The 57,671-nt window shown below is 42.4% G+C and carries 28 protein-coding genes and 1 pseudogene (1 of these 29 running past the window's edge); 10 read left to right on the top strand and 19 right to left on the bottom strand.

Going from position 1 to position 57,671, the window contains the following annotated elements:
• Positions 1 to 468, top strand: partial view of a GDSL-type esterase/lipase family protein gene (locus tag DXA54_RS19080; RefSeq protein WP_120080405.1) — the 3' end only. The gene continues 1,659 nt to the left of window position 1, outside the view; only the last 468 of its 2,127 coding nucleotides appear in the window; its start codon lies off the left edge, out of view; its stop codon occupies positions 466 to 468.
• A gap of 102 nt (positions 469 to 570) precedes the next feature.
• On the opposite strand, the gene nagB is transcribed toward DXA54_RS19080, so the two are convergent.
• From nagB to DXA54_RS19065, 3 genes are read right to left on the bottom strand one after another with little or no spacing between them, the layout of a single operon-like run.
• On the bottom strand, positions 571 to 1,383 hold the full coding sequence (nagB, locus tag DXA54_RS19075; protein ID WP_004301540.1) for a glucosamine-6-phosphate deaminase: 813 nt from the start codon (positions 1,381 to 1,383) through the stop codon (positions 571 to 573).
• 48 nt (positions 1,384 to 1,431) lie between these two features.
• Positions 1,432 to 2,628, bottom strand: a complete 1,197-nt coding sequence (locus DXA54_RS19070) for an FprA family A-type flavoprotein (RefSeq protein WP_004309431.1) — start codon at positions 2,626 to 2,628, stop codon at positions 1,432 to 1,434.
• 58 nt (positions 2,629 to 2,686) lie between these two features.
• A complete protein-coding gene (locus tag DXA54_RS19065; protein WP_004305273.1) occupies positions 2,687 to 3,664 on the bottom strand; it encodes a TIGR01212 family radical SAM protein in 978 nt (325 codons plus the stop codon).
• A gap of 476 nt (positions 3,665 to 4,140) precedes the next feature.
• On the opposite strand from DXA54_RS19065, the gene DXA54_RS19060 reads away from it, so the two are divergent.
• Positions 4,141 to 8,481 carry a hybrid sensor histidine kinase/response regulator transcription factor gene (locus DXA54_RS19060; RefSeq protein ID WP_120080399.1) on the top strand — a complete coding sequence of 1,447 codons (4,341 nt, stop codon included), beginning with the start codon at positions 4,141 to 4,143 and terminating at the stop codon, positions 8,479 to 8,481.
• 133 nt (positions 8,482 to 8,614) lie between these two features.
• Here DXA54_RS19060 and DXA54_RS19055 read toward each other — a convergent pair.
• Positions 8,615 to 9,381: pseudogene (locus DXA54_RS19055) on the bottom strand (class I SAM-dependent methyltransferase).
• Positions 9,382 to 9,604: 223 nt separating this feature from the next.
• Positions 9,605 to 11,611 (bottom strand): family 43 glycosylhydrolase, encoded by a 2,007-nt coding sequence (locus tag DXA54_RS19050; RefSeq protein WP_120080397.1) that lies wholly within the window; start codon positions 11,609 to 11,611, stop codon positions 9,605 to 9,607.
• 338 nt (positions 11,612 to 11,949) lie between these two features.
• Between DXA54_RS19050 and xyl3A the strand changes: the two genes are divergently transcribed.
• The gene (gene xyl3A, locus DXA54_RS19045) at positions 11,950 to 14,541 is read left to right on the top strand and encodes a xylan 1,4-beta-xylosidase (RefSeq protein WP_120080395.1); all 2,592 of its coding nucleotides are present in this window, start codon (positions 11,950 to 11,952) and stop codon (positions 14,539 to 14,541) included.
• Positions 14,542 to 15,361: 820 nt separating this feature from the next.
• Here the strand turns inward: xyl3A and DXA54_RS19040 are convergent.
• From DXA54_RS19040 to DXA54_RS18985, 12 genes are all read right to left on the bottom strand, one after another.
• The gene (locus DXA54_RS19040; RefSeq protein ID WP_032852883.1) at positions 15,362 to 16,936 is read right to left on the bottom strand and encodes a glycoside hydrolase family 28 protein; all 1,575 of its coding nucleotides are present in this window, start codon (positions 16,934 to 16,936) and stop codon (positions 15,362 to 15,364) included.
• Between the two features lie 26 nt (positions 16,937 to 16,962).
• A complete protein-coding gene (locus DXA54_RS19035) occupies positions 16,963 to 19,374 on the bottom strand; it encodes a pectinesterase family protein (protein WP_120080393.1) in 2,412 nt (803 codons plus the stop codon).
• A gap of 41 nt (positions 19,375 to 19,415) precedes the next feature.
• Entirely contained in the window at positions 19,416 to 21,272 is a 1,857-nt protein-coding gene (locus DXA54_RS19030; RefSeq protein ID WP_004320964.1) for a fimbrillin family protein, read from the bottom strand.
• A gap of 55 nt (positions 21,273 to 21,327) precedes the next feature.
• A complete protein-coding gene (locus DXA54_RS19025) occupies positions 21,328 to 22,980 on the bottom strand; it encodes a DUF5123 domain-containing protein (RefSeq protein WP_008777425.1) in 1,653 nt (550 codons plus the stop codon).
• Between the two features lie 20 nt (positions 22,981 to 23,000).
• Positions 23,001 to 24,902, bottom strand: coding sequence for a RagB/SusD family nutrient uptake outer membrane protein (locus DXA54_RS19020; protein WP_004301526.1), 1,902 nt, complete (start codon positions 24,900 to 24,902; stop codon positions 23,001 to 23,003).
• 25 nt (positions 24,903 to 24,927) lie between these two features.
• Positions 24,928 to 28,140, bottom strand: a complete 3,213-nt coding sequence (locus DXA54_RS19015; RefSeq protein WP_120080391.1) for a SusC/RagA family TonB-linked outer membrane protein — start codon at positions 28,138 to 28,140, stop codon at positions 24,928 to 24,930.
• A gap of 44 nt (positions 28,141 to 28,184) precedes the next feature.
• Positions 28,185 to 30,572 (bottom strand): BACON domain-containing protein, encoded by a 2,388-nt coding sequence (locus DXA54_RS19010; RefSeq protein WP_032849848.1) that lies wholly within the window; start codon positions 30,570 to 30,572, stop codon positions 28,185 to 28,187.
• 34 nt (positions 30,573 to 30,606) lie between these two features.
• Positions 30,607 to 32,412, bottom strand: coding sequence for a DUF5123 domain-containing protein (locus DXA54_RS19005; protein ID WP_008650719.1), 1,806 nt, complete (start codon positions 32,410 to 32,412; stop codon positions 30,607 to 30,609).
• Positions 32,413 to 32,424: 12 nt separating this feature from the next.
• Positions 32,425 to 33,309, bottom strand: coding sequence for a hypothetical protein (locus DXA54_RS19000; RefSeq protein WP_032849846.1), 885 nt, complete (start codon positions 33,307 to 33,309; stop codon positions 32,425 to 32,427).
• Positions 33,310 to 33,704: 395 nt separating this feature from the next.
• Positions 33,705 to 35,234 carry a pectate lyase gene (locus tag DXA54_RS18995; RefSeq protein ID WP_004320967.1) on the bottom strand — a complete coding sequence of 510 codons (1,530 nt, stop codon included), beginning with the start codon at positions 35,232 to 35,234 and terminating at the stop codon, positions 33,705 to 33,707.
• Between the two features lie 117 nt (positions 35,235 to 35,351).
• Positions 35,352 to 36,170 (bottom strand): LytTR family DNA-binding domain-containing protein, encoded by an 819-nt coding sequence (locus DXA54_RS18990; RefSeq protein WP_004309417.1) that lies wholly within the window; start codon positions 36,168 to 36,170, stop codon positions 35,352 to 35,354.
• A gap of 3 nt (positions 36,171 to 36,173) precedes the next feature.
• Positions 36,174 to 36,968 carry a LiaF transmembrane domain-containing protein gene (locus DXA54_RS18985; RefSeq protein WP_120080389.1) on the bottom strand — a complete coding sequence of 265 codons (795 nt, stop codon included), beginning with the start codon at positions 36,966 to 36,968 and terminating at the stop codon, positions 36,174 to 36,176.
• Positions 36,969 to 37,315: 347 nt separating this feature from the next.
• On the opposite strand from DXA54_RS18985, the gene DXA54_RS18980 reads away from it, so the two are divergent.
• From DXA54_RS18980 to DXA54_RS18950, 7 genes are all read left to right on the top strand, one after another.
• Complete coding sequence (locus DXA54_RS18980) at positions 37,316 to 40,573, top strand: SusC/RagA family TonB-linked outer membrane protein (RefSeq protein ID WP_004301515.1); 3,258 nt, start codon at positions 37,316 to 37,318, stop codon at positions 40,571 to 40,573.
• Positions 40,574 to 40,598: 25 nt separating this feature from the next.
• On the top strand, positions 40,599 to 42,506 hold the full coding sequence (locus tag DXA54_RS18975; protein ID WP_120080387.1) for a RagB/SusD family nutrient uptake outer membrane protein: 1,908 nt from the start codon (positions 40,599 to 40,601) through the stop codon (positions 42,504 to 42,506).
• A 15-nt stretch (positions 42,507 to 42,521) separates the two neighbouring features.
• Positions 42,522 to 44,399: a DUF5123 domain-containing protein gene (locus DXA54_RS18970; RefSeq protein ID WP_004309416.1), complete on the top strand. Its 1,878-nt coding sequence runs from the start codon at positions 42,522 to 42,524 to the stop codon at positions 44,397 to 44,399.
• Positions 44,400 to 44,483: 84 nt separating this feature from the next.
• Entirely contained in the window at positions 44,484 to 46,112 is a 1,629-nt protein-coding gene (locus DXA54_RS18965; RefSeq protein ID WP_004305292.1) for a pectinesterase family protein, read from the top strand.
• Positions 46,113 to 46,205: 93 nt separating this feature from the next.
• Positions 46,206 to 47,789, top strand: a complete 1,584-nt coding sequence (locus tag DXA54_RS18960) for a pectate lyase (protein ID WP_120080385.1) — start codon at positions 46,206 to 46,208, stop codon at positions 47,787 to 47,789.
• 31 nt (positions 47,790 to 47,820) lie between these two features.
• Entirely contained in the window at positions 47,821 to 49,482 is a 1,662-nt protein-coding gene (locus DXA54_RS18955; RefSeq protein WP_120080383.1) for a pectate lyase, read from the top strand.
• 35 nt (positions 49,483 to 49,517) lie between these two features.
• Entirely contained in the window at positions 49,518 to 51,014 is a 1,497-nt protein-coding gene (locus tag DXA54_RS18950) for a pectate lyase (RefSeq protein WP_120080381.1), read from the top strand.
• A 144-nt stretch (positions 51,015 to 51,158) separates the two neighbouring features.
• Here the strand turns inward: DXA54_RS18950 and DXA54_RS18940 are convergent, their stop codons facing one another.
• Both DXA54_RS18940 and DXA54_RS18935 read right to left on the bottom strand, forming a co-directional pair.
• Positions 51,159 to 55,694 (bottom strand): two-component regulator propeller domain-containing protein, encoded by a 4,536-nt coding sequence (locus DXA54_RS18940; protein WP_120080379.1) that lies wholly within the window; start codon positions 55,692 to 55,694, stop codon positions 51,159 to 51,161.
• Positions 55,695 to 55,859: 165 nt separating this feature from the next.
• Positions 55,860 to 57,608: a pectinesterase family protein gene (locus DXA54_RS18935; protein ID WP_008650704.1), complete on the bottom strand. Its 1,749-nt coding sequence runs from the start codon at positions 57,606 to 57,608 to the stop codon at positions 55,860 to 55,862.
• Between the last annotated feature and the right edge of the window lie 63 nt (positions 57,609 to 57,671).

Raw genomic sequence — 57,671 nt, 5'->3', positions numbered from 1 at the left:
GGAAAGGATAATTGGGAAAGTGCCGGCATATCCGGCGACCGCACGCAAAACCTGCTTTGGCGTGTCCGTTATGATAACTACAATAGTTGCCACCCTGAAAACATAGTGATTGCCATTGGAATTAATAATCTGATAAGTGGAAAAGACAGTCCTGAAAACACGGCTGAAGGAATTATCGCAGTAGCCAATGAAGTACGGAAGCAATTCCCCGAATCACGTATCATTCTTTTAGGTCTGTTTCCATCCGGTAAGGAACAACAGAGTAAAGTGCGCACACAATGTGATAAGATTCATGACATATTACAACATCACCGATTCGAGAAAGTTGAATATATCAATCCCACCAAATGGTTCACCGAAGCGGACGGAACTATGAAAGACGGACTTTATGGAAATGATTACATTCATTTCACTGGTGAAGGATATAAAGTAGCAGCAACAGAAATAGCCAAAATACTTGCTCGTTAGACAATCATCCAAAATCTAATCTTCACATAATAGTATCAGAAATTAAAAGGGCTGCGTCACATTTTCAGTGCGCAGCCCTTATTTCTATTATTTCATCACAAATTACTTAATCAATGATTCTGGATCCAAATGAGCAGATTCGATATCTTTGAAGTAACGGTAAGTACCCACTTTCAATTCAGCTGTAGCAGCATCATCACAAACGATAATACCCTTTTCATGCATTTGCAATGCACTGATTGTCCACATCTGTGTGATAGCACCTTCTACCGCATGATACAAAGCACGAGCTTTGTTATGACCATTTACAATAATCATCACTTCTTTTGCAGAAAGCACAGTACCTACTCCCACTGTCAAAGAAGTCTTAGGAACTTTGTTGATGTCATTATCAAAGAAACGGGAGTTAGCAATGATGGTATCCATTGTTAACGTTTTCTGACGAGTGCGTGAAGTCAATGAAGATCCCGGTTCGTTGAATGCAATATGTCCGTCAGGACCAATACCACCCATGAACAGGTCGATGCCACCGTATGACTTGATCTTTTCTTCGTAACGTGCACATTCTGCATCCAGATCCGGAGCGTTACCATTCAGAATATTAGTATTCTCGGGTTTAATGTCGATATGACCGAAAAAGTTATTCCACATGAAAGAATAATAGCTTTCCGGATGTTCTTTCGGCAATCCTACATATTCGTCCATGTTGAATGTTACCACATTCTGGAAGGAAACGATTCCTTTCTTATTCAGGTCGATCAAAGCTTTATACATGCCCAGAGGAGATGATCCGGTGGGACAGCCCAATACAAATGGTTTCTCGGGGGTTGGATTGGCAGCTTTTATTTTAGCGGCAACGTAATGTGCAGCCCACAGAGATACGGACTGGTAGTCCGGCTGAATAATAAGTCTCATAAGTCGATTATTTTATAGGTTAGTTAATAAATTATCTCATTCACTGTTTTAACGATCTTTCTTCAAACGGTCCGCCATGGCACGTGCCAGATTTTCGCACTGGGTATAAGTCAGGTCTTTCATAGCCTGCTTCATCTCCACCGGATCACCGATCAATTCGAATTTACTCTTTTCAGCAAACTCCGCCAGACGTTTCACCGCAGCACCTGCCCATGCAAAAGAACCGAAGTAACCCAAATAGCGTCCCTTCACCTCACGCAGCAGAATCTTTGAAAGCAGCGCTTCCACCTCCGGAAATATCTGATTACTATACGTAGGAGAACCGATAATCAATCCCTTATAACGGAAAATATCCGCTATGATATAAGAAGGATGACTCTTTGTTACGTTATGCATAACGATATTCTTAACCCCCTGTGCAGAAAGCTCTTCAGCAATAGCTTCCGCCATCTGCTCTGTATTTCCATACATGCTTCCGTAGGCAATAACAACACCTTCATCCGCATCATAACGACTCAAACGATCATATATGCCGATCACCTTTGCAATATTCTCTGTCCATACAGGTCCGTGAGTAGAACAAATGGCAGAAATGGGAAGTCCACCTAATTTCTGCAAAGCCCTTTGCACGGGGCTTCCGTATTTACCAACGATATTAGAGTAGTAACGAACCATTTCTCCCCAGTACTTATCGACATTGATCCGGGTATCCAGGAATCCGCCATCTACAGTACCAAAACATCCGAATCCGTCACCGGAGAAAAGAACTCCATCCGTTTCATCAAAAGTCATCATCGTTTCCGGCCAATGCACCATTGGAGTCATATAAAAACGCAGTTTGTGACGTCCTAAAGCGAGGAAATCACCGTCCTTTACCAGATATTGTTCACCGGTTACCCCATAGAAACCTTCAATCATACCGAATGTTTGCTTATTACCCACGATAATAATTTCCGGATAATGTTGTTTAATCAATCGGATAGATCCCGAATGATCCGGTTCCATGTGATTTATAATCAAATAATTAATGGGACGTTCTCCAATCACTTGCTTGATTTTACGCAAGTAGACTTCAAAATAACAGATATCTACCGTATCTACCAATGCCACCATTTCATCATCAATCAGATAAGAGTTATATGAAACTCCATAGGGCAATGGCCACATCGCTTCAAATCTGTGCTTGTTACGGTCATTTACTCCCACATAGTGGACATTTCCTTTAATTCTTGTTTTACTTTCCATCTTTCAAATCCATTAAATATTTCTTCCACTATTCTATACTCCGCAAAACAGCTATTTATTAAGTGGTAAGTTTATCGTTTGCAAAAATAATCCTTTTTTCCGAATCCCTATACTTCTTACCTTGATAAGCACCTCTTTCTTTCATTCTTTTTTGTAAACGAGCTACAAATTCATAATTTTTCAATCCCCAGTCCGGAGCTATTAATAAATCTTTAGGAGATTGGGAAACAAAACGTTCCACAACCATATCGGGACGGAGATGTTCTACATAATCAATCACCAGATCAATATATTCCTCAACCTCGTTAAACAAATGAAAGCCAGCAGGAGTTACGTCATACTCATGCGCCATTCGCGTACCACGGATCAACTGTAACTGATGGATTTTAAGTGTAGCTAAAGGCAGATCGGAAAGAATTTCGGCATGTGCCACCATTGTATCATGTGTTTCTCCCGGAAGTCCGAGGATGATATGTCCACCTGTCAGGATACCACAGGCCGCTGTCTGACACACAGCTTCTACTGTATCTGCATAAGTATGCCCCCGATTGATGCGTTTTAAGGTTTCATCACAAGTGCTTTCGATCCCATATTCTACCATGAGAAACGTATGTTTGTTCAAATCTTCCAGATAACGCAACAAACTTTCCGGCATACAATCGGGACGCGTACCAATCACCAGCCCGACTACCCCATCCACCGCCAATGCTTCCTCATACTTACGCTTCAAGCCTTCCAACTCCGCATATGTATTGGTGTAGGCCTGAAAATAGGCCAAATATTTCATTTCCGGATATTTATGGGCAAAAAAGCATTTACCTTCTTCCAATTGAATTGCAATAGATTTCTCTGTCCGACAATAATCCGGATTAAAAGTCTGGTTATTGCAGTAAGTACATCCACCCCACCCTTTTGTACCATCACGATTGGGGCAAGTGAAACCTGCATTCAATGAAATCTTTTGTACTTTGTAAGGAAAATATTTCCGTAAAAAAGTAGGGAAATCATTATATAATAGCTGTGTAGACATATTCATTCACTTCATTCTTTATTTTACCTACAAACATAAGCAAAATCAACGAGTTACGGAAAGTTGGCACAAAATATCTTCAATATATTAAAAATTTCATAAATACCATAAGATAAATTAATAAATATTGCAATTCGAAAAACTATTTAATTAGCTTTGCTATGATTTTAGGCATTGGCAGGAGGATACTTGTGAAAGTCTTGTGCAATTTATTCCCCAATTATGATTTCATCTCACCATACCCCATGCAACTCTTGTCAATAAAATTATCCTCTTTATAATCTTATTCAGATTATAAAGAGGATTTTTTTAACTAATATTACTCTCTTATTTTTGTTCAAAACACAACATAGAGATCAATGCTGTATAGGATGAAGAGGAAAAAATAGGAAAAAACGAGTATTATTCGTTCAAACCGCTTATCGGACTTTCCATTCTGCATTGTTTTGTTTATTTTTGCTATAAACATTAAAGTAACTACTATGAAACGGCTCCATACTTTATTTCTTCTTCTAACAATAGCGATCGATATAGCTGCTCAACCTATCTGCCAAGTTAAACATTTCTCCGTGAGTGACGGTCTCGCTCAAGGTAATGTAATGAGCATTTTACAGGATCAGAAAGGGCTTGTTTGGTTTAGTACCTGGAACGGGCTTAACAAGTTTGACGGATACACTTTTAAGACATATAAAACTTCGCAAGAGAGTAAATATGCATTCGGCAGTAATCGCATGGGAACTATTTCAGAAAGCAAATACGGAGATATATGGTGCCCCACTTACGATGGACAAGCCTGTCTTTTTGATGTGGAAACCGAGAAGTTTATTGATGTTCTCCAACCTATTGAACTTTCCACGAAACAAACTAACAATGTTACACGCATTTATTCGCTGGAGAAAGGGATTGCCTGGATTCTCTGTGAAAGCGGATATGCATTCAGAGTGGACGAACAATTATGCAAAAAAGGAGAAGGTATCACACTTTATTCAGCTTCCAACCACAACCTGAAAGGATATCAAATATTTAACATTTATCAAGACTCTGAAGAAGATGAATGGATATTGACAGACAAAGGTGTTTCCATCATAGGAAAGAAAACACTGGATACTGACTTTCCTTTCCAGTTCATCACCCAAATAAAGGAAACGATCTATCTGATTGCAGAAAATGACAAGTTAGCCAGATATGACTTCCACACTAAAAAACTGAAATTCGTAGATATTCCTTATCCGCATCATAAAATAAACAATGTCACCACCATAGGAAAAGATATGCTGGCCTTGGGAACGGATAATGGAGTGATTTTGTATTCTATCCCGAAGAACAGTTTCCAGCAAATAGACATCCGTACAGCTACCCAAACTTCCAACGATGTAGAATCTGTCTATCAAGACCACTTGGGAGATATCTGGATTTTTTCAAAAGATCCGGGCATTGTCCATCTTAACCTCGTGACCAATGAAAAAGAGCATCTGTTCACCCCAAAAGATGAGATTATCAAGCATGGGCGTAAAAGTCGCAAACTTATTTTTGAAGATAATGCGAAAAACCTATGGTTACTCCCCACGGAAGGAAACTTTTGCTACTATGACCGGAAAGAAAGAACTCTCAAACCGCTTCTTACGGATATCAATAATCCTAAGTCTATTTTCAGTCCGTTAGTCAGGTCTTATACATTGGATAATCAGGGAAACTGTTGGTTTGCAACAGCACGTGGTGTAGAGAAACTATGCTTCTTTCCACAGAGCTATCAATTTAACCTGACTGATTACGAGGCAGAAACACGTGCATTCCTGCAAGACAGCAATAAACGTCTATGGACAGCATCGAAATCTAATTATATCCAAATATTCGCACCGGATGGTAACCTGGTGGGGTACTTATCCAAACAAGGAAATATCATTAAGGAAAAACAATCGTTCTATAATGGGGTATATTCAATTCTGGAAGACAAAGATGGAAATATATGGTTGGGGACTAAAGAAATCGGACTTTTCCTACTTAAAAAGACAGGAGCAAATCATTACTCTATTCACCATTTTGAACACCAGACTAATGATCCTTATAGTTTAAGCAGTAATAGCATTTATGCTATCTTTCAGGACAGTCGTAATAATATTTGGATAGGATGTTATGGGGGTGGATTAAATCTGCTGGCACAAGCTAAAGATGGAAAAGTTTCATTTATTCATAGTAATAATGAGTTAAGAAACTATCCCATAGCTTACGGTATGAAAGTACGCAATATTGCAGAAGCTCCGGGAGGAGTGATTTTAGTGGGAACGACTAACGGACTGCTGACATTCTCGAACAACTTCGAACGCCTGGAAGAGATTAAATTCTACCGGAATATCCGTAGACCGGGAGATAAAAACAGTCTTAGTGCCAACGATATCATGCATATCTATACAGACAAGAATAAAACCACTTATATCATCAGTTTCACCGGAGGCGTAAATAAAGTGATATCTCCCAATCTGCTGAACGAGAATATCCAATTCAGAAACTACGACAAGAACAACGGGCTGGCTTCCGATTTGGCACTATCAATGATTGAAGATACACAGAATCAGCTATGGGTTGTTTCGGAGATTGCGCTCTCCAAATTCGATCCAGCCAAAGAAACTTTTGAGAACTATGAATTAAGTTCCATCTATCAGGAATTCAATTTCTCCGAAGCTCTTCCTATTATCAATGCCCGCAACCAAATTATCTTAGGAACTGATAAAGGCTTTCTGGAAGTTTCTCCGGAGAAGATGCGGAAGAGTAGCTATGTCCCTCCTATTGTGTTTACGGGACTCAAGATTCAAGGACACCTTACCGATCACTCCATTGACAATCTGGAAGAATTGGAACTGGAGCCCTCTCAAAGGAATGTAACTTTCCAGTTTGCTGCACTTGATTATGTCAATCCAAAAGGGATTTTATATGCCTATCGCCTGCAAGGACTAGAAGAAGAATGGAATGAAGCAGATAATAACCGTTCCGCTAGCTACATCAACTTGCCTGCAGGCAAATATCAGTTGCAGGTAAAGTCAACAAACAGTGACGGGGTCTGGGTGGACAATGTACAGACTCTATCTATACATGTACTCCCCACCTTTTGGGAAACCTACTGGGCATGGCTGTTCTATTTCATTCTATTCATACTCTTTACGGCAAGCATCGTATATGTATTATTTTACATCTACCGGTTACGTCACAGAGTGGATATGGAACAACAATTAGCAAATATCAAACTGCGATTCTTTACTGACATATCTCATGAGTTACGTACTCCGCTAACTTTAATCAGTAGCCCTGTGACAGAGGTATTAGAGAATGAACCGCTTTCTCCTTCCGCCCGTGAGCATTTGACTTTGGTACATCAGAACACAGAGCGCATGCTCCGACTGATGAATCAGATTCTGGATTTCCGCAAGATTCAGAATCAGAAAATGAAACTGCTGATTGAAGAGACCGATTTGATCCCACTTTTGCAAAAGGTGATGAGTAGCTTCAAACTGATAGCTGAAGAAAAGAACATAAACTATCAGCTGACTTCTACCATCCAGTCGGTATATAGCTGGGTGGATAGAGATAAGTTTGAAAAGATATTCTTCAATCTGCTTTCCAATGCATTCAAATATACACCTGCCGACAAGTCGATTACAGTCAATATCACAACGAAAGAGAAGACGGTAGAGATAGAGGTTGCAGACGAAGGAATCGGAATTGCAGTAGAAAAGCAACATTCCTTGTTCCAACGCTTCGAGTCATTGGTAAAACAGAATATTCTGCAACCATCTTCCGGCATCGGGCTGTCTCTCGTGAAAGAGATGGTGGAAATGCATCATGGCACTATTACAGTAAATAGTCAACCCGGAATAGGCAGCCGTTTTACAGTAAGCTTGCCTTTACAACGGGAAATTTTCGAAGAGGATGTACAAGTCGAATTTATCCTGAATGATAGTCAGAGTTCAGCACCTCATCCCGTCGATAGCATGAAAGCGCCAGAAGAGGTGGAAGAAAAAGAAGACCTTGAGACTAATTCGGATGGTTTCTCCATATTGGTGGTAGAAGATAATGAAGAGTTAAAGGCTTTTCTGAAAAGTATTTTGTCGGAGAATTATACGGTAATCACAGCTTCCAATGGTGAAGAGGGATTGCAACATGCTGTTGACGACCTGCCCGATCTTATTATCAGCGATGTTATGATGCCGGTGATGGACGGTTTAGAAATGATTAGGCAAATCAAAGAGAACAACAATATTTGCCATATCCCCATCATTGTATTATCAGCCAAAGCCTCTCTGGACGACCGTATCGCCGGATTGGAACAAGGCATTGACGATTATATCACCAAACCTTTCAGTGCTACTTATCTAAAGACCCGTGTAGCCTCCTTGTTACGACAACGCAAAGCATTGCAGGAGCTCTATATGAATAGGCTGATGGAAGGAAAGAATACCTCTTCTCCCGATCCTCTGACTCCTTCACAACCACAGATTACTCCATACGACGAGCAATTTATGAAAAAAGTAATGGCATACATGGAAGAACAGATGGACAATGCCGAACTAACGATTGACGAATTTGCAGAACAGTTGATGCTTAGCCGTACAATCTTCTACCGGAAATTAAAATCAATCGTCGGACTGACACCTGTTGACTTTATACGGGAAATACGTATCAAACGTGCCGTACAACTGATTGACAGCGACGAATATAACTTCTCCCAGGTAGCATATATGACGGGATTCAACGATCCGAAATATTTCAGCAAGTGCTTCAAGAAAGTGATAGGAATTACCCCGTCAGAATACAAAGAGAGAAAAAAATAACTCTTTGATAAGAATATAAAAAGTCCCTTTATACCCGGTTGTCTCATTATTCGATCAATCAAAATTCGATAGAGTAAACTGATATAAAGGGACTTTTCATACAAGATAAAGAGATTTGCCTGTCAACAACACATCAATATCCAAACTTACATTGACAAACAAACACCTGTTTTTCCGAATCATCATTAAATACTTCTTCTTCAAATCCTCCATATTTATGAATAATACTAAAACCATTCCATTCCAAATATGAATCCAACTCTTGAGGGAAAAACATTCTCATATCCAGATTTTGAATAGAATTGAATTCACCATTGATAAAATAATGCCATTCGATCTGATTAATCTGGGTTTTATTTTCATATCGCATTGTCTGCTTTATCGAGACTTCTCTTCCATCATCAGTTGTATACGTGTCTATTTCCTGCTGCTCTTTCTCACCTTCAACTATATACCGAAATTCGGATTAAAACAATCCAACAGAAATAAGCCTCCGTCTTTGAGGTGATTTTTAACGACATGAAGTACCTTAAATTAATCTTCATTCTCATATAAATGATGGATCGAATTAAATGGAATAAAAATAAGGTCGTACTTCTCCTGTAAATCCAGAGTCCTGATATCCGCCTGAATGAAATTGATTCTTAGTCCAGCCTCGGCAGCTTTCATCTTAGCCTGATGGAGCATTGAAGCAGTGTAATCAACCCCACTTATATCATATCCATCCTTTGCAATAGGAAGAGTAAGTCTGCCAGTTCCACAGCAAAGCTCAAGTATTCGGGCATCCTTGTTTTTAGGTAACCACCGCTTATAAAATTGCAAATCATCCATGCTGGTATTCATTCCATCATAAATATTTGCATCATAAATTAAATCGCCAACTTTATAATCACTATTCATTTATGTCCTCCAATATTCATTATTTACGATTATTTCTTATACAAACGAGAATATCCCCAACGTACAATGTACCAAAAGGATATTCTATACACAACCAGAAGAACTACCAGTCGTTCGCAAATGTAGTAAATATCTATAAGCCAGCTATGATTATCCTCTAAAACCTTTACTTTAGTGATTTTCTATTTCGATAAAGGTTCAATATATGATCTTGTTGGATATTCTACTCAAATATGAAATTTTTAATAGATAATCCCTTATTTGAACCTCTGAATACAAAATAGACTTTCTCTTTCTTCCGTAATTTCTTCACTTCAAAACTCTGCTTCGTCCACTCCCCGTTAGTAGATTGAATAGTGCAAGAAGCCAACAGTTCCCCTTGTAAAGAGCCTCTTCTCATTTCAAGAACTCCACCCGGATTCGAAGCCTGCAATTCCAATGTTACCTTTCCGGGTCTTTTCTTAAATGTCAAGTTATTAAACACAAGCCAATCACCGTCCTTTATATCCGTTAGAAATTGCATCGGACGTTTGCCGACAGGACGAACCAATGTCATCCCTTCCCGGTCGTCATAACGAGAGAAGTCTATCTCCGTAAATGCATCATAATGATTGCCGCGATGCGCACTTTCCAGTTCAAAAGAGTCAAAGTCGGCATATCCGCAAGGATTTCCTTTCATTACATTATAACAACAGAGTGCATGCCGTATCCCTAGAAATCCCCAGAAATTAGAAACATCTTCAGGACCGAAACAATGATATTGGCGATTATCCAAACTATAATGAAAACGGGTAGCCCCTTCTTTCGTTGTTTCTGTGCGCAGATAGATTCTCTGAACATCATTCAATTCAAGACTATCCACAATCATCTCTGCCGCATCCCGGTTCCCTTCTCTCATTTCAAGCCAAAAGCGGTTGTCCTTCTTTCTGACTCCAAATTGATACATCATTCTTCCCATAATCCCATTTCCGGCAAAGTCACCTTCCTTCAAGCCGGACAAGTCTAATAATACCGTGCCCGTGCTATACGGTCCTGTCACCTTTTGAGTTAACGAGTTCCTCGCCCAATAAAAACCTTTGACATGTTGAGCATATATTCTAAAATAACCCGGCCTGTCCGTCAAGCTCCACTTCTCTTTATGCGGAACATGATTAAATTCCCAGACCGGAGCCAATTCCGGTTTGTCAAAAGAATCGGAATGATGAGGATAATTCATCTTATGTTTACCTCTGACTGCCGGTTTCCGATAAGTAACCACTCCTTTCCCCGGTCTGCCTTCCGGTCCGACAACCGGCCATTCATTCTCCCATTTCATAGGATACAACATCAGACACCTCCCCATATAATCGCGATCTTGAAAAGTGTATGCCCAGGATTCTCCTTCAGCCGTTTCTATATATCCGCCCTGATGAACACCTGCACCGGCATAATTAATATCATCATCTATCAGAACTTTCGTTTCATAAGGCCCGTAAAGGTCCCGTGAACGACTTATCATCTGCACTCCATCATACCCCAACGCCGGATTAAAGACATAATACCATCCGTTTCTTTTATAAGTGTGACATCCCTCAAACAAATGGCCGTAACCTTCGGGAGCTGTTATAATGAGCGTTCCCTTATCTTGAGGGTCGAGCACTCCCGTAGCATCATCTTTCAACCGCGTCAGATAGATTTTCCCTTTCCCGTGAGTGACATACTTTTTACCGTCATCATCAATAAAAAAGCCGGGATCATACAACCGCTTTTCAAACTTATGCATCGTATAAGGACCTTCCGGCCTCGTACTCTTAAACATGACGAAACCATCATCCGCAATATTGACTCCTATATAATAAATACCTTCATCATATCTGATGGTAGGGGCCCAGCACAAACGGCTATAAGCCGTTTTCTCATTTTCCATCCGATATTGAGGCTGGAAAGTGATACTGTCATAAGCATGACCGATAATTTGCCAATTAATCAAATCTTTCGAATGACAGACCGGAATTCCCGGCATTGCCACAAAGGACGAACTAACCATATAATAATCCTCCCCTACACGGATAATATCAGGATCAGGATAATCGGCATTAATCACCGGATTGGTATAGGTTCCGTCACCATTATCGGAGGAAAACAGGATATGTCTCTGAACAGGTGCACAAGCTTGCAGGAACGTCAATATGCACCCCAGAATCAAAAGACAAGGTAAACACTTAAAAGAACAAGTTGAATGATACATCATAGTATTCGCATTTTAATCAATAAATAAACGCCCGGATGAGCTTAATTAACAATGCAACATTAAGCATTTCCTCCATCCTGCCAGAGTAATAATCAGTACAAAAGGAGGACAATCATACCTACCCTTTCAAACAAACATTTCGGTATCTTTCTATTTACATTATAAAGTTCACGTCCTATTCGGCTAAAATGTTTTATCTTTGAACAGGTCTATGGATTTATCGGCTCCAAATAAGCCTTGCATAGGAAATCCTCCTTTTCTACCGGATATTCCCCACAAAAATAATGAAAAGCGCGTACTATTGCAGTCTCAAATCTAAAAACCCAAAAAACTAGAAAATGAAAAAGCAATGGATCATTGCCTGTCTTATCGGAATTCAAGGGGTAAATGTACAGGCACAACAACCCAGCAAGTATCCCTATCAGGACACGAAGCTGACTGTGGAACAACGGGCGGACGATTTACTTCAACGCCTCACATTAGAAGAAAAAGTAGCGTTGATGCAAAACAATTCCCCGGCTATTCCCCGGCTTGGTATTAAGCCGTATGAATGGTGGAACGAGGCTCTTCATGGCGTTGCCCGTGCCGGACTGGCTACTGTCTTTCCGCAAGCCATAGGTATGGCCGCTTCTTTCAACGACGAACTATTATACGAAGTCTTTGATGCCGTATCCGACGAAGCACGCGCCAAGAACCGCCAATTCAATGAAAGAGGACAGTATAAACGTTATCAGGGATTGACCATGTGGACTCCCAACGTCAATATATTCCGCGACCCTCGCTGGGGACGGGGACAGGAAACATACGGCGAAGACCCTTATTTGAGCGGACGCATGGGAATGGCGGCAGTCAGAGGTCTGCAAGGACCGGAAGATGCCGAATATGACAAACTTCACGCCTGCGCCAAACACTTTGCCGTTCACTCGGGACCGGAATGGAACCGCCACAGCTTCAATGCAGAGAACATTGCTCCCAGAGATTTATGGGAAACTTACCTTCCAGCTTTCAAAGAACTGGTACAGAAGGCAGGAGTGAAAGAAGTGATGTGCGCTTACAACCGTTTTGAGGGCGATCCCTGCTGTGGCAGCAATCGTCTGTTAACCCAAATTCTCCGTAACGATTGGGGATTCAAAGGAATCGTAGTAACCGACTGCGGAGCAATCGGAGATTTCTTCCAACGCAAAAAACATGAAACGCATCCCGATGCCGCCCACGCTTCCGCCGACGCTGTTTTAAACGGAACAGACCTCGAATGTGGCGGTAACTTCAAAAGTATCACCGATGCCGTGAAAAAAGGTCTGATTTCGGAAGAGAAAATCAATACATCAGTCAAAAGATTGCTGAAAGCCCGCTTCGAACTGGGAGAAATGAATCCGACTCATCCGTGGAGTAACATTCCTTATTCTGTTATCAACTGCCCCAAGCATAAAGAACTGGCACTGAAAATGGCGCATGAAAGTCTGGTATTGCTTCAAAACAAGAACAATATCCTTCCATTAAACCGTCAAATGAAAGTCGCAGTGATCGGCCCCAACGCCAACGACTCGGTGATGCAATGGGGTAATTACAACGGTTTCCCTTCACACACCGTAACTTTACTGGAAGGAATACGCGCCAAGCTCCCCGACGCACAAATCATCTACGAACCTGTGTGCGGATACACGAACGATACCACCCTGCACAGCTTGTTCAACCAATGCAGCATCGACGGAAAGGCCGGATTCAGCGCTACCTATTGGAATAACCGCGAATATAAAGGTAAGATTGCCGCAACCGACCGTCTGACTACTCCTTTCCATTTCAGCGCAGAAGGTTCTACCGTGTTTGCTCCGGGTGTGGGACTGAAGAATTTCACCGCCATCTATCGTTCTACTTTCCGTCCGACAGATTCCGGCGCCGCCACTTTCCGCGTGATGACGAATGGAGGGGTTACCTTATTCCTCAACGGCAAGCAGATAGCGGAAGCAACCAATATCAAGAATCACACCAACCTGTATTCGTTCAATTATGAAGCTGGAAAGAGTTATGACATTCAATTGCATTTTATTCAAGTAAAAGACAACCCTACACTTCATTTCGATCTGGCTAAACAGACTCCAATGGATGCCCGTGAAGTCCTAAACAAGTTGAAAAATGCAGATGTAGTTATCTTCGCCGGAGGTATCTCTCCCCTGTTGGAAGGAGAATCGATGCGGGTATCTGATCCCGGATTCAAAGGTGGCGACCGTACGGAAATCGAATTGCCCGCCATCCAGCGCGAAGTGCTCGCTCTATTGAAAAAGAATGGAAAGAAAACGGTATTTGTTAATTTCTCCGGTTCGGCGATGGCTATCGTACCCGAAACTCAAAGTTGTGATGCGATTCTACAAGCATGGTATCCCGGACAGGCAGGTGGAACAGCCGTTGCCGATGTTCTTTTCGGAGATTACAATCCTGCCGGACGTCTGCCTATCACTTTCTATAAAAGCATACAACAATTACCGGATTATGAAGATTATTCAATGAAAGGACGTACCTATCGTTTTATGACAGAAACTCCCCTTTATCCATTCGGCTACGGTTTAAGTTATACCCGTTTCTCTTATGGAAAAGCTACCCTGAACCAATCGAAGCTAGCCAAAGGCGAAAAAGCGATCCTTACTATCCCGGTAAGTAATGTCGGACAGAGAGACGGTGAAGAAGTGGTGCAAGTGTATATCTGCCGTCCTGACGACAAAGGAGGTCCACAAAAAACTCTTCGTGGTTTCCAACGGGTCAACATTGCTAAAGGTAAGACGCAGAATGTCAATATAGAGCTTCCTTACGATTCTTTCGAATGGTTTGATACAGCGACCAATACCATACGTCCTTTAAGCGGAACATATAAGATACTTTACGGAAACAGTTCAAATGAAAATGACTTGCAAACGTGCAGTATTCAGATTCAATAGGTAATACCATTCCATATATAATTTGAGGCTAAGTTGAACTTAGGCTACATTGAGAATTTATAAAAAATGGGGTTTATTGTCAGGCCAAGAGATATGGCTTCATAAAGTGATTGTTTTCAAGCTATTACCTACTGACAATAGAAGCTGACAATAGGCTGACAATAAAGATTTCCGTCTTTTATTGTCAGCCTATTATTGTTTAAAACTACACTATGCAGCTATTATCCCTTATTTACCAAGCCTGCATTATTCCGCTAAGACACCGTTATCGTTCAACCAGAGTGCCGCTATTATTCCCCTAAAGCACCGATATTGTTAATTCTCCACGGCCGTGACAATATCTCCCCATGGCTGTGGTAGGATCTTCCCACAGCCGTGAGAAGATATTACCACGACCGTGGGAAGGTAAAGATAGCGACACCTTTGTCCAACTATACAGGCACACTAACCAAACGATACAGGCATACTTACTCAACTGTACAGGTATATTAATGCAGCTACATCAAAACCTTGAAACAATAATTCCAAGATGTCCGCATAACTATATCGGTATATTAATAATGATATGAAAGTATCAATGAATGATATAGGCATATTGATATATGCCTCATCAGCCTATCAATACTATAATGTACGAATGGACAGACTTGTATCCTTACTTGCCAAACAATAAAAAAACAAGCTGACAATAGAATTCTCAATTCTTATTGTCAGCCTATTGTCAGCTTCTATTGTCAGCATGTATTATACTGTAATTCATACCTTTAACTGCCGTCCTGACAGATTGACAATAAAAACAGTATAAAAACAATTAGTATAGTTAGTTCTTGGTCAGCAACCGCTTCTCCGAAATGTTTCCCAACTCTTTTCCGTTAATAGTAATACCCGTTGTATTTTCTATCTGTATCATAGATTGATCGGGAGTGTCAATTTCTACATTCTCAATGTTGAGCTTTGCCACTTTATTCACAACAATACCCTCTTTCGCACCTGTAACCACCATATTCTTGATGGAAATATTCTCAATCGGCATTTCGGGAAGTCCGTTCAGATAAGCTGCCCGTCCTGCTCCCCTGCAAAACACATCCGAGATATAGATGTTTCTGAAAGCAGGCGTCTCCTCACTCACACTCGGAACCGGTTCACTGGGAGCACTTTTGGCCGCGTAATACAAGTCGGCAATCAAAGCATCATTAGGAATATCAATCATATTTATATTATTGATATAAATATTCTCCACGACACCACCCCGTCCACGGGCACTTTTAAACCGTAAGCCGACATCCGTACCGATAAAAGAACATTCGGACACATATACGTTTTTCACACCACCGGACATCTCACTGCCAATCACAAATCCGCCATGACCATGTAAAACGGTGTTGTTTCTCACGATTATATTCTCACAAGGTTCGCCCCTTCTGCGGCCATCCTCGTCTTTGCCCGACTTCAGACAGATAGCATCATCCCCCGCATCAAAGAAACAGTTGGCAATCAATACATTCTTGCATGATTCCACATCCAACGCGTCACCGTTTTGTGAATACCAGGGATTGAATACCTTTACATCATTCAATGTCAAAGACTCGCACGACAAGGGATGCAGACACCAACTCGGAGAGTTTTTGAAGGTCACACCTTCCAGAAGAATCTTTTTGCTCTTCACGATACTTAGCAATACGGGACGCAACCAACTCTTCATATCTTCCCATTCTTCACTCGTGATTTCAGTCCGTTTATCTCCGCTGCCGGCCATGAGAACAGAGGCTTTCAGCGCTCCTTCATTAGGATACCACACCTTTCCGTTTTCATCCACCTTGCCGCCGGAGTTCACCAGATTCTTCCATTGCCTGTCCGTCATCTTATCCTTCTTCACAGGACGCCATCTATCCCCCGCCCCATCAAAAACTCCATAACCGGTGATGGCTATGTTCTCCGCATTCATTGCCGAGATAGGCGACTGGCAACGTTTGGCATCCAGTCCCTCAAACGAAGTGGTGATGATCGGATATAATGAAGTATCACTACTAAATACAATCAACGCATTCTTTTCCGCATGCAAATTGACGTTACTCTGCAAAACAATAGGTCCTGTCAACCACAAGCCTTCCGGAATGACTACCTTGCCACCTCCCTTATCATGCACCACTTTGATTGCATTATTAATAGCCTCCGTATTCAGCGTCACACCATCACTTTTTGCCCCGAAATCGCAGATGTTCACCTGATAATCGGGGAAGACAGGACGCTCTATCGTGGGCATGGAGAAAGGAAGGTCTGCATACATCGCCTTCAAATCAGTCTCCATATCCACCTGCTTGGCAGTAGTCTGACAAGCACAAAATAGTCCTAAGATGACCGGTGCCAAACCAGCCATTTGATTCAATCTACTCATTGTCTCTTTTTACCTTAAATATTTTATTATTTGAACCAAGCCGCATCGGTGTAGCCATCCCAACTCATGATGATTTCACGCGTACCGAAATATTGGTCATACTGTTCCTTACTAAGTTGCAATACCGTATTGCTCACCGCCATCGGAATGGATTGGTAAATATCGGAACCCGATTCCGTCTTGCAGTTGTATAGTTTACAACCGGTAGCAACAGTAGGTACAGCCGGAGTCAGCGGTTTATTCTCGCCTACAAAGTTGGGCCCATACACATCGGCAAACGTACAATTCAAGAAGGTCAGGTTGTCCGGCTCGAACTGATAAATCAAAGTAGAGTTAGTAACGCCTTCGCCTACCGTGAAACGGCTGTTCAGGAATACATATCCCAAGTAACCCGCCCTGACCCGCGCTTGCATTACAGCACGTGTGCCGGTAGGTGCATGGATCTGACAATCTTCAAACAGTACCACCTTACCCGACCCCCAGATGAAATCGGTAGCTCCGGCTATGAAACAATTTTTGAACCAGTTGTAACCGCCACCCGGAAGCAAAGTATCTTGGAAACTCAAAACACGGCAATTGATGAAAGCTGCCGATTTGTTGTTAATATAGAGCGCCTCGGCCTGGCCATTTTTGCCCAGCGTCCAACCGTAAGCATTCTCTATCGTCACATTTTCAAAGCGGATTTTATCACTGTTGCCATCCAGTATCACCACCGAACGCCCTCCGGAAGAAGGTACAATAGTGCCCGCAGGAGCAAACTGATCGATATTGGTTCCACCACCTATACCACCGTTAATATCATTGCTGTTATCATATTGAATATTGACAGCCGTATTATCACTGGCATTTCCTTTTACGGTGATATTGCTTTGATCGCGCAAGTAGATAATCTCCTGATAGATACCGTCATCCATCCGGAAAGTCTTGGCAGCATTCAAATCGACATGTGCCGCACAGAAATCAATAGCACCTTGCAAAGTATAAAAGTCAGCATTAGGGTCGGTGTGACTAATCTTCACCTCATAGTTCGGTCCGTTCAATGCTGGTGTCGGCTTCGTCTTGAATGTCCATGCACGACCATATACTCCCTTGAAGTCTGTTTGCTTCACAGCTGCCTGTTCGATGGTTACATAATATTCGGTGTCGGGCTGCAAACGCTGTTGATGAGGTTTGATAATGAAACTCTTACCTTCCACCCGTGCCGGATAATAATTGACGATACGACGACTGACGGAAGAACCGGTAGGCGTAACGCCGATAATATCCATCCACGTATTCAGTTGGGTCTGACCGTCTACAATAGACTGTCTGCGCTCTGCCATATTAATTTCGTCTACCTGTTTATGATCGCTCATACGATAGATACGGATGTAGCCACTCGTGCCAAGTTCGGGTGCAGTGCCTTCAAAGGTTATTTTCAGTTCGGTATCTGCTAGTGCTTGCTGCGTGCCGTCGGCAGGTGTGAAGGCATATCCTGATACAGGAGTCTTGTCACCTTCGGCCGTTCCGTCCTCACTGCTTCCGTCTTCCCAGGGAGCTGATGAGTTTCCACCTTCCACATTTTCAAGACGTCCCATCTCTACAAAGCCGCTGTCGTCTATGTAGAGTGCGAATGTGTAGCTATAACTTTTGTGGAATTGCGGCAAAGCAATGTCCAAATTAGTAAATATCCACTCTTTCTCTCTATCGTCCAATACGAAAGACACTTTATAGCTGTCTGTCAATGCCGATGGAAGAATGATAGCTTCGTAGAATCCTGTTGTAGCATTGTGATAAGGGTTGATTGTAGCAACAGAGCTTTCGTCAACCGTCAGTACATCTGTTTGTATATTGAATGAAGCGGCAGTTTGCATCCCCTCAATCCGTACATCACTTACTTCCAACGGTTCTTTTTCCATATTCACAAACTTCAGAATCACTTTTGCCAGACGATGGGTAAAGTTTAATGAGATATGGGGTTCGTTCTCCGGAGAGTAGGTGTATTCTTCTTTCGTGGCAGCATATAGTAAGTCGCACGCCGTACTTCCTCTTTCTTGAGCGGCCAGTTGCACGGGATAATTAAAATTACGTACATCGGCATTATACGGATAGTATGCCACAAACTTCACCGGTGTTCCATCATTTTGCACTTTCAGCGGTGTAGTGGAAGTGAAAGAAACCGACGCACCCTCTTCCGAGCAGACATAAGGTACATTCGCTGCTTCTGTGACAGGTTCAAGAGTCTTCATATCCAATACGTATGTTCCGATCTTATCTCCGTCATTCCATGACGATCCGTCTTGGGTGACACGGGTTGAGAAACCTGTGAGGTCTACACCGAAGGTAACCTCTCCCGCAGTAGTAGGTTGTTTTGTACCTGAATCTTGCTCATCATCCGAACAAGAGAGGCAAAACAAACCACCTAACAAGGGATATAATAATGAATGAAATAATTTCATAACTGTAATGTTTAATCAGTATTACAAGAGTAATTCAATGGTTATTTTACATTCTTATACCAACGCGGGTCACCTACTTGAGCATCAATTCTCAGTTTGAAGTTGCCGTTTCCTGCATCTTCAAACAGTTCGGTAACTGTTTTGGACGTATCTATCCAGGCATTAGGAAAAGTATTGGTATCAATTGCTTTTCCATGTACATTCAATACAGGCATCTGTCCGGCTTCGGTAGCTGCCGCTGCATAGTTACCGGAGAATTCCCGTACATCCATTTTATAGCCTATGTTAGGGTTACTTGTAACGAAGCAGGCCGAAATATTATTCTTATAATAGAGATTACCATTCGCATATCGGCTTTCAAATGGAGTCTTTGCCATATCTGCCAATGTGCAATTTTCGACAGTGATAACTACACTATTGGCATCTTTCACGTAAATGACGCGTTCTGTCATTTTATAAAGTGTAGAGTTAGTGATAGTGATTGCTTTAGAACCATAATAGTTGAAGACATTTTGCATATTGGCAAACAGACAATCATCGATCACTACAGCAGAAAGTAAGTTTTGTGCCCCGTTATCTCCGGTTGACCAGTCACAAACAGTCTTCATGTTACTAAAGTTACACTTCTTGAAATCTACCACAGCATCAGTAGCGAGTTGGGCAGTTTCATTGTTAGTCAGCAGAGCGGTTGAGTTATCACCTGTAATATCTAAGTTATTCAATGCTATCTTTTGAAGACTGGTATATTGTATCTGTTTCAGATTCATCTTCACTTGTTTTTCTGTATCACCAATCAGTAACAACTCTGTTACAGCTTCGGGCACTACCATTGCATCGCTAAAGGTATAACCTTCTGCATTGGCAGCAAATACTAACGCAACTTTACCGGAAGCACCGGACAATATTGTCGACAGGTTTGTTTCTGCATTAATCGCTTTTTGAGCATAATCAGCAGGAATTGCTTCATTCTCTGAAACTTTATCACCGTCGCCATCCTCGCTGCCACCATCACCCCAAGGTGTGTTGCTGCCGGAACCACCGCCTATTTCTCCGCTAGTCTCTTTTCCTACATTGATATTGAAGGTATACTCATAGCCTGCAACAAACTTATCTATCTTGCTGCCTTCAGGCACTGTGTACTGATACTTACCACCGTCTGCCATGATAGTGAGCGACATTTTATTTATCAACTCTTCAGCAGGCAACATGATACCAATAAAAGATTTATCTCCTGTTTTCTGCAGGGAAATAGACTTCTGCGTATCCATGTTAGTCAATTTCCCGTCTATCAGGCTGAAAGTAGCTGTGGTATTCATCCCCCCTACCGTTATACTTGTCACATTCGACACGTTTTCATTCGTAATCTTAACACGTAGAAGCACTAACTTATGATGGAAAGTGAATGCCAATCCACCTGCCAACAATGATTCCGTTGACTGGTTGGCAGCCTTTGCCCACATTAAATCGTGGGCAGAGATACCGTCAGACTGATCGCTTACATCTACTTTATAAAGTGCTGCTGTGGCATCAATAACATCTGCAGATGTAGTATGCGGATAATAGGCTACGAAATTCGTAGGCATATCATAGATTGCTATTCCGGGATCGGACGAGAAGTTCGCCGTAAGCCCCTCGCCAATCGTCGTATATTTCACGTTAAGGGCATCGTTCAACACATTCTTATCTTCCGTATCGAACATATATATACCAATAGCATCACCGTTCTCCCATTCACTGGTTTCGCTATTCAATCGTGTAGTGAAACGGTCGTTGCCCGAACTGATAGTGCGAAGCATTCTTTGACCATCGCCATCAGTAAGAGAATTTTCATTAACTTCACTACAAGCTACTGCCAACGTTCCGGCAACCGCTAAGAAAAATAAATGTTTCAGATTCATAATATTATATTTTAATTTATTCTTAATCATGTAAGTTCATATTCTCAATTTAAATTTAAGGCAACCAACGAGTATCACCGGCACGGTTGCTTACAATCGGAGAAGAGGTATCCTTAATCGTCAAGTCTCCATTAGCCGGATCGGCAAACAGTTCGACTGCCGTAATTTTCAAATCGGTCGCATTCATATTCTTACCTCCCAATGTATAGTCTGCGGTGGTATAGTTATTAGAGAATGTAGTAGTAGTGTTAGCACCGATAGCAAACAAGTCACCGCAAGGGGATGCCAACAAGATACCTTCCATTACCAATTTAGAACCTACGGCAGATTCAATGTTAATCAGACGTTGATTACGGCTGTAGTTGTAAATAGTTACATTCTTATATTCCAGGTCGATAGGTTTATCCATATAAGGAGCATAGAAAAGGTTACCCCAGCCATAACCATTGGTTCCATCATTGTCGTTGCTAAATGTACAGTTGCGGAAGATTGCACGGTCTACCTGGTCATAAGAAACTCCGTTATCTTTGTCGAAAGACTGAAGATTAAATGCACCATAAGCACTTGTTTGCCATCCACAACCTTCGAAACGGCATCCTTCCATTTCCAGATTCATAATGTACTTGGCATTAGCGGACTGATGGCGCCAGAAACCTCGGCGAAGACTTATGAAATCGCAATTTACAAAGCTGACATTCTCTATTGTGTATGCCTTGCTGGTATTCATAAAGTAGTTATTGTTTGCTTCATGACGGAATTCAATATTATCAAACTCCAGACTGGAGAGGTAAGAACCCTCTGCAATACTCCAACTACCTTCCAAAACAACAATAGGTTTAACTCCATCACGACTACCGGCCAAACGGAAGCCTTTCATCAAAGCGAACGGAGTGACGCGGTAAGAAGAACCTGCAGGCAAATAGTATTCTGTACCTTCGGGCACTTCAGGATCAACATCGTTGTTCAGCAACATCGCAGATAAATCGTCATCCAAGCCTACCGGTATGGACATAGCCGACGGGCCTGCCGTACGGAACGTTACCTGATTATAAGGTTTGTCATATTTACGCGGTTTACTGGTATCATACAGGTTGACAGCATACAGTGTATTCTTCGTTAAACCATCCACCTCGGCAAATCCCTGCATCATTTCTTCAATGGTCAGATAGCGGCTAATACCAGGCAGTGTCGTATTCATCATAGGGATAATGCTTATACTATCCACCGGATTCTGTTTATTGTCTTTCTTCCAGCGAATGATAGCCGATGATTCCGTAATTTCGGTTTTGGAAACATCTTCCACCAGTTGGGCATATTCCGGACGAGCTTCAGTAGAGGCACTGGTGTATTTCCATTGCGAGTTGTTGGTAGCGTTGGCAGCATTACTGCGTACACGAATATAGAAAGTAGTTCCGTAAGGAATATCATCGATAAACACATAAGGATCAGTGGTTTCTATCTCCATAAACAAGCTGGTATAATATTGATCCTGATGTAGTTGTACCGTATAAGAGATAGCATCGTTCACTTTATACCATACCAATGTCACAGAGTTTGCTTTCACCTCCGGTTTCTCCAATACAAACCGGGGCTGGAACAGGTCGTCCACTTTCGTATATTTATCATCTGCCTCGCAGCCTATGAACAGGGTGCCGCAAAGGAGTGCGGGCAGCATAGCCGTTGCAAGTTTTCGTAATAACTTTATCATAACGTTTGTCTTTTTACTGATTAGTATCCATAATAGTTCCGAATCAATCCGCGATGGTCTGTTATAACCTTTGCAGGATAAGGACACAGGTATCTCACAGGATCGGTAGGTTTCACTAATTGATCGTTGTTCTTGTTGATAAATCCACGGAAACTCCATGAAATAGCATCCAACGTTTCATAAAGCTGTGTTTCTTTGTTCAACACTCTCCATCCCAACGCATACTCCAATACTGTGTAACCGGCAGGGCGACCTACACCGGGACCATATTCGTCAATACCTACAATGTCTAATACCTTTCTATCAGAATGTTCAGGGTCCGTCACTTGCTTGTAATAGATATTAGACGGTACTTTCTCAATGCCTGGTACGTAAGCTCCGTTAGCTACCAATCCCCAATTAGTCATCTCGTTATAAAGATTGTAGATAACTTCACCATATTTATTCCAACGCGCAAGATCGTATTTACGAATACCTTCACCACCAAACTCCCATTTACGCTCATCCATGACTGCTTGGAAGAAATCTGCTTCATTAGTCAGGCTCTCTACATAACTTTCTACTTTATCCGTCCATTGAGCCGCATCGAAAGCACGGCGGCGAACACGCTTCAGTGCTTCTTTGGCATCGTCACGCGGTCCGTAAAGTTCATTGACTGCTTCAGCATACATCAGCAAAACATCTGCAAAACGCATACGTACACTGTTGATACCTGTATTAGAACCACTGGAAGCACCCAGCGGAGACTGCATATAGAGTTTGGACCATTTACCAACACCCATACCAGTCACTCCCATATCAATCTCCTGATTCAGGTCTTTATCATATTTATAAGGTACACAAGTCATATCACGACGCAAATCATCCTTATCAAACGAATAAACATACGTACCGCAGAAAGTTACATAGTTGCGGGCGCTGCCATAAGAGTGCTTACCTTCTGCAATAGTAACACCGATATTATAGCCATAACGACTGGTGACACTTTTCAGCATCGGAACAGCGAACATGACATCATCGTTGTTGGCAGTCTTCCAGTTACATTCATTTACCCACAAGTTTTCAAAACTTTGAGTCAAGTCGTGTTTGCTTTCTTTGATTACCTTCCCCAGATAAGTGATGGCAATCTCATAATAATGTTCAAAGTTATCACCTCGTTCCATGTAACCTACGTGAGTCACATCTTCTTTGTCGGCACGAAGAGTCCAACCACCCCGATAGAGAGCCAACTGTCCGATAAGCGACTGGCAATATTCGCGTGAAGCACGTTCTACGCCATAATCCAAATCGACTGCATATTTCATCATCGGTTCTACAGCTATCAAGTCATCAATCAGATATTCCAGAATGACATTGCGGTCGGTAGTACCCAGACTGAAGAAGTCATCGGTCGCTTCCGTTGGTTTGATAATAAACACTACATCTCCCCATGTACGGATCAAGTCCAGATAGAGCATGGCACGAAGAGTTTTCACTTCTCCATACATCTGTTGTGTTTCGGAAGGAGTATCACCTGTTACTTTATCGGAAAACAATGGTGACTCCTGCACAGCCTGCAAAAAGTCGTTGGCATAATTGATAGCATAATAGATATTGTTCCAAGTAGCGTTCAATACCGACCAGGTGGGACGGGAATCAAAGCAGCCTATATCCGAGCCATTGGTACTGACAGTGTTGTTCTTGAACGAACTCATTTCCACATCGGTATTCGTATTCAAACCGCTGGCAAGGTTACTTCCGTACAATCCGTCTTCCGTCATGGAAGAGTAGATACGGGTCATCAACGCTTTCATCTCCGATTCGCTGGAAAATATGTACTCGGGAGTAAAGCCGGAGGCGGGCTGCACATCAAGAAAATCATCGCAAGACGTCAAAGTGAACATAGTTCCGGCAATGAGTGAGTATATTAGTTTCTTATTCATTGTTCTTTCATTTTATAGATTTCAATTAAAAAATCAACTGTGCACCAAATGTATAGGTACGGCTACGCGGATAACGGTTATAATCAATGTTCGGTGTCAAACCGGTAGCGATGTTCACCTCCGGATCATAACCACTATATCCGGTAAGGGTAAACAGATTATTGCCCGATACATAGAAACGCACTTTACTCAAACCGACTTTCTTCGTCCACACACTTGGTAAGGTGTAACCGAGGGTAGCTGAATTAAGACGCAGGAATGAACCGTCTTCCACGGCATACGACATACAGATGGGGCGTCCGATGGAAGTGGGATTCCACATGGTAGCATTCTTATTGAATTCTGCCAGTACTTCCGGACTGTAACGGATCTCATTACCCATGTCGTCGAAGTTACGCCAGCGTTTATCTGAAGCGATGTCCATCAGGAAGTTGTTCTCTTTATTGTCCGCCCAAGTGGTCAGCATAATTTTGTTGGCATTCAGTACATCAAAATCATACATAAAGTTGAAGAACATACTCATATCAAATCCTTTATAAGTAGCATTCAGACCAAAACCTCCCGAGAATTTCGGAGTAGTGTTGCCAATAACAGTACGGTCGGCTTCTGTCAGCTGATAAGGATTGGTGCTGTTGGGATCTACCGGAGTGAGTTTCTTGAACTTGGCATTACCGGGACGCGGAGTGTCGGACAATGGGCTTGAATCTACCACTCCTTCTTTCAGTTTCCATGTTCTGGATTTGGAGTCGAAAGATTCAAAATCGGCTACGGTATAGAATCCATCATTGACATAACCGTAAATCAAACCACTGGTACCACCCACATAGGCACGATAATCATCAGAGTTCACGACGTCATTTCTCCAGGCCGAAGTGAGAATCCATTCTTTTTCACCACTTGCCAGTTTATCAATCTTGTTTTTATTATGACCGATATTGAATGTGGCGTTCAGTGAGAAGTCTTTCGTTTCTATCAGCCAGGCATTCAGTTGAAGTTCTATACCCCGATTGGATGTCTGTCCCACATTGGTCATCAGTTTAGTGTAGCCTGTGTAACCTGGAATATCCGAAGGCACCAGCAAATCTTTGACTGTATTCCAGTACACATCAATCGTACCGCTAAGGCGTTCTTTAAAGAAACCGAAGTCAATACCAATGTTACGTGTGATGGTGGTTTCCCATTTCACATCAGGATTGTACACATATTTAGAGTTATAGAAGTTATAGTAATAGTGGCTGACTTCTCCCCATCCGGCAGGACGGGAACTGCTTACCCCATACAATTTCTGATAAAGGTCGGCATCGATACGGTCGTTACCGGAAGAACCGTAGCTTAATCTCAACTTTAAGTTGGATACGACCTGATTATCTTTCAAAAAGTCTTCGTTAGAGATACGCCATGCCAACGCTCCTGCCGGGAAGAATCCCCAACGGTTACCTTTGGCAAACTTGGAAGAACCATCGGCACGCAGCGTTACCGTAGCGAGGTATTTATCATTATAGCCATAGTTGATACGGCCAAAGAATGAAGAAATACGAGAGGGAGAGGCCGCTGACGAGGAGTTCTCGTAAGGAGTACCCAGCGACAAATTATCAAAGACCTTTTCTGCCGTGATATTTTCCGGAAAAAAACGAGTAGAGTAAGTTTTGGTAGTAGTCTGGTTATGCTTGATTTCCTGTCCCAACATCAGACGGATATCATGTGCTTCTTTTAGCATAAAGTTGTAGTTCCACACGTTGGTAAGCTGCCACTTGGTACCTTGTTTCATGCTCCATTCCGCCACCGGCTGGTTATTGTTGCTACGAGCTTTACTGGTCTCCATACCCCAGAAACGGCGTTGTTCTTCAGAGTTATTCTCGAAACCAAATTCACTACGGAAAGTCATACCCTTCATAATATCCCAGGTCACGGCTCCCATCGTATTGAGCGACTTGTTGATTCTCTTTTTATAATTTCTTTTCGATTCTTCTTTGGGATCAAAAAGAGTTTCCTCTTCCAGTTGATCGGGATCGAAATACGTATCGTCTTCGGGAAGTTTCATATATTCATCCAGACCCTTAGTCGGTTTTTCACGCAAAGCAGTCAACAAACTAACGCCTTCCGTACCGGATCCATCTACTTCCTTATGCAACAAACGCGTGCGGTATTCCAACGTCAGGAATTTAAAAGGTTTGAAGTTGAAAGAAGCGTTCATATTGTTTTGTTTCAGTCCGTTGCCTACCATCACACTCGGTTGGTCCTGATGGATAAAGGATAGTTTATATTTGGCTTTCTCCGTACCGCCATTCACACTAAGGTCTACATATTTGGCCACCGGATTGGAACCGAACACCTCGTCCTGCCAGTCAGTTCCGGCATTTCCCTGATAGATGTAGTGTTCGTAAGCATGTCCATACTTATTATTAAAAGCTGTAGGATTAGAGCTTTTCTGACGCGCATTTTCATATTGCATCAATACAAATTCGTAAGGGTCCATCACATCCAGTTTGTTGGAAAGTTCTTTGGTCTGCACATAAGTGTTCAGGCTAATGACAACCCGTCCTTCAACAGGACGTTTGGTTGTCACCAAGATTACACCGTTGGCACCACGCGCACCATAGATAGCTGTGGAAGCCGCATCTTTCAAGACCTCGATAGATTCAATATCGGTAGGTGGAACATCGTTCAGACTGCTTACTTCAAATCCGTCCAATATGATAAGCGGACTGTTATCTTGTGTAATAGAACCGCCACCACGTACCAAAATCTTAATTTCAGCATCCGGCGAACCGTCTACAGCTGTCACCTGCACACCCGGCAGTTTACCGACGATGGCTTCAGCAGCAGAAGTGGTCTGTACTTTCTCCAATATCTTGCCGGATACGCTGGCGATAGAACCGGTCAGGTTACCTCTTTTCTGCGTACCATAGCCGATTACGACTACGTCGTCCAACATTCCGACAGCTTCTTTCATGTGGATATTAATGTTCGAGGTACGTCCTTTCAACGGTTCTTTTGCTTCTTCCATACCTACATAGCGAACTATCAACACGGCCTTGGCTACATTGGGCACACTGGTCAATGTAAATTTACCATCCAAATCGGTCGTTGCACCTATTGAAGTGCCTTGCACCGTTACTGTGGCACCAATTACCGGCCCCATATCGTCGGTCACCGTACCGGTCACGGTAGCAGTCTGTGCCATAGCACCCACTGCTACCCACAGCAGGATAAATATGCTTATGATTATTTTATTCATCATTCTATGCTTTTATTGTAAATAGATTTATTTGCTCCACACCTTTATTTCTTTTCCATTACTATTCCGCCTTGGTTCTGATAATAGATAATGTGCTGAACCAGGTTGTGGAAATAAACTTCGATGTTCGGATAGCGTCCGTTAGGATCAACCGACGAACTGATTTTTTGTGCATCACTCGGATCGTTAGGATTCAACCCGTAAGCTTCTTCCCAAATATCAGGAATTCCATCACCATCCGTATCAGGCCAAGGATTCAACGACTTCACCTTAATGTAACCTTCAGTATCTGATACTGTATCAATGATACCGGGTTGCTTGGCTTTGCCGTCTTCTTCGGGTTTGGAACCGATATAGGTGTAAGTACCATTCTTTACTTCGCGAACGATACGCTGATCTATCACATCTCTACGCAAAGAAGCTCCGGCATATTCCAATACTTTATCGTAAGCTTGTTCAGCCGTGTGACTGGTCAGTTTGCTGAAAGGTTGGTAATCTGCCATCTTCATAGCTTGCTTTTCTGCTTCAGGAACCGTACCCAGTGAAGAATCGAATTGTCCCCAAACACCCTCTGTCCAGTTATCAGCCGTGACACCTGTGTTACCTAACACATAATTGCCATTGATATAAGCTCTGGCAGTAGGATCACTTGACAGGATACGGTAAGAACGGTTGTTTGTTCCGGTAGCTGGCCCCGGTTTATAATAGCAGTTGGTCAGGTTGAAAGCAGCATACTTTCCGCCATAACTGCCTTGTCCTCTTCCACTCCAGTTGTAGTAGACATTATTCCTCACATCGAAATATCCGGTAAAGTCATAAGATTCTTGTGTACCGGGAGCAGACAAATCGGAGATACGCGGGCAGCGGCTACCGTGGTGTGCTAACAGTATGTGGTGGAAAGAAGCATTATCTCCACTAAACATAGCACCATAACCATGAGCACCCTTGGCATGGTTAGACAGGTTCATACTTTCAGAAGCGATACACCATTGTGCCGTGAAGTTCTGTACGCCATAGAAAGTCAGTGTTTCATCCACACTCCATCCGGCTGTAATATGGTCGATAATGGCATCTTTGAAATAGCGTCCGCCAATCGCATCTTCTCCATAATCGGCAAACTGATCGCCCGGACGGCAACGCAAGAAACGAACAATAGCATTCAGACTGCCACCTGCACCAATAGCCGGATCTTTCGACAGGTTAAAGGTGAAGTTGTAATTCTTCAATGTGATACCGTCGCCCGGTGCGGTCTGACCAATGATACTCAAATTAGGATATTCATTCAGATACAGCCCTCTTTTCAGTTCGATGATACCGGATACATCAAAAATGATGGTGCGTGGTTGGTTGGATTTCTCAATTCCGTAGCGTAAACTGCCCTCAATAGGGGTTTCGTTTTTGTTATAATCTGCCAGCGTGGTCACACGATAGATTTCGCCGCCACGACCACCGGTAGTAAAACGACCGCCACCTTCGGCACCCGGGAAAGCGAGTATAGAAGTAGAATGATCGTCACCGATGCTTGTATCGGGTTTACCATATTGGAAGATGGTAATTACTTTATCCAACATCTCTACCGTTGCTGTACGTGGAAAGACTGTTTCATTATTTTCGATATTCAATACGACTTCATTGGCAGTAGAGTTTTTCTTATCCTGCGTAATCCAACTCTCGGATATTACAGCATCGTAATCTACCGGGTTTTCTCCTTGCGGAGCCGAGATAACCAGTTTAGGACATTTATAAGGAATGATATACTCATCCTGTTCTATCGTCACCTCACCGCTTACACCGTCTTGTGTCACTTTCAGGACACGCTGCAATGTATAATCTCCTACGGATTTGAATATCAGGACGGCTGTTCTGGTTTTGTTTGCATTTGCATCTACGGCAAATGTTACTTCATCCGTCACAAAACTGCGGGTTCTGGGAGTTGCTTCCTTCAACTTGATCCAGTCGTACTCTGCTGCTATCTCCAGTTCCCATTCCACATTTGCCACTACTTTGCAGGTGAATGTACCTCCCCGGAATGACAAAGGGGCTGATGAATAATCAAACAAAATATCGGGATCGGCCCCCAGTTGCTCTACGCTAATCTCTTGTTCCAATGTCGAGCCTGCACCCGACATTGATACTTTTACTGTTCCGGTGCGCTTGGGGCCGTCTGTATTCTCGGTAAAAAACAAACGGAGATCACCATTCCCCTCTCCGGAGCTTTTTGATATAGTCAACCAGTCGCCTGTCGAGGTCACTTCGGCAGTCCATGTAGAGGTAGCCGTTACGTTGATTGTAAACGAACCGTCTACGTTACTCAACTTCACCTCATTCTTCGACACCTCCAGTTTGGCAGCTGTTGCACCCGCATTAGATTCGTCGTCCGAACTACATGCGCTCAACAATCCTACCAATAATATGAATAGAAAATATCTCATGTTTTATATCTTTATATTGTTAATACTCTATTGATTATTTAATCCAATGCGGATCACCAATTCCATTTGTATATACTTCGGAGTTTTTATCGGTAATAGTGAAATCTCTACCAGCCACATCTTTGAAGAGTGTTTCCATAGGGAGAGCTGTTTCTACCGGTATTTCAGCAGTATCAACTCCCCAGTTAGCCACTACAAAGCCATTGGTGCGATAGTTATTCTCGAAAGTCTTGCTTGTGACGTTTCTTGTAGTGAACCAAGTTCCCTGTCCGACTTCACAAACACCACTAAAGAGATTATTACGGACAACTAAGTGGAATGAAGAGGTATTCTTCGGGTTTAAGTCGAAGAAGGTCATTGCAGCAGGAGCCATACTCACAAATGTACAATTCTCTATTGTCACATTCAATTCGCCTGTCATACTACCCAAACCGGTTATCAAAGCTCTTGTCAGATTGTTGGCATGGAACGTAGAGTTCTTGAACACAAAGTTGTGTACCGGCGCGTCCTGCTTGGTAGAAAGACCGAACAGGCCACTTCCACCGGAATTCAAACCTAAGAAACGACAATTCTCAATCACAATATGATCGGCAATCTGTTTCTGTGCAGCATCTACTTCCTGATACCACATTGTACGTACCAAATCGCTGATTTCACAGTTCTTCCAAGAGATAGTAGATACATGGAAAGCTTGGTTTTTAAACTTAAAGAAATCGGAAGTTGTCACCTTTATTTTCAGATTCTCGAAGTGGAAGGCTTCAATAATGGCATCAGGACAGTTGATACTCATGTTGCCCATTTCCATAAATGCCAATTCTTCACCATCACCCGGTGCCTGTCCCATGATGTAGAGAGCTTTCGGTATTTCGGTCTGTGTACCTAATTTATAGGTAGCACCCGCTTTCAGGAAAAGTTTCACCTCATTTACAGAAGCATCCGCCAGCATTGATTTACAGATTGATTCAAGGTTCTCTTCCGGACTTACATATCTGTATCCGTCAGGAATTCTCATCGGAGCTTCCGGATTGATATCTTCTTCGTTCCATCCTTCCGAAGCAATTGTTACAGTGTAATCTTGTATGATCGGTTCATCTACGTTGTTCAGTGCAAACGCCACTTGTACCGTATCATCAGGCAAGATGGGGAATGTGCCATCGATAGCTTTAGATTGGACTACCGTATTATTCTTATCCAGATAGTCGATACGCACAGATACTGTTCCGCCTTCGCTTTGCGTTTGAAACAATACAAAGTCATCGGTGTAGTTCACTCCACCGGTTGTTGTCTCTTTCTCGCGTTGCACATCTGTCGGAGCTTTTACAAAAGTAGCATCCGATAGTTTATATCCTGATATTGGTGAAGAAACGACTGCGCGTAATTTCGAGTAGCTTTTATCCGATTTACGATCGGTAGACTTCAGACGAAGCACACCTGTACGATTGTACATACGCACACTAAGCGGTTCGTCGAACGGGGATTTATACGTCACCGGTGCCGAAATGGCATATTTTGTTTTAGCCGTCGGATCCTGATGTATCACAATATCATTCAGATTCTTCGGACTGGGAATAGAATCGGATTGTGTGGTAGAAATAATGTTATAACTCCCATTGGGCAACTGAAAGCGATAAAGCGACGAATAGTTGGCTACATACTCACCATCGGCTGTATAGATAAACAGGGGTTTGTTAGAGGCACCTGTGTTCACCGCCCACGGTTCGTCATCCAGAAACAGTTGTATCTCTTTTACTACCGAAGTGGCATATCGTTCTTCTTCCGAACAAGCTGTTATTCCCAACAGGAGCATTATTCCCGTCAGTGAATAGAATATATTTCTCATATAACTCCTGTTTTAAAATTCTGAAACTTCTATTGTAAACGGTTGAGTGGATGTACTCTTATACATGACTGTGCGTACCGAAGGCCACGGCTCGTCCAAGTAATTCTCATCCGTAATTTTCATATGTACGGTAGAACGCTTGGAAGACTCAAAGCCTATACCGGTATCAAGAGGGCTGATGATGCGATTCACCTCCTCGCCTCCTTTCAGATATACCACATCTATAGATGTTCTGGAATCTCCATTCACTGTGGGAAATGAATAAACGGAAGCTCCAAAGCCGGTAGAAAGATTAGTGGAGATAGTCACATTTTCTGTAATACATTCTTTACTCTTTACTTTATAGCCTATTGCCACATTTGTAAAAGTGACATTCAACTGGTCAAAACGAGTGATAGCACTCAATTCCTCCTCCGTCTCTTTCGGCTGGAACACTGCTTGCCCGACTAAACGTTTCAATTCTACGTTGAGCGAACTGACCGAGTTATCTGAAGTAAAGCCTACGACATCCGAAATATAAACCGGCTTTTGAATATGAGCATCCTGATAAACTACCACTTTGGAAAGACTATCTGTATCCACCAGATGATCGGCATTTGCCACGATGAAGGTTTGCAGATTTTCTCCTAAAGGAAGGTCGACTTTTAAATCTCCATTATTTAAAGGGAGATTTTTTCCATATACCATGGAATCTTGCAGGTAGACATAAACACCGACCTCTGTAATTCCATGTTCAGCAAAAGTTTCAAGACTAGCCCTACTGAAAGAAACGCCAACCGGGTGGGTTTCGGGCACATTGGGAAGTTGTTCATTCGGTTTCCATTCATCATCCATTTGCTGTGAACAAGAAGAGCAAAGCAGAAATGACAGAAGAAATAAACTTGCTAGATGTTTCATAAATATTAGTTTATATATAATTTAAAGATATACAATTATTAAAAGAATAAAAATTCTATGCCCTTTTTCTTTAAAAGGCGGATTCAAGCCTAAGGAGGATTGGCTATTATAAGTGCTGGCTTCATGTTTCTCATTTGTTTAGATTTTCATTGTACATTAATGATGTTTTTCGCTAGAGTGATTTTTTTGTTCTTTCACCAGTGCAAAATTGAGGATTAAGCAAGAGAAGATAGAGTAAGATTTAGTAGAAAAGGAGTAAAAAACGGACTGGGGTAAAAAAGTGCCCCTCTGGTATAGCCATGCACAAAAAAGATATGCCCTTCAAATGTTATCATAAAACACCTGAAGGGCATATCATCTAAATTCTCCGCATTGAACGGGGAATTGCTGATTACCTATTTGTTCTGTGCATCGACTATATGTTGCACCAAACTATTCAAATATACCTCAAGATTCGTATATTGTCCATTCGGATCTTTCGTTTTTGTATTTCCATCTACGGGATTATTCGGATCAAGTCCGTTTTTTATTTCCCACTCATCAGGTATGCCATCACCGTCCGAATCTACCGGTGCCGAAAGACCTGCTATTGATAATTCCGGCCAGGGAGAATCGCCTGTGTCTTTGGGGCTATTGATAAATCCGGGTTTATTTCCTTCTCCGGTGAAAGTTGCCGTTCCTTTCCGGGTGTCGGAAATGATACGTTTGTCTACTTCATCACGATAATTACAGCAACCTGCATAATTCATCACCTGTTCATAAGCCTTGTCAGCCGAATAAGTAGTGATTACTCCAAAATCAAGAGGTTCTTTCAGACGGATAGATTCTTTGGCATCTTCTGTCCAGAGGAAATCTACTTTTTCATCATTCTTCAACTGGGCATAGACTCCGTCCGTCCAGTTATCGGCAGTAACTTTGTTGTTACCTTCTATCTTATTTCCATCAATATAGAAAGTTCCCCATTTCTGCAGGTAAGGTTGAAAAGCCAAGTTCTTTTTGGGTTCTCCATCAACGTAAACATAAGCTTGCGGATAAACTCCGACTTTGGCAATACGATATTGCACCTGTTTGGAAGCCTGTTTTGTTGCCGGTCCCGGTTTATAATAGTTATTGACGATATTGACATGCTGATCTTCCCCGCCATAGCAGCCGTTTCCAGCCCAGTTGTAGAAAACATTATTCCGGATATCAACACATTCGCCAAGAGCTAATGTAGAAGGACGAGGGCCCAGACGAGGCACGCGACTCTCACAGTGAGCGATCAGGTTATGGTGATAAGAAGCTTTATGTCCTCCCCAATTGCCTCCATATCCATGTGCCCCTTTTACATGAGTCGCTTTTCTTAATGCTTCAGAGCCAATACACCATTGTACCGTAGAGTTTTCCATACCATAAACGGAAAGACATTCATCTACACTCCAACTGACAGAGCAATGGTCTACCATAATATCTTTCTTATCACAGCCGCCCAACCCATCGGGTTCTTTCCCACTGGCTTCTCCGGGGCGGAAACGAAGAAAACGGATAATTACATTATTAGAATTAATAGAAAAGCCATAATCAGCCAGACAGATTCCTCCGGGAGAAGTCTGTCCTGCAATGGTGAGATGATCTTTCCCTGTTCGTAATTCCGATTTCAGATGAATCGTACCTGCCACATCAAAGACAATCGTTTTAGGTCCATTTTGTTTCAAAGCCCAACGTAAAGTCCCCTGCGAACCATCGTCTTCCAAAGAAGTCACATGATACACTTTACCACCACGGCCGCCTGTCGTGTATCTACCGTGTCCTTCAGCTCCGGGAAAAGAGATCACTCGATCTTCCCGGCCGCCTGTCTCCTGTTTTTCGGGTATGTCATAGGAAAAGGACATCATTCCTCCCGCAACCATTGCCAGCAGACAAACATAAACTAATTTTCTTTTCATTTCCTTATTCACATTATTAGATGATGGAAACAAAAGTAGTGGAAGCTTTTCATTCTGACATTCATTTTTTGACCGATATGGGGAAAAATCAGTTTTTATGATAAGATTGAACAAATTTTAGATCCCCAGCCGCTCTTTTAATAACCGGTAACCGGAAAGACTTACTTTAAGTTTCACGCCAGTCTTCAATAACAACTGATAAGTTTCTTTTCCAAAAAGCTCGACCCGCGAAATTTGTGTTACGTTGACAATCGTAGAACGATGCACACGCACAAAAGTATCAGGAGACAGATGGGTCTCAAAATATTTCATAGTTTGTTCTTTCAGATATTCTCCGGTAGGGGTTATCAACATTACATAATCTCCACAGGCTTGTATGTAGATCAGTTCGTCTGTCTTTACCAGATGAATGCGGGAACCGTCTTTCACCGTAATGCGATCTATTAATTCTGTCTGTGGTTCTCCTTGTTGTTCGGTCACAGTTAGCTGATGTGCAGCCAATTCTTTATCCAGTTCCTGATTCTGTACTTCTTCTTTAGTTACAATCAGGCGATACCATAAAGTAATGGCAATCAAGGTTGGCAGTCCGAACAATAACCGGAAAGGTATGGTCTGCGCAAAAGGAATATAGGATATGCCTACAATCCTCACCATGATATCACAGATCATAAAACTACCCGCCAGCCATAACAGGCTTCCAACGATTATCATGATTATATCCGTCTGGAACAACGAAACAAGACCGACCACAAACCAGGCCAAATAGGCTATGGCTGCCAGCCAACCAATTGTTGCCACTCCATCTACCAGAGCAGGAAGATAGTCGTTTCCGGTATATCCACAGACTAAAACCACCTGTGTCGCAACCAGAATCAACGCCAGCACCAGCATCGGAATCCAGCGGAATGGATAATCTATTATCGGATGTGGTTTCATACGCTAGTCTTTAACTTCCAAGCCTCCGAAAGAAAGCGTTCCACGAATGACCAATATATTCTCCTTGTTTACATTCCCATTTTGCCAGCGTTTGTCATCACATCCTCCAAAGAAAGCATTGCATTTGAAGACGACTGTCCAATCCGACGGGACATAAATCTCGACTCCTCCCCAACTGCAATCCAAATCAATATAGGTTTCTCCCGGTGCAATATGGGTATGGCGAAGATCAATAGTCGTCCCCCCGAAAGAGGTACGAATCATAGCTCCTTTAAACAACTCATCAAGTACTACGTGACGTGCAGCTCCCCAGACATTCTCCGAACGCAAAAAGCCATCTACTGATTCCGATTGTTGTTGCTCACTCTCAAAGTTCGTGCCGGGTCTACCCTGATGCATCTTCATCCATTGCCGACGATGTTCCATTGTATGCTGACGAGCCCATTGCGCCCTCTTATTTCTGCCGGGTTTGAAGATAAATAAAACACCTGCTATTATCAGAGCGAGGGGCCACACCATTGCCTGTGAATTTTCCGGTAACCAGGAAAGTCCTCCTATCAGAAAATAGACACCCGCCAGAAAAAGGATGATTCCACCGATGAAATGGCGGCGAATCATTGCATATATACCTAATAATATAAGGAGTGAATGCCAGGATACGATCAAATCAAATACTTCTGAAGTTATCCATCCCATATTACGGGCAAACAGTAGAATCCCGGAAAGGATAAAAAGCAAAGCTATCAGTATTTTACCGGAAAAGCCTGTAGCACGGGGAAAATTTTGTTTCTCTTCCATTGTTTCTATTATTAATTGATTAATGGTTCAAAGATACATCATTTCCCTATGCTTCCACAGGCTTTTCAGTTGATTTACGGTATAAATTCCGATGAATGCCGGATAAAAACCGGTGAAAAAATCAATTTATAAATCTCTGATTCGTATATTTGCCGGCCTTTAGAACACAAATAACACCCTTCAAAGCTAATAACTACACCTCGCAACAAACTAAAAAACAAAAAATACGAGGTGAAAAACAAATATTGCACATCACTATATCTTCATTCTCATACTTTTGTAGCGATGAATGAACTCTCATCGGGATTTTTTATGAAATATCAAACAACAACCATTAATTAATAAACATGCAAAGAATGTCTAACAAAGTGAAAAACATGCGCTCCTTATTGCTAATACTATTTTCAGCAATATCGCTTAGCGTATCTGCGCAAACGATTACCGTAAAAGGTAACGTGAAAGACACCAGCGGAGAGCCTGTTATTGGAGCCTCTGTTGTAGAAAAAGGTAATACTACCAATGGTACGATTACAGATTTAGATGGTAATTTTTCTATTAAAGTTGATGGCAAAAAAACATTGGTTATTTCATACATAGGTATGAAAACTCAAGAAGTAGCCGTTCAAGGTAGAAAAACAATTAATGTACAAATGGTCGACGACTCGAAAGCTTTGGACGAAGTCGTAGTAATTGGTTACGGTACGGTCAATAAAAGAGATTTAACCGGTTCTGTAGCCTCTGTTAGTGCCAAAGACTTAGCTGCTATACCAGTAGCAAGTGCATCTGAAGCCCTTACCGGTAAACTTGCCGGAGTTAGTGTTACTACTACTGAAGGTTCTCCCGATGCAGATATAAAGATCCGTGTTCGCGGTGGTGGTTCACTATCACAGGATAACTCTCCTTTATATATTGTAGACGGTTTCCCTGTTTCAAGCATTAGTGATATCGCTCCCTCGGAAATTCAAAGCATCGACGTATTGAAAGATGCTTCTTCCACAGCCATTTATGGTGCCCGTGGTGCAAATGGTGTAATCATCATTACTACCAAGAGCGGAAAAGAAGGTAAAACGCAAGTAGACTTCGGTGCTTCTTTCGGTTTTAAACAGGTAACCAAACTGACTGAAGTCTTGAGTCCTTACGATTTCGTTGCTTATCAGCGTGAAATCGGTTCTCTGGATTATGGAAACTTTGCCGATATGGATATTTGGCGTTCTATTGATGGTACCGATTACCAAGACGAGATGTTCGGACGTACTGGAAACCAGCAACAATATAACATTAATGTAAGTGGCGGAACCAAGCAAATGACTTATAGTGTCAGCTATGCCCATAATGAAGAAAAAAGTATCATGCTTAATTCCGGCTTCAAAAAAGACAATGTAAATGCAAAAATTAAATCAGAACTGAATAAATGGATGACACTGGACTTTAACGCCCGGTTAAGTTACTCTACCATTGACGGTTTAGGTGGTGGTGCTGATACCAATGAATCCAATGCTGCCAATTCAACTGTGGCTAATGCTACCGTATTCCGTCCGGTTGATTCACTTAAATACAGTGATGACGACGAAGAAAACAGTTCGGCACAACAGAAATCTCCATTGGAACGTCTGCTTGCAACGGATAAAACCCGCAATACTTTCAACCAGAACTACAATGTAGGTTTAAACTGGAAACCATTCAAGAACTGGACATTCCGTTCCGAATTCGGATATGGATGGAAGTTTGACGATACAGAACAGTATTGGGGAGTAGATGCAGTATCTAATTCTAAATATGGATATAACGGTCAGCCACAAGCCTACCTGTTGAGAGAAAAGACGATGAGCTGGCGTAATGCCAACACATTGACCTATGATAACAAAAAACTGTTCAAAGGTCGTGATAAACTCAATGTATTGATCGGACATGAAGTAAGCAGCAGCCAAAGGAAATCAATAGAAAATGTATCTGTAGCTTTCCCTGTTACTATGAATTTCGATGATATGAAAGCAAATATGGGTTCGGGCAAAGCTTTAGCCAACCAATCTACCATTGCTGCAAAAGAAAACATATTATCATTCTTTGGTCGTGTGAACTATACTATGATGGATAAATACTTGCTTGCTGTTACAGTACGTGCAGACGGTTCGAGCAAGTTCGGTTCCGGAAATCGTTGGGGTGTTTTCCCGTCAGCAGCTTTGGCATGGCGTATCTCTGACGAGGCTTTCATGAGTAACACTCAAGACTGGCTGTCAGCTTTGAAACTACGTTTAAGCTTCGGTACTGCCGGTAACAACCGTATCAATTCCGGTTTGCTTTCCACCACTTACTCTTTGGGAGGTAATGATGCACGCAATCCTTTCTTCAACGGAGAAAGCACTACCATGTTGGAACATGGAACGAACTTATACAACCCCGATTTGAAGTGGGAAACAACAGTCACCCGTAACATCGGTATTGACTATGGATTCTGGAACAATCGTATCTCCGGTGCTATCGACTTTTACTGGAATACAACCAGAGACTTATTGATGCGTACTGAAATTCCTTCTCTCTCCGGATATAACTATCAGTACAAGAACTTCGGACAGACATCCAATAAAGGTGTAGAATTGTCTGTTAGTGCTGTTTTATTTGATAAAAAGAATTTCTCTTTGAACTTCAATGCCAACATTGCTTACAACCGCAACCGCATTGATAAACTGAATACAGACTCTCCCTGGCAAAGTAGTAACTGGTCAGGTAGTACAATGGCCAAATACGAAGACTTCCGCGTAGAGAAAGGCGGACGTTTGGGTGAAGTTTGGGGATATAAGACAAACGGTTATTATACTGTATATGATCCTGTCACCAACCCTACCGGCGAACTGGTTTGGGCAGGTAGCGAATGGGGATTAAAAGACGGAATGCAAGATAACAGTCCTACTATCACCGGTGGTAAATACTATCCGGGTGGTTTGAAACTGGAATGTGATAAAGATGGTAACCCTCTCAAACAACGTTTGGGTAACACTATCGCTCCTACAACCGGAGGTTTTGGATTCGATGGTCGTGTAGGTAATTTCGATTTCAATGTATTCTTTAACTACTCTCTCGGAAATGTAATTGTCAATGGAACAAAACTGGCAGCTTCTTTCCGTTCAGGTTCAAGAACCGGTTATAACTTAAACAATGATTTCAGATTGTCTAACCGTTACACATGGATTGATCCGGAAACTGGTTTGAACCTGTCGTCCAGCTCTACAGATGTCCTCAATACCTATGGAGACATGACAACAGCAGGATTACGTCTGAATGAAATAAACGCTAACGCCAATATGTACAATCCGGCCAGCGCTACTACCATGCAGCTGACTGATTATGCAGTAGAAAAAGCCTCATTCCTGCGTTTGAATAACATTACTATCGGATACTCTCTTCCGAAAACAATTGTAAGGAGAGCGTTTATGCAGAATGTGAGAATCTATCTGACAGGATATAACCTGTTCTGTTGGACTAACTACAGCGGAGCAGACCCTGAAGTCGATACAAGCAGTAAGAAAAATGCGATGACTCCGGGTATAGATTACGCCGCTTATCCTAAGAGCCGCACATTTGTGGGTGGTATTAACGTTACATTCTAATTAAAACATTAAACAGATTGATCGTATGAAAATATATAAGACATTATTCCTGGGGCTGGGGTTAATTGCCCTGTCTTCCTGTTCGGACTTCCTGAATCAGACCTCACCGTCTGAATTGGATAATGAATCAACTTTTAATAATGCCTATTATACAGAATTGGCACTTAATAAAGTTTACGGCAGCCTGACGCAAGACCAGACTTATTCTAACTTCCTACCTATCATTGCCGGAACCAATACCGACTGTGAACTGATTGACGGTTTGGGTACGGATGCAAGCAACACGTCCAGCGAACGTGGTAATATGAACTACAACGCTAATCCGGGATGGTCACAACTTTCCAAAGTATGGGATGCCATGTACGGAGTAATCGAGAATGCGAATCTGGTAGTAGATGGTATAAACAATAGCCAACTGATACAACAAGCAGGAGCAACCCGTACCAGCATGATGAGATTCCGTGCAGAAGCGATGACATTGCGTGCGATGATTTATTTCGATCTGATCCGCTTGTTCGGTGATATTCCTTTCAAAACAGAATCTTCCAACAGCGACCTGTCTAATGTTTACATTGGAAAGGCAGATCGTGACGATATCATGGATGAATTGATAATTGAACTCGAGGAAGCTATCGGATATTTACCTTGGGCTGGTGAAGACGGTTATACAACCGAACATGTAAGCAAAGGCTATGCTCACGCTCTCTTGGCTAACATTGCAATGACACGTGCCGGATATGCTATCCGCGAACAAGCTAAAGACGGATATATCACCGGAGATAACAGTGACGCTACTTATCCTACTCAACGTTGCAGCGATACCAAACGTAGAGAACTATTCGAATTGGCCGAAAAACATCTGGCAGCTGTTGTCAGTTCAGGAAAACATAAACTGAATCCTTCTGTAGAAGAATACTGGCGTTTAATAAATATCGGACAACTAGATCAGACTTATCAAGAAAACCTGTTCGAGATTCCAATGGGACTAAACAAAAGTGGTGAGCTGGGATATACTATCGGATATCGTATAAACGGTGCCAGTTCCCTATTTGGTCCGAAAGGTAACTCATCCGGTAAGTTGAAACTGACTGCTCCTTATTATCTGTCATTTGGCGAAGGAGATATCCGCCGCGATCTGACTTGTGCTATTTCACAACTTTCTACAGACAAAAACACCAAAGTATTTAAAGAATATATGTTAGGAAATGCTCCTTTCGGTCTTTATTGTGGAAAATGGGATTATCGTAAGATGATGGAAAACTCTGAATGGTACGCAGCTGTATTGGCCAGCGATCAGAAAGTTTGTTCCGGTATCAACGTAGTGAAAATGCGTTATCCGCAAGTATTGCTGATGTATGCCGAAGTTGTGAACGAACTTTATGGTAAGGGTGCAACAGCCGAAGGTTGTACATTAACAGCCACAGCAGCCCTGAAAGAAGTACACGACCGTGCTTTCACCGATGCAACCAAACGTGATGCTGCATGGACTGCTCTAATGGGAAAAGACTTCTTCGATGCAATTGTTGACGAAAATGCATGGGAACTGGCAGGAGAAGGTGTTCGTAAGTTCGACCTAATCCGTTGGAACCTGTTGAGCGAAAAAATAGACGAATTCAAAAACGAATATACAAATGCAGTGTATAATGGTACATATCCACAGTATGTGAACTATAAATATCGCACGGACAATCCGATGTATATCGATATGACTTCTCTCGTATTTGGAGCTAAAGTAGGTGGAGAATATGAAAACAAGAGCTTTTTCGGAGCTGAAACCAGTGACAAGGAGCAAAAGAATCTGAAAGTAAACTTGCCTAGTATTTCTGGCGGATTGAACAAGGCTGTGAAGAATCGTTATTTATTGCCGATAGCTTCTACAACCATCTCTAACTCAAACGGTAAATTACATAACTCTTATGGTTATTCGGATTAATCTTAAAATCGTAAAATGATGAAGAATATAAAAAATATATTGGGAATGGGAGCTTTCATGCTCCTGACCTCTTTGGCTGTATCTTCGTGTACAGAGAAAAGTGATTGGGATATTGACTCTTCCTATAGCCGTCCTTTCGGAACTGATGAAAACGGAATCAGTATAGAAACAGACAGTAAAGTAGCCAGAGCGGTAGTAACTTGGAGCTCAACATCCAATACCGACTATTACATTATCGAGATTAGTCCTAACGAGATGACTGACGAAACTCCAATGGGATCAGAAGAAAATGGAAATATCGTTTATGGAAATGATCCTGCCAACCGGATCAAGCAGTCACCTTACACAATGGATAATCTGGCGGTAAATACGACTTATTATATGCGTATCAAGTCTATTTCCGGAGAGAAGGAATCTCGTTGGGTAAATTATAAAAAGACTTTTGCTTCAGTTAAGGAAGAAGCTATCCTAAATATTCCAACTACTGAAGACTTACCTGAAGGTCAAGGAAAAGTACGTATGTCATGGGAAGCCGGATTAGCAGTCGATCATTTCGAAATCATGGAAACGGGTGCCACAGAAGCAACTTCACGTGTTATTTCGTCAACAGAAGCTGCCGCAGGTGAAGCATGGGTTGAAAATTTGAAGTCATTCACTGAATACACGATTACTATTTATAATGGAAATAATCCGCGTGGTTCACAGACTGTTACCATCCCTGGTTTGGAAATCGAATCTACCATCAGTGATATAACAGCAAATTCAGCTGTATTCTCATGGGAAGAAACGGTGGATGTAGATGAATATGCTTGTGTTCTTTCTACCGAAGGAGTACCTGAATCAGGAACCCAATTATCACCAGCAGATATTGCTGCACATAAGGTGGCAATCACAGGTTTGGCTTCCAGTACGGAATATACGGCTTATGCTTTCGCAAACGGCTCTATATGTTCTCGTATCACCTTTACAACTAAGAAAGGTAAACCGACGGGGTATACTGAAATGACATGGGAAGATGCCCTTGCCAACTGGGATAATCTTTCAGGAAAAGTATTAATCAATGTTTCCGGAACAGAAGGATTTGCACAAGAAAAAGAAAGCATTGCTGCTGGCGTGACTCACCTTATTTTCTGGGGTGACAGTCAAGACGGACAGGTTAATATGACTATTAAAAAAGGCATAGGTGCCAGCGGAATATGTGATAAAGTAGAATTCCATAATCTGAATATTACCGATGAAGGAAATACAACCCTTATTTATCAAAACGGTGCTTCAGGTTGCATCAAAGAAATAGAAGTTACCTCGTGTACAATTACCAATATCCGTGGTATCGTTCGTATGAATGCAAGTACAAGTAATGCTATGTCTGTTACTATTGACGACTGTATCATCAAAGGATTGGGAAGAGCAGCAACATCCAATCATTATGGATTACTTCTTTCTGACAAGGTAACATTAACAACTCTCAATTTAGTGGTTTCCAACACTTCTATTATTGTATCCAAGGGAGCTTCTGCGTCTCAATTCATAAGACACAAGTCAGGACAACCCGGTACAATAACAATCAAAGATTGTACATTCTATGATATGTCAGCAAGTGATGCTTTCTGCAGAGATACAAAAGACATGACAATAACTATATCAAACACCCTGTTTGCCAAAGGTGGAGTTAAACCTTTCTACAACACAAGTTCCGTAGCTACAACCCTGAACGTAAACGGCTTGTATAAGGCTTCTGACTTTTCATTTGTTACACCCGACTGGGGAAAAGACTATACTAGTCTTCCTCTGACTTCCGATCAGCTATTCCCTAATGGTTCAAGTGAAGATTTGACTTTTGGAGCAGATGTTCCTGAAGAATACAGAGTCGGTGACCAACGTTGGAACAAATAACTAAATAAAACTACAAGGTTTTCCGTCAAGTCTGGAATTTGCATTTACTTGACGGAGAATCTTCTCTAAAAAGCAACAGATATTATGAATACAAATTCAATCAATACAATAAGTAAATACTTACTTCTGTTCTTGTTGATTCTTACAGGTGCTTCCTGTAATGACAACGATGATGCAGAAGATACAAGCATCCCTGTTCTGATTTCACAGAATATCAATGATGGTGATGTAGTAGGTCCGAGCGGATATGTAGAACTGACTTTCAGCAAAGCTATGCGTCAGGCTCCGGATACAGAAATCTATTTCAACGGAGGAGTAGTGCGTGTATCCATCAACTACGAAAAAGTACGTTATACCTTCTCTGGTATGGAAAACAAAGAATGTACTTTCGAAGTTCCTGCCGGAGCATTAACGGATATGCAGGGAAGAGCTTACGACGAAGACTTCTTTTTAAGCTTTACTGCCAAATCTGAAATTTCGGGCGGTGGAAAAGTATTCGATGCAATTGTTGATTCAAAAGGGAATGGTGATTACACTACTCTCCAGGCTGCAATCAACGCCATCACTACCCCACCTACCAGTCCTTATAAAATCTTCATTGCCAACGGAACTTATAATGAATGTGTCCGGATCAATAAGAATAAACCATTTGTTCATTTAATCGGTGAGAGCCGTGATGGTGTTAAAATCCAGTTTGCAGTAAACCGTGTAGATGATTCAAGTAATGCTACCTCATGGCCTTATTCTATTTTCAACGAAAATTCACCAGCCCGCAAAGCCGGATATAGTGAAGACCAAAACACAGTAGTGTTGATTGAAGCCACAGACTTTTATGCTGAAAATATTTCAATCATCAATCTTTATGGTGCATTCTCAAATCGTCACACTGGTGGTTTAGGTAAAAACGGACAGGCAGAAGCCTTGATAAACCGTGAAGACCGCTTTGCTTTGAATAACTGTTTGCTTGTCTCCTACCAGGATACATGGTGGACCCGTTATTGGAACAATACAACCCCTCATCGTGCATACGTTTATAACTCATGGATTGAAGGTCATACAGATTATATCTGGGGAAGTGGCGATGTACTTATCGAAAACAGTACATTCTATAATACAGGCAATGACGGTGGTAGCGTTATAACTGCTTCGCGTACCAGTGAAAGCGATAAATACGGATATGTTATAAAAGATTGTACGGTAAACGGTGATGATACAAAATTCTCATTCGGACGTTCCCAAGCCACAACCACGAAAACTGTCTGGATCAACACCAAGTTGAAAATGGATATTATAGATTCACACTGGGGATATGGTGGACAAGTACCTACACTATATGCTGAATATAACACTATCGACAAGAATGGAAATATGATTGCGGAAAGTAAAACAATCACCTCCGGAAACGTTTCCTTCACTAGTTCAGTGCTAACAGCATCCGAAGCTGCTAAATATACATATGAGAATATAATAACTATTGACAGCTGGAACCCGAAAGAGTATATGGAAACTCCCCTTGCAGCACCTACCAATGTCAATCTGTCGGGAAACACTCTGACATGGGATGCAGTATCCGGTGCTGCCGGCTACCTCATCTTTATGAATGGTAACTATGCAGGGCAAACGACAGACACTACCGTTACACTGACCAACACTGACGAAAGCAATATTTATACAGTGAAAACTGTAAGCCAGTACGGTACAGTAAGCGAATAAAACCAATAAGATTTAATAAAGAGTTCTTTGTCACATCATCAGCAAATATAATGTATGAGACAAAGAACTCTATTTTTTTAAAAGATAATTTGTATGCTCAAATCTATTAAAATGGGATTATTGTGCTTCTGTGTAATCAACCTATCGGTTGCTTGCAGCAGCAAAGACCCAAGTATCACCGATGAAACACCGGGACAGAATACCGGTAACGGTGGTAATGAGAACGAAGGTGGTGAAGAAGAGACACCTGCCGAAACGCGTTATGCCTTTCCGGGTGCTTACGGTGCAGGTCGTTATACTACCGGCGGAGCAGGCGGAGATGTATATATAGTAACTTCGCTTGAAGACAACGATAAGACAACACAAGGAACATTACGCTACGCATTAAATCGCACGGGAAAGCGCACGATCGTATTTGCAGTAAGTGGATTGATAGAACTGAAAAGCCCCTTGAGGATAACCAACGGAGATGTAACGATTGCCGGCCAGAGTGCACCGGGTGACGGTATTTGCCTGAAAGGACATCCCGTATCCGTACAGGCGGACAACGTAATCATCCGTTTCATGCGTTTCCGCATGGGATCGGACAATTTTACAACAGAAGCAGAAGCCGACAGCGGTGATGCATTGTGGGGAAAGCAACATAAAAATATTATCATTGACCATTGTTCGATGAGTTGGAGCACTGATGAATGTGCTTCTTTCTACGATAACACTAACTTTACCATGCAATGGTGTATCATCAGCGAAAGTTTGAATCGTTCGGTACACACCAAAGGTAATCACGGTTACGGAGGAATATGGGGAGGATCACCCGCTACATTCCACCACAATTTATTAGCCCACCACAGCAGCCGTACACCACGTTTATGCGGTAGCCGCTATACAGGGAAACCGGAAAATGAAAAACTCGATTTACGAAATAATGTTTTCTATAACTGGGGACCGACCAATGGTGGCTATGCAGGAGAAGGAGGAAGCTATAATTTCGTGAACAACTACTACAAGCCCGGACCAGTTACCAATACCAAGAAAAATATTGTAAACCGTATCTTCCAACCTAACGGTGATGACGGTACAAATAAAAACACCAAAGGTATATGGGGTACTTTTTATCTGAAAGGAAACTATTTTGATGGCACATGTCCTGAATTGAAAGCCGAATATCAATCTCTGCTTACTTCTGTAAACAATGACAACTGGCAAGGGTTACACCCCAATGCAACAGAAGCCGTTCCTTTACCCGATGGAGGAGAAAAAGCACTTCAGTCAAGTAACGAATTTACTATTTCCGAAGATGCATCCGAATTCACTCAATCGGCAAAAGAAGCTTATGAATCAGTATTAAAGTATGCCGGTGCTTCCTTAAAATATGATGATGTCGATAAACGCATCATAGCCAACGTTCGCAACGGAGATTATACGGCAGACGGCAGCAATGGCAGTGAAAAGGGACTCATTGATAAAGCCAGCGATGTAGGTGGCTGGCCGGAATATAAAAAGGAAACCGGTCCAAAAGACACCGACGGCGACGGCATCCCTGATGAATGGGAGACTGCCAACGGTTTGAACCCCAAAAGTAAGGCCGACGGTGCCAAATATACTCTAAGTAAAACGTATACCAATCTGGAGGTTTACCTCAACAGTCTGGTAGAAACGTTGTATCCCAACAAATAAATCGTCTATATCCCCAAACAGTTAAAAGATAATGAAGCAGAAAATATCTCTATTTTATGTAGCTATTGCATTCAGCATCGCAGGATTATGTACCTCATGCTCTTCCGACGATCCTGTAGATGATACAGGTGGAGGAACAAATAATCCAGGTGGGACATCTTCTGATGTCAAGCAACTGGATTATGGAGAACTTCTTGCTTTCCCATACGCCGAAGGCCACGGTCGCAATACCACCGGAGGACGCGGAGGAAAAGTTTATCATGTGACTAGCCTTGAAGACGACACCAGTGGAAGTATCAGCGGAAGTCTGCGCTGGGCTATGAAACAAGACGGTCCTAAAACGATTGTATTTGATGTGTCGGGTACCATCTATTTGAAATCGGAATTAAAAACCCAGAAAGATGATCTGACCATTGCCGGACAAACATCACCGGGCGGTATCTGTATCGCCAATTACCCATTTACGATTAATTCCAGCAATATCATCATTCGTTTCATCCGTTTTCGCCCCGGAAACTCTAACGTAGACTGCGACGGATTAGGAGGTTGTGACAAACAAAATGTAATCATCGATCATTGTTCAGTAAGCTGGGGAAGCGATGAATGTCTTTCTGTCTATGGTATGCAAAATTCTACCGTACAATGGTGTTTAGCTTATCAAGCCTTACGTGTGACTGATGTAAAGATCAATGCTGCCACAGGTAAATTCGCTTCTCACGGATATGGCGGTAACTGGGGAGGAAACTATGCCTCTTACCACCATAACCTGATAGCCCATTGCGAAAGCCGTGTTCCACGCCTTGGTCCCCGATATACTACATTAGCACTGAACAACAACGATGGAGAGCGAGTGGATATGCGCAACAATGTTTACTACAATTGGGGAGGCGAAGGCTGCTACGGTGGTGAAGCGCAACACGTGAATATCGTTAACAACTACTACAAGCCAGGCCCCGGAACCGATGAAAGCGGTAAAGCAGACCGTGCTTACCGTATCGCCAAGCCGGATGTATATCCGGAAAATTACTCCGGCGAAGCTTACAAAAAATGGCTTCAAACTTGGGGGAAGTTTTATATCGACGGAAATAAAGTGGTAGACAATACGACTGTTAGCAATGATAACTGGACAAAAGGCGTATTTGAACAAATGGATAATAAAAACTGTGCAACTACGGAGCTTTGGAACCAACATACCCAGATAAAATCAAGTTCACCGGTAGTTAAGACAGGAAATGTAAGAACTCATACGCCGGATGAGGCTTATGAACGTGTGATGAGCTATGCAGGAGCCAGCAACTATCGTGATAAAGTCGACGAGTTGATAATTAGCGACGTTAAAAACAGAAAAGCAAGTTGCACGGGAGATGCCAGCAAATGGGAAGGTCTTTCCGGCTACTCACAAAACAAAAGTGGATATATCAACGACCCGAAAGATGTCTGCACAGCCTTAGGAGTAAGTGATCCCTACGATGTTCTGAAATCTGTAACCAATGCAAACGTGAAAGATACGGACGGTGACGGTATTCCCGACTACTGGGAAGAAGAATATGGTTTGAATCCCAAGAAATCTGCTGATGGAAAAGAAACGACTATTGACAAAAACGGGAAGTACACTAATCTGGAAATGTATCTCAATAGTCTGGTGCACGAAATCATGGTAAATGGTGCGACAGGTGGCAGTGTTATAGAATAATTTTAGTAAATTCAAACCCAAATGATAAATTAGTAATGAAAAAGAATATATTAGCAATCTGTAGTTTGATATTGGCTTTTCCTCTAGTGGGACAAGCCATGCAACCTGCCATTTCGGTTGAAAAAACATCAAAGGACTATCCTACCCCGGATCGTTCCAAAGTTCTCGCCTTCCCCGGTGCCGACGGAGCAGGAAAATATACCACCGGTGGTGCCGGAGGTACTGTATACACTGTTACGTCCCTGGCAGACGACGGTTCGGAAGGGACACTTCGCTGGGCTATCAGCAAGAAAGGTCCCCGCACCATTATCTTTGCGGTTAGCGGAATTATTGAATTACAAAAAGCATTAAAACTCAGCAATGGAGATGTGACCATTGCAGGACAGACAGCTCCGGGTGATGGCATTTGCCTGAAAAACTATACATTCTCTATTCAGGCAGACAATGTTATCGTCCGTTTCATCCGTTCCCGTATGGGAGTCGACATCAAACAAAAAGGTGACGACTCAATGAATGGTACTAAAGCGCACCAAAACATTATCATAGACCACTGCTCCATGAGTTGGTGTACGGACGAATGTGCCACATTCTATGATAACCGTAATTTCACACTTCAGTGGTGCATCATCAGTGAAAGTCTCGCCAATTCTATCCACGAAAAGGGAGCACATGGTTATGGGGGTATCTGGGGTGGACAACCTGCTACTTTTCACCATAACTTACTCGCCCATCACACTAACCGCACACCCCGTCTTTGCGGAAGCCGTTATACGGGTCGTCCGGAAGATGAAAAAGTGGAATTATTCAATAATGTGATTTATAATTATGGCAGTGACGGTGCTTATGCCGGTGAAGGAGGTTCCTACAACTTTATCAATAACTACTATAAACCGGGACCTTTCAGTGCGACAAAAGGTTCTTTCAAACGCTTGTTTACAGCGTATGCCGATGATGGCAAAAACAACAATAAAGCAGGTGTTCATGGTGTATTCTATTTCAAAGGTAACTATATGGATCCTACCTGTCCCAAACTGACCGATAAGCAGAAAGAGGCTCTTTATAAAGTGAATATGGATAACTCTTACGGACTGGTTATCAAAAAGGACTTTGCCACAGAAAAGGAAGTACTGTCTAAAAAAGCATTTGACATAGCCGAACATACTTCTTTGCAACCTGCCAAGAAAGCCTACAAAGATGTTCTCGAGTTTGCCGGTGCTTCATATCGCCGTGACGCCATAGACCAACGCATCGTAGATGAAACTCTCAAAGGCACTTATACTTACGAAGGTTCTCACAGAAGCACGAATGGAATGATTGACCAACCGTCTGATGTAGGAGGATGGCCGGAATATAAATCAGAAACAGCACTTGTTGATACAGATGGTGATGGTATTCCCGATGAATGGGAAAAGAAACACAACCTTAATCCCAATGATCCTTCAGACGGAGCCAAATATACATTAAGCCCGGAATATACAAACCTGGAAATGTATATGAACAGCCTTGTGAATCATCTATACCCTAAAAAATAATTTCGGATAACCAAGATGAGGGTAAATGTATCGGAACTCTCATAAACAAAAAATCACCCTCGCCACAGATAGTTGTAGTGAGGGTGATTTCGATAAAAGGGGAGCTTTGAACATCCCCCTTTCTATTTCTTTCCTTTCCTATTATTATCTCCCCACTCTATCCCGATACTCTGTAGGCGTCATTCCAACCTGTGCTTTAAAGCATTTACTGAAATAACGCGGATCATTAATGCCGACCATATACGAAATCTGGGTCATATTAAATTCTCCGGTTTCTATTAATTGTGTAGCCCGCTTGATACGCATTTCTTTGATAAATTCAATCGGAGCCAGTCCGGTAAGTGTTTTCAGCTTCTTGAAGAAGACAGAACGGCTGACAGCCAGTTCCCGAACCAGATCATCTACCACCAGTTCTCCATTATCCATGTTCTGCTCCATCAACTCTACCAATTTATCCATAAACTTACGGTCGTTGGGAGACATTTCGAGAGTTGCAGGTACAGTTTCGGAGGCATCTTCTTCAGCAGACGGCATATCCGTAGCCACAGGCACTTCCTCCTGACCGGTAGAAATATTAATATGCATCAGACTATCCCGGTAGAAACTTTGCAGTTTCTTACGCTGCATCAACAGATTTTCCACACGGGCTTGCAGATAGGTAGCACTGAAAGGCTTCGTTATATAATCGTCCGCACCATATTCCAGTCCCTCCAGTTTGCTTTCAATCGTAGTTTTGGCAGTAAGCAAGATGATAGGTATATGGCTGGTCGTCATATCCGCACGCAGTTCGCGCGTCATTTCGATACCATCTTTCTCAGGCATCATCACGTCACTGATGATAATATCCGGCAGGTACTTCAAAGCCTTGCTTGCCCCCTCCTTACCGTCAGCAGCTTCCACCACCCGGTACATCGGAGAAAATATACTGCGCAAGAATTCACGTAACTCCTGATTATCTTCGACTAACAGCATCAATTCTTTGGAGTTCTCTTCTTTCGCAAATTCTTCCCCATACACGTCATCAATCTTCTCCGAATCATCGCTTACCAACGTTTCAAACTGAATGGAAGAATTGGCAATATCCACTACCTGTCCCATTCTTGCCGGAGCATCCGCATCTTCCAGAATAAACTCGGCTTCCTTATCGTAATGTTCTTTTCCCTTGAGGAAATCGACTTTGAAGCAACTCCCTTCTCCCAAATGACTATCAACGGAAATAGTCGCTTTATGCATTTCCACCAACTCTTTCACCAATGAAAGTCCGATACCCGTACTAGCCTGATTGAAAAGATTCTTATCTACCAGATTCTCAAAACGGACAAACAGTGACTTCTTTTTGTTTTCCGCGATACCGATACCCTGATCTTGCACACCGATAGAAACCGTCTTTTCATCTTCCCGGATAAACATCGTAATCATCTTGCCATTCGGCGTATATTTAAATGCATTGGAAAGCAAATTGAATACAATCTTTTCCAGCTTATCGGCATCCACCCAAAGATAAAGATGTTCCTTTTCGGTCTGGAACAGGAAATCAATCCGATGTTCCTCGGCCACAGCTTCAAAATTTTCCATCACCTTACGGACAAAAGGTACAATATCCACCCGCTGCACCTGCATCTTCATCTTCTTATTCTGAATCTTGCGGAAGTCCAGAATCTGATTGACAAGACGAAGCATCCGATTGGTGTTCCGTTCAACCACCACTAACTGTTCGCGAGCATCAGCCGGCAATTTATCATTCTTCAAGACCTGCTCCACCGGACCGGCTATCAACGTAAGCGGAGTACGCAACTCATGCGATATGTTAGTAAAGAAACGCAGTTTTATATCTGAAATCTGCTGTTCGACCGAAACTTCATGCTTCAACCGATAAATAGTAAACAGGATATAAACGGCTACGAGAATAATAATCAGAATAAAAAGAACATAAAGCACATAAGCTACCGGCGTCTCCCAGAAAGAAGGCAGAATAACAATGTTCAGTATACGTTCATTATCCACCCACACACCATCACTATTCGTTGAACGAACACGGAGCACATACTCTCCTTTCGGAAGATTCGTATAAGTCACACTACGCTGCTTGTCGGCAAAAGTCCACTGTTTCTCAAATCCGTCGAGAATATAAGCATACTGTATATTCTGCGGATTAGTATAATCGAGTGCAGCGAAGTGAACGGAGAAAATATTCTCTTTGTGTGAGAGCACCAATGGGTCGGTATCGTCAATATCCACCTTCAACAAGGAGTTATCTCCGGGCGTAATATCCTCATTAGTCACCATCAGTTTGGAGAATACGATAGGTGGGATATAGCTACTCTTACGAATAGAGTCGGGATTAAATATAAAGACTCCCCCACTGGCACCGAAAAGCATACTTCCTTTAGCCGTCAATGTGGAAGCCGCTTCACTAAAGCGCACTGGGAAAGTAATACTACGTTCGTCGTAACTTTCAAAACGTTCTTCAGACGGGATAAATTTACAAATTCCATTCTCCGTACTAATCCATAAATTCTCCTTACTATCTTCGCGGGCAGAAAGCAAGACGTCGGAAGGAAGACCGTCCAGTACGGAATATGATTTGAACTCTCCGTGGCCGTCCTTACTGATAGATATCAGTTTGTTGAGTCCCCCACCGAAAGTAGCCAGATACAGTTCCTTTTTCTTAGTGGAAATAATCCAATGGACATCATTATTACTCAGACTTTGCGTATCGTTCGGCATACGGGAGAAATGATAAAACTGCACATCCTCCGGTTTCTTAAAGTTCTCATCAAAAGCAACAGCTCCCGTAGTTGTACCTACCCACAGGCGTCCATTATTATCGGAAGTAATGAAACGCGCTTTGTAGCAAGGATCAATCGGATACCCTTTCAGATTATTCCGGTGATTGATAAACAATGTCTTTCCTGCTTCATTCTGCGTGATATAATTGATACCTCCGGCAAAAGTAGCTACCCAAATACGACCATAATGATCTTCATAGATACAATACACATTATTATCGCTCAAACTGTACATATCCTCTTCACGATGAAGATAACGGGTCAGTTTATAAGACATTCCGTTGGAAGAAGTCGGCTCGGCACGGACAAGTCCGTCTCCTTTTGTTGCAATCCAGATGATTCCTTTCGAATCCTGAATAACAAAATAAACAGTTCCCAACATGGGAGTACCGGTAGTAGAAACGATGCCGCTTTCGGTCAGGTATCCTTTATAAGCTTTATCGGCATCATACATACGAAGCATACCATCTTTCAAGCCAACCCACAGATTACCCAGTTTGTCTTCGCACAGGGCACGTACCTCATTATGCAATGATTCATGTTCATGCGGCATGGGAGTCATCATCGCAAAAGGTACATTCCGATAAGTCACCTTCTCCAATCCCTTGGAGTGGGTGCAAAGCCATAAATTACCTTGTTTGTCGGAGAAAGCCGAATGAATCTTATTGGAGAAGCGCCAGTCACGGCTACCCAGTCCGTTATAGAAAGGAACCAACCGTTTTTTTTGAGGATCGAAGTAAGAGAAACCTCCTCCGTAAGGGTGTACCCAAAGATACCCGTTTACATCTCCATGGATATGGAAGGCCGGACGGGAACGTTCGGGATTACTGTATTCAATAAGAATCTGTTCACGGGTCACCACTCCGGTCGAGGGATTAAAATGGGCTACAACACCCGGTTCTTCCTGCTCGAACCACACTTCCGAAGAACGGTCTACATAAGCAGAAAGGATTGGTTTTGCGGGTAAAGCCTTACAAGTCAAAAATGAGTAATGCACGTTTGTTTTGGTCCGCAGGTTATAAGTAAAGAAACCATCCGAATCGGTAGTAATTACAGAAACGTCCGGTGCAACGGGGTGAATGGAAGTGATCTGCCCTTTTGTAGGAAGTTCGATCAACGTAAATTCTCCGCTATCTTTCTGATAAGACCAGATACGTCCATGATCCGAAGCAAAGCAGATGTCCTTATCCCGCTCCTGTACTGCATAGAAGGCTTGGTTCATGCCGCCAAACTTCCCTTTTGTCTCCGTAAAATAGGAATCCGGTTCTTTCTTGCCGGGGCGGATCATGCCGAGGCCGTTATCCGTCAACAACCAGTCATTGCCTGCTTTATCCTGATGTACTTTGAATACATGCAAAGAGGGAAACAGTTCCGTCTTACTGGAATAAATATCCCATGTCAGACGATTATTCTCATTCGGATGAGTTAGGATGCGGATGGCTCCGTCATTTTCTGTCAGCAGCCAGACGGTTCCGTTCGGCATCACCTCAATGGTATGCACATTGAAAGCACTCCCCTCCTCTCCGGCAGCAGGTACTTGTTCGAAAGTCTCTGTCTTCGGGTCGAAACGATGGACACGATTATCATAAGTCAGTAGCCACAAAAAACCATAACGGTCTTCATAGATACGGTCTACGCGATTATTGGTCAGACTGATGTAATTTCCCTGACGAGCCTTATATGTTTTGAAGGTATAACCGTTGAAACGGTTGATTCCATCCCAAGTGGCAAACCAAAGGTTGTCTTTGTGATCTTGCAAGATGTTCATCACCGTATTTTGGGACAATCCATCTTCAGTAGAATAGTGGGTGAAAAAACAGTGCTGCTGCGCATGTGTCGAGAACACAATAGCTAGCAAAAGAATTACTGAAATTAAGGTTTTCTTCATCATATAACTAGGTTCTGTGCCGTAAAGATAGAAAAATAGTTGTACTTTTATGCAATCTTTAGCGGCTATTTAACAGAATCGAGCCATTCTATAGGACAAGTGATCTATTGTCTTTTATATATCCATTGTTTTTTGCTTAGTAATTCATTTCTTTACATATTCGTCAAGTCAACGTTTCACTGTTATCAGTTTGTTTCCGTCCGCTACCGGATTCCATCCATCTTCGCCTGCCAGTACAGTCGTAATCTCGTATCCTTGCAGGTTTTTCAGTTGTTGGGAGAAAGCGGCACGCGCTTTCGGATTGGCTCCTTCGCCCCGGCTCTCATATTCGGCATAGAAGACTGTCTTTTCGTTCTCTTTCTTGCCCCAGTTATTCCAGCCGACAGGGAGAATGTGCTTACCCAGTTCGCAACGGATAAATACAGCTTGCGCATACGGACGCCAGGGACGAGACAGATATACTTTTGTAGCTTCCGGTTCCGCAGTCAGTTTGCAATCATAGAAGACATAGCCATACTTTTTCCCTTTATCGGTAGAGGGAGCAGTGACATAACCGTCGCACTTGCTATGAATGTGGCAGCGATTGAAAACAGCGGTAGACCATCCGAAAATAAAATCGACTGTTCCTTCGATGTAACAATCTTCGTAATATTGGCGGCTTTGCTTCCCGTATGTATAGAGAGTATCCTGAAAGCCGAGGAAACGGCAGTTCTTAAAAAAAGCACGGTCGGCAGATACAAAGCAGGCAACTGCCTGTCCTACGGGACCTGATGAATTCTCAAAGGTGATGTTTTCTGCATAAAAATCGGGAGCGTAAATGTAACAGCTGGACGAACCGGAAGTTCCCATGTTCTCACCGAATACGTTTTTCTTGTTTGCAAAACCGTCATAAGTCAATACCGTACCTTCTTCTCCAATCAGGGAAATATTGATTTTAGATTCAGGGATAATCAGTTTTTCTTTATAGGTACCCTTGCGAACCAGAATTGTGGTACGCACTTCTTTGCGAAAATCAGGAACTGCATTGATCGCTTCCTGCACGGTAAAGAAATCACCGCTACCATCTTGAGCCACTACATAATCGGATTGACGGATATATTTCGCCAGTTCCGGAATTTCCTTGCCGATGGCATCCACCGCCAATCCGGCAATGGTTCGTGCTCCGTATACATTCAAGTGAGTATTGTCTTCACGGCCTTTCGGAAAAGCAGGCACCTGATTGGGTTCGACAAACATAAATAATTTCTTAGATTCTACAGGTCCAAGTCCTTGCACCAGGTCGTGAGTGATTTTATTCATATCGATGAAAGTTACTCCCAATTCTTTTGCCACATTGCGGGGAGCATCCAGATAAGCACCATGCGTATCGAATAAAACAGTACCTTCCTTCGGTTGTTCCTTTTCCCCCGGTGTGCGACGGACATCTTTTGCGATGGCATCATCCTTCGGCTGCACAAAGTTTCGACGGACGATAGAGTTAAACAATACCGGTATTCCACCTTTGGCACGGGTTTCATTTACATAGCGGCGAAGAATCTCATCAAAAGTTGTCCCCGGATCAGTGTGACGGGTAGAGTCTGCTTTCTCATCATTATGGCCGAACTGAATAAAGACATAATCTCCTTTTTCCACTTTGGAAATCACTTTTTCCCAACGTCCCTCACTGATAAAACTCTTGGAGCTTCGACCGTTGGCAGCATGGTTGTCTATCCGTATATCTTCGGAGAAGAATCCGGGAAGCACCATTCCCCAACCACGTTCGGGGTTTCCTCCATCCATTTTCTTGTTAGCCATCGTCGAATCGCCTATCATAAAGATAGTGATGACCGGTTTGTCTGCACGAAACGCAGAAAAAAGAATGAGAGCCACAGCCAATAGCCCTACCATTTTAACCCTAAGTGTTTTCATATTTTTCATACTCTCTATGAGTTTATTTTGGTTCTTCGTCAAATTTGGTGGTAATCTCTTTTTTATTTCAAC

This window comes from Bacteroides sp. OF03-11BH (genome assembly GCF_003604005.1).
Lineage (GTDB): Bacteria > Bacteroidota > Bacteroidia > Bacteroidales > Bacteroidaceae > Bacteroides > Bacteroides ovatus.
The sequence above is the reverse complement of the archived record's forward strand: the minus strand, read 5'-3'. Positions and strand labels throughout refer to the sequence as shown.

Bases quoted from the DNA above. Each gene is read 5' to 3' on its own strand.
- nagB (WP_004301540.1), bottom strand. From the start codon at position 1,383: ATGAGACTTATTATTCAGCCGGACTACCAGTCCGTATCTCTGTGGGCT.
- DXA54_RS19070 (WP_004309431.1), bottom strand. From the start codon at position 2,628: ATGGAAAGTAAAACAAGAATTAAAGGAAATGTCCACTATGTGGGAGTA.
- DXA54_RS19065 (WP_004305273.1), bottom strand. From the start codon at position 3,664: ATGAATATGTCTACACAGCTATTATATAATGATTTCCCTACTTTTTTA.
- DXA54_RS19060 (WP_120080399.1), top strand. From the start codon at position 4,141: ATGAAACGGCTCCATACTTTATTTCTTCTTCTAACAATAGCGATCGAT.
- DXA54_RS19050 (WP_120080397.1), bottom strand. From the start codon at position 11,611: ATGATGTATCATTCAACTTGTTCTTTTAAGTGTTTACCTTGTCTTTTG.
- xyl3A (WP_120080395.1), top strand. From the start codon at position 11,950: ATGAAAAAGCAATGGATCATTGCCTGTCTTATCGGAATTCAAGGGGTA.
- DXA54_RS19040 (WP_032852883.1), bottom strand. From the start codon at position 16,936: ATGAGTAGATTGAATCAAATGGCTGGTTTGGCACCGGTCATCTTAGGA.
- DXA54_RS19035 (WP_120080393.1), bottom strand. From the start codon at position 19,374: ATGAAATTATTTCATTCATTATTATATCCCTTGTTAGGTGGTTTGTTT.
- DXA54_RS19030 (WP_004320964.1), bottom strand. From the start codon at position 21,272: ATGAATCTGAAACATTTATTTTTCTTAGCGGTTGCCGGAACGTTGGCA.
- DXA54_RS19025 (WP_008777425.1), bottom strand. From the start codon at position 22,980: ATGATAAAGTTATTACGAAAACTTGCAACGGCTATGCTGCCCGCACTC.
- DXA54_RS19020 (WP_004301526.1), bottom strand. From the start codon at position 24,902: ATGAATAAGAAACTAATATACTCACTCATTGCCGGAACTATGTTCACT.
- DXA54_RS19015 (WP_120080391.1), bottom strand. From the start codon at position 28,140: ATGAATAAAATAATCATAAGCATATTTATCCTGCTGTGGGTAGCAGTG.
- DXA54_RS19010 (WP_032849848.1), bottom strand. From the start codon at position 30,572: ATGAGATATTTTCTATTCATATTATTGGTAGGATTGTTGAGCGCATGT.
- DXA54_RS19005 (WP_008650719.1), bottom strand. From the start codon at position 32,412: ATGAGAAATATATTCTATTCACTGACGGGAATAATGCTCCTGTTGGGA.
- DXA54_RS19000 (WP_032849846.1), bottom strand. From the start codon at position 33,309: ATGAAACATCTAGCAAGTTTATTTCTTCTGTCATTTCTGCTTTGCTCT.
- DXA54_RS18995 (WP_004320967.1), bottom strand. From the start codon at position 35,234: ATGAAAAGAAAATTAGTTTATGTTTGTCTGCTGGCAATGGTTGCGGGA.
- DXA54_RS18990 (WP_004309417.1), bottom strand. From the start codon at position 36,170: ATGAAACCACATCCGATAATAGATTATCCATTCCGCTGGATTCCGATG.
- DXA54_RS18985 (WP_120080389.1), bottom strand. From the start codon at position 36,968: ATGGAAGAGAAACAAAATTTTCCCCGTGCTACAGGCTTTTCCGGTAAA.
- DXA54_RS18980 (WP_004301515.1), top strand. From the start codon at position 37,316: ATGCAAAGAATGTCTAACAAAGTGAAAAACATGCGCTCCTTATTGCTA.
- DXA54_RS18975 (WP_120080387.1), top strand. From the start codon at position 40,599: ATGAAAATATATAAGACATTATTCCTGGGGCTGGGGTTAATTGCCCTG.
- DXA54_RS18970 (WP_004309416.1), top strand. From the start codon at position 42,522: ATGATGAAGAATATAAAAAATATATTGGGAATGGGAGCTTTCATGCTC.
- DXA54_RS18965 (WP_004305292.1), top strand. From the start codon at position 44,484: ATGAATACAAATTCAATCAATACAATAAGTAAATACTTACTTCTGTTC.
- DXA54_RS18960 (WP_120080385.1), top strand. From the start codon at position 46,206: ATGCTCAAATCTATTAAAATGGGATTATTGTGCTTCTGTGTAATCAAC.
- DXA54_RS18955 (WP_120080383.1), top strand. From the start codon at position 47,821: ATGAAGCAGAAAATATCTCTATTTTATGTAGCTATTGCATTCAGCATC.
- DXA54_RS18950 (WP_120080381.1), top strand. From the start codon at position 49,518: ATGAAAAAGAATATATTAGCAATCTGTAGTTTGATATTGGCTTTTCCT.
- DXA54_RS18940 (WP_120080379.1), bottom strand. From the start codon at position 55,694: ATGATGAAGAAAACCTTAATTTCAGTAATTCTTTTGCTAGCTATTGTG.
- DXA54_RS18935 (WP_008650704.1), bottom strand. From the start codon at position 57,608: ATGAAAAATATGAAAACACTTAGGGTTAAAATGGTAGGGCTATTGGCT.